Below are 55,097 nucleotides of genomic sequence, written 5' to 3' on the forward strand. Positions count from 1 at the left end.
CGTGTCGGGCGTGCAGTTTCGCCGGGCCACGCTCAAACTGGAGGTCGAGCCGCAAATCATGCCGGACGGCCGGGTCGTGCTGGACCTCGACGTCGCCAAGGACAGCGTCGGCGAGCAGACCGACGCCGGACCCGCGATCAACACCAAACACGTGCAAACGCGCGTCGAAGTCGAGGATGGTGGTACGGTGTCGATCGGCGGAATTTACGCGTCCGATGACCGGGACGATGTGACCAGAGTGCCTGTCCTGGGCAAAATACCAATTTTGGGCGCGCTTTTTCGCAATCGGGCGCATCGCGACCAGCGTAGCGAACTGGCGGTATTCATCACGCCAAGCGTGGTTCCGATAAATTAGGGGCGGGCCGCCGCCGCTCGCCAGCGGCGGCGCGTAGGCTCGACAAGGCAGCCGCTTTGCCAGTAAGCTGCGGCACGAACCATACCGGATTAGCCAGAGGACACAGTTGCAAGCGCGGGACGCACACGCCAATGTATTTTTTGTAGGTCTCATGGGGGCAGGGAAAACCACCGTGGGCCGGGCCATTGCGCGCCGTCTCGATCGCCCGTTCTTCGATTCCGACCATGAAATCGAGGCGCGCACGGGTGCGCGCATCCCCGTGATCTTCGAGATGGAAGGCGAAGCGGGCTTCCGCGAGCGCGAGGCGAGCGTGATTTCCGAGCTCACCGGGCGCGACAATATCGTGCTGGCGACGGGCGGCGGCGCGGTGCTGCGGCCGGAAAACCGTGCGGCGCTCCAGAACAACGGCGTAGTGATCTATCTGCGGGCCAATCCTCACGACCTGTGGCTGCGCACGCGGCGCGACAAGAACCGCCCCCTTTTGCAGACCGAAGATCCCAAAGCGCGCCTCGAAGCGCTCTACGAAGTACGTGATCCGCTCTACCGCGAGTGCGCGCATTTCGTGATTGAAACCGGCCGGCCGTCGGTCAACGGACTCGTCAACATGGTTCTGATGCAGCTCGAGATGGCCGGCGTCGCCAAACATCCTGCGTCATAATGGACCGTATGATCACCGTCAACGTCGAACTGGGCGAGCGCGCCTACCCCATCCATATCGGTGCCGATCTGATCGGCCAGACCGCGCTGTTCGCGCCGCATATCGCCGGCAGCTCGGTCACCATCGTCACGAACACCACGGTCGACCCGCTCTACGGCGACACGCTGCGCGCTGCGCTCGCGCCGCTCGGCAAACAGGTGTCGACGGTGGTCTTGCCGGACGGCGAGGCGCACAAGAACCTCGGCACCCTGAACCTGATCTTCGACGCGCTGCTCGGCTCGCGCGCCGATCGCAAGACCACGCTGATTGCTCTGGGCGGCGGCGTGATCGGCGATATGACGGGTTTTGCCGCGGCCTGCTATATGCGCGGCGTGCCGTTTATTCAGGTGCCGACTACGTTGCTGTCGCAGGTCGATTCGTCGGTGGGCGGCAAGACCGGCATCAATCACCCGCTCGGCAAGAACATGATCGGCGCGTTCTACCAGCCGCAGGCGGTGATCGCCGACATCGGCGCGCTGCGCACGCTGCCCGCGCGTGAGCTGGCGGCTGGCGTCGCCGAAGTGATCAAGACCGGCGCGATCGCCGACGCTGATTTCTTCGACTGGATCGAAGCCAACATCGAGGCGTTGAATCGCTGCGAGCCCGAGGCGTTGACCGAGGCCGTCAAGCGTTCGTGCGAGATCAAGGCGTCGGTGGTGGCCAAGGACGAGCGCGAAGGCGGACTGCGCGCGATTCTCAACTTCGGCCACACCTTCGGCCACGCGATCGAGGCCGGCCTCGGCTACGGCGAGTGGCTGCACGGCGAGGCCGTCGGCTGCGGGATGGCGATGGCGGCGGATCTGTCCGTGCGCATGGGCTATCTCGACGACACCGCGCGCCGGCGCCTCGTCGACCTGATCGTTGCCGCGCACTTGCCAACCAAAGCGCCTGCGCTCGGCGAAAAGCGCTATGTCGAACTGATGCAGGTCGACAAGAAGGCGCAAGCCGGCGCGATCAAATTCATTCTGCTGAAGCGTTTCGGTGAGACGCTGATCACCCAGGCGCCCGATGCCGAGGTGCACGCCACGCTGGCCGCCGCTGTCTAGACACGACGAGGCAATACCCAGCCACGCATCACGCACCCACGTCACGAGGCGCCGCCCATGTTTCGGAGAACCCGGTGACTGACAGGCGCAGCGACGATGTACAGCATGACCCGGCGGCAGGCGTGGCGGCGATCGCCGTGCCCACACGGGAGGCACTCGAAGCGCATCTCGCGCCGTATGCGGCGCATTCCGCGCAATCGCGCGGACGCCGTTATCCCGAAGCCGCGCCGAGCGCGCGCACCGAGTTTCAGCGCGACCGCGACCGCATCGTCCACTCGACGGCATTTCGCCGGCTCGAATACAAGACTCAGGTGTTCGTGAATCACGAGGGCGACCTGTTTCGCACACGCCTTACGCACAGCCTGGAGGTCGCGCAGATCGCGCGTTCTGTGGCGCGCAATCTGCGCGTCAACGAAGACCTCGTCGAAGCCATTTCGCTTGCTCACGATCTCGGCCATACGCCGTTCGGCCATGCCGGCCAGGACGCGTTGAACGAATGTATGCGCGAGCACGGCGGCTTCGAGCACAACCTGCAAAGCCTCGCGGTGGTCGACGATCTGGAGGAGCACTACGGCGCGTTCAACGGCCTGAACCTGTGCTTCGAAACGCGCGAGGGCATCCTCAAACACTGCTCGCGGGACAACGCGCGGCGGCTCGGTGCGTTGGGCGAGCGTTTTCTCGAAGGACGCCAGCCATCCATCGAAGCACAGATCGCGAATGTCGCGGACGAGATCGCGTACAACAATCACGACGTCGACGACGGTCTGCGCTCAGGCCTCCTCACGGTCGAGCAGCTTGCCGAAATCGAGTTGTGGCAGACGCATTTCGAGGCGTCGCGTCGCGATTTTCCGCAGATCGAAGGGCGCAGGCTGATCCATGAGACGGTGCGGCGAATCATCAACACGCTGGTCGTGGATCTGATCGATACGACTCGGGAGAACATCGCCCGGCATGCGCCGGCCTCGCTCGAAGCCGTGCGCGCTGCGCCCGCGCTCGTCGCTCACAGTGACGCGATTGCCGCTCAGGCTGCGGCGCTCAAGCGCTTCCTGTTCAAGAACCTGTATCGTCACTACCGCGTGATGCGCATGGCCAACAAGGCGCGCCGCGTGGTGATCGGCCTGTTCGACGCGTTCACGGAAGACCCGCGGCTATTGCCGCCGGACTATCAATCGACGGACGTGACGCAGCAGCCGCGACTGATTGCACACTACATCGCGGGCATGACGGATCGCTATGCGGTGAAAGAGTATCAACGGCTGTTCGTGATCGACGACAACTAGAGCACAGCGTGCCAATGCTCGTCGGCTCCCGCTTGGGGCGCCGACGCATGCGCACCCTCAGAATCGCGAACTGATCGCCGTCAGTCAAAGCCGCCGGAATCATGGCGGCTCGACCCTTCACTCAGCGTAGCCAACGAGTGCAACTCGGGCGCGCACGGAAGTGCACCTTCGGCGCACCTCAGCGCAACCGCGACGCGAACAAGGCGCCGGCGATCAGCGCCACCCCGCCGACGATCGCGATCGTCTGCCACGGATTCTCATGCACGTAATCGTCCGCGTCGGACATCGCGACTTCGGCGCGTTCACGCACGACTTCGCGGGTGTCGTTCAGGCGGGCGCGCGCGGCGTCCAGCTGTTTGCGCAGCTTGCCGCGCAATGCCACCGCGTCCGCCTGGGTGCCGTCCGCCAGTGTGGATTCGAGTTCGGTCAACAGCGTGCGCAGCTCGCCTGCGATGTCTTCGGCCGCATGGCGGCTATGGCGGGCGATGCGCCGCGCGCGGCGGCTCGTGCTGGTCCAGGATTCGCCGAGGGCGTCTCTCGTATTCGGAAGGGCTGTCATGGTCGCTCCGTCGATGAGGGTGAAAAAAGTTCACGCGTTGTCACCGCGACGCGCTAGCGCGTCACGACGCGGAAACACCGTGAGAACGCAACTTCGGTGCCAAACCCGGTAAAGCCCTCGGGGCGTGGCGCGGGTGAAGAATCCTTCGCAGATATTGCACGAGCCGAGCCGATTCCGGGTCAAATTTACAAATGCTCACGCATGCGTGCCGCACCACGTTTGCCGTACCGCAGATCAACCCTTGCTGCGAGCGCAAATAGAAACGCCGTCATCGGATGGATGACGGCGTTGTCCAACCCACGAAAATTCGACTAACCTAGCTCTACGCCCCCAATTTCTCCAAGCGTTAGAAACGGTAACCAATGTTGACGTAAGTAACGATCGGGTTCAGCTTGATCTTGGTCTGCGACTGCACGTTCAGCGTGCCCACCGGCGTGTTCGCGGCGGTGTTCAGCTTGGCCGTGGTGCTGAGCGGCAGGTACGAGATCGAGACGCCCGCGAACCAGTGCTGGTTGAACGCGTAGGTGAAACCGGCATTAAACACCGGCTCCCACGAACTATCCGTGGTGACGCTGGTCGGACCATGCAGAACGTTGGCTTCGAATGCGCTGTTGGTGATCTTTTCGTCCGTGAACCAGATGCGGCTCACGCCGATGCCGAGATACGGACGGAACGCAGCGGTCGGAGCGTTGAAGTAGTACTTGAACAGCAGAGTCGGGCTCCATTGTTTCGCCTGCCCCAGCTTGCCGAATTGTTCGAAGCTGCCCGTGCCGTTCAGATCGAAAGAGGGCGGGTAGCCCATGACCAGTTCGGTGGCGATGTGGTCGGTGATGAAGTAACCCGCGGTGATGCCGAAGGTGTCGGCTGAACTGAGTGATGCCCCAGTGTTCGGTTCTGTGATGTTGGTCGGGCTGCCGCCAATGCTTGTCACGCTCAACGGGTCGCTGCTCGATTGAGGCGCAAGATGGAACCAGCCCGTCGTGACGTAAAAACTGCCGGCCGATTGTGCGTGCGCTGCCGTTGTCATGCAGACTAGCGCCGCCATCCCCGTTACGGCCTGTTTTAATTTCATATGTGCTCCTCCAAAAAAGGCCCGCTCATTATGACGAGAACGTTTGAAACAAACCATACGCGGCAGTTAGAGCTTTCTCCCTAAGCGCCGCACGGTTTCTGGCTCAGCCGCGCCGCGCCGAACCTTGAGCGCATGCGGTTCTTCGGACCTTCGGGTATGTACCAACGCGACTATTGGATACTCCAGCATGGCACGGCTTGCACGTCTTTATGTTCCTGACCAGCCGCAGCACGTCATCCTTCGCGGGCTCGATCAGCAGCCCGCATTCGTCGACGACCAGGACTACGAGCTTTTCATCGACTGCCTGAAAGCGGCTTCTCGCGACCATCATCTTTCGATCCACGCGTACGCATTGATGCCGGGCGCCGTGCAGCTGCTCGTCACGCCGACGGAAGAGTCGAGCTTGCCCAAGGCGATGCAGGCGGTGGGTCGTCGCTATGTCGCGCATTTCAATCGACGCTACGCGCGCCGTGGCACGCTGTGGGAAGGTCGCTATCGGGCCACCGTGATCGAAGGCGAGCGTTACTTCCTGCTGGCAAGCCGTGTCGTCGAGATGTGTCCGGTGCGCGCGCAACTGGTCAACGCGCCGGAGGACTATCGCTGGTCGAGCTACCGTCACCACATCGGCCTTACGCTCGACAGCCTGATCACCGACCATCCGTTGTACTGGTCTCTGGGCAACACGCCGTTCGAGCGTCAGCGCGCGTACCGCGAATTGTGCGAGCAGCCGCTCGACGAACGCGAAGCCAGCCAGCTGCAGCAGGCCACGCTGAAAGGCTGGGTGCTGGGCAGCGATACCTACCGGGAATGGGCGGCGCGGGCCGCAAACCGGCGCGTCTCACCGCTGCCGCGCGGGCGGCCGCGCAAGGTCCGCGAAACGCCGCACACGCAATAAAGCGTTTCGCGTCAAAGGTCTACAGAGAAACGGCATCGCGCATGCCGTTTTTCTTTTGCGCTATTTTGATGTGGCACCAATAAAAAATGCGTGCGATGCACCAATCTGATAATCGGGGTTCGATCAACACGTTTTATTTGCTATTCCATTGATTCGTCGCGTATATTCCGAATTCCGGCGCTTTTTGATACGCGTAGCATCCAGCGTAACGAGCGCCGTCGTGGTTGCGATGCCAACTGCGGCAATAGAAAAATGGTTTTAACGGCCTGTCCGGCCCCTCACAGACGGTGTCCCCATGAACGACCACCTGCAACCGACTCACCCGGTTCCCGCCGCGCAAGGTCTGTACGACCCGCAAAACGAGCACGACGCCTGTGGCGTCGGCTTCGTCGCTCACATCAAGGGCCACAAGAGCCACGAGATCATCGAGCAAGGCCTGAAGATTCTCGAGAACCTCGATCACCGGGGCGCCGTCGGCGCCGATCCGCTGATGGGCGACGGCGCGGGCATCCTGATCCAGGTTCCGGACGGTTTCTATCGCGAGGAAATGGCCAAACAAGGCGTGACGCTGCCGCCGTACGGCGAGTACGGCGTCGGCATGGTGTTCCTGCCGAAGGAACACGCATCGCGCCTCGCGTGCGAACAGGAGCTCGAGCGTACGGTGAAGGCCGAGGGCCAGGTCGTGCTGGGCTGGCGCGACGTGCCGGTCGACCACACCATGCCGATTTCGCCCACCGTGAAGGCGAGCGAGCCGCTGATCCGCCAGATCTTCATCGGCCGCGGCAAGGACATCATCGTGACCGACGCGCTCGAGCGGAAGCTGTACGTGATCCGCAAGACCGCGAGCCACCGCATCCAGGCGCTCAAGCTCAAGCACGGCAAGGAATACTTCGTCCCGTCGATGTCGGCGCGCACGGTCGTCTACAAGGGACTGCTGCTGGCCGGTCAGGTCGGCGTGTACTACCGCGACCTGCAAGACGAGCGTACGGTCTCGGCGCTGGCGCTGGTGCACCAACGCTTCTCGACCAACACGTTCCCGGCGTGGGAGCTGGCTCACCCGTACCGCATGATCGCCCACAACGGCGAAATCAACACGGTGAAGGGCAACGTCAACTGGCTGAACGCCCGTACCGGCGCAATCGCGTCGCACGTGCTCGGCGACGACCTGCCGAAGCTGTGGCCGCTGATCTATCCGGGCCAATCGGACACCGCCTCGTTCGACAACTGTCTCGAACTGCTGGTGATGGCCGGCTACCCGCTCGTCCACGCGATGATGATGATGATCCCGGAAGCCTGGGAACAGCACACGCTGATGGACGACAACCGCCGCGCGTTCTACGAATATCACGCCGCGATGATGGAGCCGTGGGACGGCCCCGCCGCAATCGCCTTCACCGACGGCCGTCAGATCGGCGCGACGCTCGACCGTAACGGCCTGCGTCCGGCGCGCTACATCGTCACGGATGACGATCTCGTCATCATGGCGTCGGAAGCGGGCACGCTGCCGATCCCCGAGTCGAAGATCGTCAAGAAGTGGCGTCTGCAGCCGGGCAAGATGTTCCTGATCGACATGGAGCACGGTCGCATCATCGACGACAAGGAACTGAAGGACAACCTCGCGAACGCCAAGCCGTACAAGAGCTGGATCGACGCGGTCCGGATCAAGCTCGACGAAATCGAGGCGAAGGCCGAAGACGTCGCGACGGAACGCCGCGAAGCCGCTGCTTTGCTGGATCGTCAGCAGGCGTTCGGCTACACGCAGGAAGACCTCAAGTTCCTGATGGCGCCGATGGCGCAAGCCGGTGAAGAGGCGGTCGGCTCGATGGGCAACGACTCGCCGCTCGCGGTCATGTCCAACAAGAACAAGACGCTGTATCACTACTTCAAGCAGCTGTTCGCGCAAGTCACGAACCCGCCGATCGACCCCATCCGTGAAAACATGGTGATGTCGCTGGTGTCGTTCGTCGGTCCGAAGCCGAACCTGCTGGACACGAACAACATCAACCCACCGATGCGCCTCGAAGTGTCGCAGCCCGTGCTCGACTTCAAGGACATCGCGAAGATTCGCGCGATCGATCAGTACACGGGCGGCAAATTCAGCTCGTACGAACTGAACATCTGCTATCCGGTGGCATGGGGCAAGGAAGGCATCGAGGCGCGTCTCGCGTCGCTGTGCGCGGAAGCCGTCGATGCGGTCAAGTCCGGCTACAACATGCTGATCGTGTCGGACCGCAAGACCGACCGCGACAACGTCCCCATTCCGGCACTGCTGGCCACCGCCGCGATCCACACCCACCTCGTGCAGCAAGGTCTGCGCACGAGCACGGGTCTCGTCGTCGAAACCGGTTCGGCGCGTGAGACGCACCACTTCGCGCTGCTCGCGGGCTACGGCGCGGAAGCCGTGCACCCGTACCTTGCGATGGAAACGCTCGGCCAGCTCGCCAGCGGGCTGAAGGGCGACCTGTCGGCGGAGAAGGCGGTCTACAACTTCACCAAGGCAGTCGGCAAGGGCCTGATGAAGGTCATGTCGAAGATGGGCATTTCGACCTACATGTCCTACACCGGCGCGCAGATTTTCGAAGCGGTCGGTCTCGCTGAAGACCTCGTGCAGAAGTACTTCAAGGGCACGTCGTCGAAGGTGGGCGGTATCGGCCTGTTCGACGTCGCGGAAGAAGCGATCCGTTTGCACCGCGACGCGTTCGGCGACAACCCGATCCTCGCGAACATGCTCGACGCGGGCGGCGAGTACGCGTACCGGGTGCGCGGCGAAGAACACATGTGGACGCCGGATGCGATCGCCAAGCTGCAGCACTCGGCACGCAGCAACTCGTACCAGACGTACAAGGAATACGCGCATCTGATCAACGATCAGACCAAGCGCCACATGACGTTCCGGGGTCTGTTCGAATTCAAGTTCGATCCTACCAAGGCGATCCCACTCGACGAAGTCGAGTCGGCGAAGGAGATCGTCAAGCGTTTCGCCACCGGCGCGATGTCGATGGGCTCGATCAGCACCGAAGCGCACGCCACGCTGGCGGTTGCGATGAACCGCATCGGCGGCAAGTCGAACACCGGCGAAGGCGGCGAGGACGCGAACCGTTACCGCAACGAGCTGCGCGGCATTCCGATCAAGAACGGCGACACGATGAAGTCCGTGATCGGCGACGAAGTGATTGTCGACATTCCGTTGAAGGAAGGCGATTCGCTGCGCTCGCGCATCAAGCAGGTTGCGTCGGGCCGTTTCGGCGTGACGGCGGAGTACCTCGCGTCGGCCGATCAAATCCAGATCAAGATGGCGCAGGGCGCGAAGCCGGGCGAAGGCGGTCAGCTGCCGGGGCACAAGGTGTCGGACTACATCGGCAAGCTGCGTTACTCGGTGCCGGGCGTCGGCCTGATTTCGCCGCCGCCGCACCACGACATCTACTCGATCGAAGATCTGGCGCAACTGATTCACGACCTGAAGAACGCCAACACGGCGGCCAGCGTGTCGGTGAAGCTGGTGTCGGAATCGGGCGTCGGCACGGTTGCCGCGGGCGTCGCCAAAGCGAAGGCCGATCACGTCGTGATCGCCGGCCATGATGGCGGCACGGGTGCATCGCCGCTGTCGTCGGTGAAGCATGCCGGCACGCCGTGGGAGCTGGGTCTCGCCGAAACGCAGCAAACTCTGGTGCTGAACCAGTTGCGCGGTCGTATCCGCGTGCAGGCCGACGGTCAGATGAAGACCGGCCGCGACGTCGTGATCGGCGCGCTGCTCGGCGCAGACGAGTTCGGCTTCGCGACGGCGCCGCTCGTCGTCGAAGGCTGCATCATGATGCGCAAGTGCCACCTGAACACCTGCCCGGTCGGCGTCGCGACGCAAGATCCGGTGCTGCGTGCGAAGTTCCAGGGTCAGCCGGAACACGTCGTGAACTTCTTCTTCTTCGTTGCGGAAGAAGCGCGCGAGATCATGGCGCAACTGGGCATCCGCAAGTTCGACGACCTGATCGGCCGTGCCGAACTGCTCGACACGAAGAAAGGCATCGAGCACTGGAAGGCGAAGGGTCTCGACTTCTCGCGCGTGTTCTATCAGCCGCAAGTGCCGGCCGAAGTGGCGCGCAAGCACGTCGACGTGCAGGACCACGGTCTGGACAAGGCACTCGACCACACGCTGATCGAAAAAGCGAAGGCGGCGATCGAGAAGGGCGAGCACGTCTCGTTCATCCAGCCGGTGCGCAACGTGAACCGTACGGTCGGCGCGATGCTGTCCGGCACGATCGCGAAGAAGTACGGCCACGACGGTCTCGCCGACGACACGGTGCATATCCAGTTGAAGGGCACCGCAGGTCAGAGCTTCGGCGCGTTCCTCGCTAAGGGCGTCACGCTGGATCTGGTCGGCGACGGCAACGACTACGTAGGCAAGGGCCTGTCGGGCGGCCGCATCATCATCCGTCCGACCAACGATTTCCGCGGCAAGTCGGAAGAGAACATCATCTGCGGCAACACGGTGATGTACGGCGCGATCGAAGGTGAAGCCTTCTTCCGCGGCGTGGCGGGGGAGCGTTTCTGCGTGCGTAACTCGGGCGCGACGGCGGTCGTCGAAGGCACGGGCGACCACGGTTGCGAATACATGACGGGCGGCACGGTCGTCGTGCTCGGCGAAACGGGCCGTAACTTCGCAGCCGGCATGTCGGGCGGCGTCGCGTATGTGTTCGATCCGGACAGCACGTTCGCGAGCAAGTGCAACAAGTCGATGGTCACGCTCGATCCGGTCTTGCAACAGGCCGAACAGGAACGCACCGTCGACAAGGGCCTGTGGCACGCCGAGACGACCGACGAGGCACTGCTGAAGGGGCTCATCGAGCGTCACTTCCAGTTCACCGGTTCGCCGCGTGCGAAAGCGCTGCTCGAAAACTGGGACGCATCGCGCCGTCAATTCGTGAAGGTGTTCCCGACCGAATACAAGCGCGCGCTGAGCGAGCTGGCAGCGAAGAAGGCGAACAAGGAAGTACTCGCCGCCTGATTCGCTTCGCTGCCCGTCAGCAGGACGTCACCATTAGCCGTACCCGCCGCCGCTCGGCAATCCGACGCGCGGCGGGTCCAGATCACCCCTAGATACAGATAGAGAAGAGAACCACATGGGCAAGGCAACCGGTTTTCTCGAGTTCGAACGCCGCCACGAGGCGTACGAAGCTCCGCTCACGCGTGTGAAGCACTACAAGGAATTCGTCGCAGCTCTCAGCGACGACGAAGCGAAGATTCAAGGCGCACGTTGCATGGACTGCGGCATTCCGTTTTGCAACAACGGCTGCCCGGTGAACAACATCATCCCGGACTTCAACGACCTGGTGTTCCATCAGGACTGGAAGAACGCGATCGAAGTGCTGCACTCCACGAACAACTTCCCTGAGTTCACGGGCCGCATCTGTCCGGCACCGTGCGAAGCGGCGTGTACGCTCGGCATCAACGACGACCCGGTCGGCATCAAGTCGATCGAGCACGCGATCATCGACAAAGCCTGGGCCGAAGGCTGGGTGGCGCCGCAGCCGCCGAAGCACAAGACCGGCAAGAAGGTCGCGGTGGTCGGCTCTGGCCCCGCGGGTCTCGCTGTCGCGCAGCAACTCGCGCGCGCGGGGCACGATGTCACCGTGTTCGAGAAGAACGACCGCATCGGTGGTTTGCTGCGTTATGGGATTCCCGACTTCAAGCTGGAGAAGTGGCTGATCGATCGCCGCATGCGCCAGATGGAAGCCGAAGGCGTGACGTTCCGCGCCAACGTGTTCGTCGGTAAGGCGGATTCGCTGCCGGCCTACATCGGCAGCACGGCAAAGGAAACCATCACGCCGGCCGAGCTGAAAGAACAGTTCGACGCGGTCGTGGTCGCCGGTGGTTCGGAAACGCCGCGCGATCTGCCAGTGCCGGGGCGCGAACTCGAAGGCGTCCACTATGCGATGGACTTCCTGCCGCAGCAGAACAAGGTCAATGCCGGCGACAAGGTCGCGAACCAGTTGCTCGCGAAGGGCAAGCACGTGGTCGTGATCGGCGGCGGCGATACGGGTTCAGACTGCGTGGGCACGTCGAATCGTCACGGCGCGAAGAGCGTCACGCAATTCGAGTTGCTGCCGCAACCGCCGGAAGAAGAGAACAAGCCGCTCGTGTGGCCGTACTGGCCGATCAAGCTGCGCACGTCGTCGTCGCATGACGAAGGCTGCGAGCGCGATTGGGCGGTTGCGACCAAGCGCCTCGAAGGCAAGAACGGCAAGGTCGAGAAGCTGATCGCCGCGCGCGTCGAATGGAAGGACGGCAAGATGCAGGAAGTGCCGAACTCGGAATTCGAAATGAAGGCCGATCTGGTGCTGCTCGCGATGGGCTTCACGCAACCGGTATCGCCGGTGCTCGAGGCGTTCGGCGTCGACAAGGATGCGCGCGGCAACGTGCGCGCGTCGACCGAAGGCGACAAGGCGTATTACACGTCGGTGGACAAGGTGTTCACCGCGGGCGATATGCGTCGCGGCCAGTCGCTGGTGGTGTGGGCGATCCGCGAAGGCCGTCAGTGCGCGCGTTCGGTCGATGCGTTCCTGATGGGACATTCGGAACTGCCGCGCTAAAACGTCTTCGGCCGGTTTCCGTTGTGGTCCGCGCTTGGGATTGCGTGACACGGAAACCGGCCACTGCTTGCAGGAAGAGGTGGAGACGACAATGTGCCGAACAACGGCACACAAACGGTACATCAAAGCGGTGAAAAACAAAGCCGGGCCGCCTGAGAGGGCGGACCCGGCTTCTTGGTGTCTGGTGGTTCGCGGGCCTGGCGCGAATGCGCCGTTACTTCCGATACCGCACCAACGTCAGCCCATCGAGATCGATCTCCGGTTTGCGCTGCGCGATCAGATCCGCGACCACGCGTCCCGAGCCCATCGACATCGCCCAGCCGGTCGAACCGTGCCCGAGGTTCAGCCACAGATTGTCCACGCCGGATGGGCCGAGCAGCGGCGCGCCATCGGGCGTCATCGGCCGGCGGCCGACCCAGAAATGCGCGGACGTGGGATTGGCCGCGTGCGGGAACCAGTCGGCGAGTACTTTCATCAACGTCTGCAGCGCCTGTTCGCGCAGGGTGGATTGGCCATTGCCCAGCTCCGCCGTCCCCGCCACGCGCAAGTTATTGCCGAAGCGTGTGATTGCCGTTTTCAACGACTCGTCCATCAACGCGGCGCGGGGGGCCTTTTCTTCGTCGGTGATAGGCAGCGTCGCCGAATACCCTTTCACGGGATACAGCGGCACTTTCACGCCGAGCGGTGCGAGCAGCGCCGCGCTATCGACGCCCAACGCCACCACTACCGCGTCGGCCTGCCATGCTTCGCTACCGCGTTCACTGTCGACACGCACGCCGCGCACCGCTGCGCCTTGCACATCGAGCGACGTCACACGCGTGTCGAAGCGAAAGCGCACGCCGCTGCGCTCGCAGATCGCGCGCAGCTCGCGGGTGAAGCGCGCGCAGTCGCCGGCTTCGTCGTCGGGTAGATAGAGACCGGCGAGCGGCGTCTGACGGGCCCAGCGCAATCCCGGTTCGATCTCCACACATTGCGCCGCGTTGATTTCCCGATGCGCAATGCCCGCGTCGCGCAGCACCGCGAGCGCCGGTTGAGCGAGTTCGAGGTCGTACTCGCTGCGAAACAGTTGCAGATAACCCTGGCTGCGACCGTAATCGAACGGATGGCGGCCGCGAAACTCGTGCAGACAATCGCGGCTGTAGTAGGCGATGCGCTGCATCCGCTGTTTGTTGACGCGAAAGCGTTCGAGGTCGCATTCGCGCAGCCAGCGCGCGATCCAGCGCCATTGCGCGGGATTGAACGTCGGCCGGAAGATCAACGGCGAGGTTGGCTTGAACAGGTATTTGAGGATTTTGCCCGGCATGCCCGGCGCGGCCCACGGCGTCACGTAGCCCGGAGCGATTACGCCGGCGTTGCCAAAACTGGTGGACAGCGCGACGTCGGGTTCGCGCTCGATCACCGTGACGTCGCAGCCTTGCTGGCACAGGTAAAAAGCGCTGGCGACGCCGATGACGCCGCCGCCGAGAACAATCGTTTTCATGTGTGTGTACTGCAAATTCAGGCGAATGCCGGCGATTTCAGATGGCCGCGCGTGCCGAGCCGAGCACCTTGCCCTTGGTTTCCGGCAGGCACAGCGCGGCGACGATCACGAGCAGATAGCCCGAACCGGCCACGATACCCATCGCCTTCACGAGCGTCATGGTTTGCGACAGTGTACCGACCAGAATCGGGAAGAACGAGCCGAGCCCGCGTCCCAGGTTGTAGCAGAAGCCCTGGCCCGAGCCGCGTATCTCGTTCGGATAGAGCTCCGACAGATACGCACCGACGCCCGCGAAGATGCCTTGCACGACGATCCCGAGCGGGAAGCCGAGTGCGAGCATCATGACGTCGGTGATCGGCAGCATCGTATAGACCATGCCGAGCACGAACGAGCCGATGGCGAACAGCACGAACGACGCGCGCCGGCCGATCCTGTCGCACAGAATCGCGCCGACGATATAGCCGGTGAACGAGCCGACGATCAGCACGATCAGATAGCCGCTGGTGTTGAACACCGACAGGTGGCGCACGGTCTTCAGATAGGTCGGCAGCCACGTGGTGATCGCGTAATAGCCACCGAGCATGCCGGTGCACAATGCGCTGCCGAGCAGTGTGGTCTTCACGTGAGCGGCCGAGAAAATCTGCATGAAGTGCGAGGTGTCGAAGCCGCTTTCGCGCGCGCGGCGCGTCTCGAGATAGATCTCGGGATCGCTCACATTGCGGCGGATGTAGATGATCCACGCCGCGGGCAGCAGGCCGATCCAGAAGCACGCGCGCCATGCGTACTGTTCCGGCAGCAGCGCGAAGGCTGCCCAATAGACGATCGCCGCCGCGGCCCAGCCGAACGACCAGCTGCTTTGCACGGTGCCGACCGCCTTCGCGCGATGCTGCGGCGAGCGGATGGTTTCGGCCATCATGATCGTCACGACCGACCACTCACCGCCGAAGCCGATGCCTTGCAGCGTGCGGGTCGTGAGCAGTTGCCAGAACGAGTTCGTGAAGCCCGACAGGAAGGTGAACACCGCGAAGGTGGCGATGGTCCACTGCAACACGCGGATCCGGCCGTAGCGATCGGCGAGAATGCCGGCGAGCCAGCCGCCGATGGCCGACGAGATCAGCGAGCTGGTGGCGATCATGCCGGCTTCGCTTTTGCTCATGCCCCAGGTCGCGATCAGCGTCGGAATGAGGAACGAGTAGATCATGAAGTCGAAGGCATCGACCGCATAGCCGCCGAAGCCGGCGTAAAGCGTGCGGCGCTCGCGCGTGGTCAGCTCGGTGAACCATTGGAGAGAAGGCATGTTTTGTTGTGGTCTCCAGGTCTTTCTGCCGGCGGGGGCTTGATAGTAGGGTGGTTGTATTCTACGGGGATGCGGCGTCCTGCGGCCAGTTGTGGTCAAAAATGGCAGCAGCGGTAATCGCTGATAAGCGCCGATAACCGGCGATAAGAGACGCAAGCAGGTAGAAACGAGTCCGGAAACATGCCGCGCGCCTTCGGCTGGCCGATCGAGCCGCCGCCAGTGGACAAACGCACATCTCGCCTTGCCTTACGAACTACTACTGTGTAACGCAAAAGATATTGACCACCGTTAAACTTCGCTCGCAGCCTCGATGCTGCGCATTACTCCCTCACGCCCGCGCCAGCCACGCCCAATGTCCGCAACCGCGAAATCCTGCTCGCCATCCCACCGCTCAGCGAGTTCGATCGTGAGGGACGGCCATTGCACGCACGGTGCAGTCTCCATGTCGCGCAGGGGCTTCCTCAAGGGCTCCGCGAACGTGGTGCTCGCCTCCGGTCTGGGCGGCGCGTTGCTGTCGGCGTGCGGCGGTGGCGACCTCGACACCGAACTGCCCGAGACCCCGCGTCTTGCGTCGGCCAGCAACTTTCGCGATCTGGCGGGCTTGGGCGCCGGCTACACGACCGTCGATGGCAAACGGATGCGCCGTGGCGCGTTCTATCGCGCGAATGTGCTGACGCTGAGCAGCGCCGATGAAACCGCGATCGACAAACTCGGCATCGCGTCGGTCTACGATCTGCGCACGCCTGGCGAAATCGCGCGGCAAGACGACGTGCTGCCGGGCGGCGCGACGCCGCAAACGCTCAACGTGCTCGGCAGCAGCGACTTCGTCGTGCCTGTGATGGATACGGCGGCGGCCGCCACCGCGTTCATGGAAGCGCAAGCGCGCGGCTATGTGACCGGCGCCGCGCAGCGAGCTGCGTACGGCACGCTCCTGACTCGTCTTGCCGACGGCGCCGGCGCGCAACTGTTTCATTCCAATGCGGGTAAGGATCGCGCCGGCTGGGTCGCGGCGCTGTTGCTCGGCATCGCCAACGTGCCGCTCGACGTCATCATGCAGGACTATCTGCTCAGCAACACCTACCTGGCGGCGTCGCTCGACGAGCAGACCGAGACGTTGCGCGCGCAGGACGGCGAGGCCGCCGTCGCGATCCAGATGCCTTTGCTGGAAGTTCAGGAGAGTTATCTGCAAGCCGGTTTCGATCAGGTGCAGATGAGCTACGGCACGATGGCGAACTATCTGACGCGCGGCCTCGGCATGTCGCAAACGACGATCGATACGTTGCGCGCCCGGCTCGTGAGCTAAGGCGCGTCAAAGACTCGCGCAAAAACCGTAGACGAAAAAAAGTCCGCCCCGCGCAACCGGGCGGACAGAGAAGGGCGGCATTGAGGTTGCCGTCGCCGACTATAAAGCCGCGGTCGTTGCGAGGATCCATCCAGTAAGGACGCGTAAGCGGCCACGTTCGCCGTGCCGCTTCGCCCGGTGTCATGCGATCGGCGCGCCTATCGGCAATTCGATCCGCACTTCCAGTCCGCCTTGCACGTGATTGCGCACATGACAACGCCCGCCGCGATCGTGCGCGAGTCGCGCGACGATCGCGAGGCCGAGTCCGCAATGGCCTTCGCCGCCACGCGCGGCATCGAGCCGGACGAACGGCTTCATCGCCGCGGCGATGCGCTCGTCGGGAATGCCGGGACCATGGTCGCGCACGCTGATCGTCCAATGCCGGTCGTCGCGCGTGGTGGTGATCTCCACCGGCGGCGTGCCGTGTTCGAGCGCATTGTCGACGAGGTTCGTCACGAGCCGGTCGAGCAGCGTGCGCGGCAGCGTGAAGGATGGGCCCGCGCGCAGATCGAGCGCGAAAAGCGGTGCTTCCGTGTTGTCGCCGGAAGTATCGCCGGACGAGAACTGCTCCCGTAAGAATTCTTCGACTTCGACCGGCGGCCCCGCGTCGGCGGATTGGCCGGCGAATTCGAGAAACTGCTGGACGATGTTGGTCAGCGAGTCGACATCGCGAATCAGACCGGCGCGTTCGTTCTCCGCCACCAGCACGCTTGCGCGCAACTTGAGCCGCGTGAGCGGCGCTTTCAGATCGTGTGCGACGCCGGCCAGCATCACCGCCTGATCGTCGCCGGCTTCATTCAGGCGCCGCATCATGTCGTTGAACGAACCGATCAGATCGCGCAACTCGCGCGGGCCCTGCACGGTCACCGGTTCAGGCCGCCCGCCCGAGCCGAACGCGCGCGCGGCGGTGGCGACGCGCGACAGCGGCCGCTGCATCTGCCAGACCGCGAACAGCGAGAGAATCAGCGCGGCGAGTAGCATCGATGCGCCTTCGACGACAAAACGCGGGCGCGGCGGTACGTCGACCGGCACGACCACCCAGTTCGACTTGCCGGGGAACAACACCCAGAGTTGCGGCGGATGCAGATCGTCGACGGCGATCTGCGTGCCGGGCGGCAGGTTCTCCCGCAGATGCCGGCTCAGTTCGACCAGCGGATGAGCCGTGGGCTTGCGCAGATGCACGCTCGCCGGCATGTTCCAGGTGGGGACCAGATGCACGCGCAAGGCCGGCGCAAGCGCCGTGCCTTTCATCGGCTCGCCGTTGATGGCTTGCAGCACCAGCAGAATGCCGCGGGCGAAGCCGTCGATTTCGTGGCGCGGCGGCTGCATCACCACCAGCACGAACCAGCCGGCCTGAATCGCGAACAACACCGCCGCAGACAGCAACGCCATTCTGCCGAACAGCGTGTTCAGCGGATTTTTCATGCGCTTGGAGCGGCCTCGTCGGCGAAGGGGGAGGCGTTGGCGTCGGGCACGAAGACGTAGCCCTTGCCGCGCACCGTCTGCACGTAGCAGGGGTTGGACGGATCGTCCTCGATCACACGGCGCAGGCGCCAGATCGGCACGTCGAGACTACGGTCGCGGAACGCGAGATTGTCGCGATGCACGAGGTCGTGAATCAGCACGCGCGACAACACCTTGTACGGATTGTTGACGAAGATCTTCAGGAGCGCGAACTCACTGTCGCGCAACGGCAGCTTCGAATCCTCGCGCGACAGCGAACGGGTGGCGAAGTCGAGTTCGAACGGGCCGAAGCGATAGCGCTTGCGGGCTTCCGGCGCGCTGGTGGTGCTCGGCCCGCGACGGCGCAGCACGGTCTGGATGCGCGCGAGCAATTCGCGCGGATCGAACGGCTTGGTCAGGTAGTCGTCCGCGCCGAGCGAGAGCCCGACGATGCGGTCGGCCACCGTGCCGCGCGCGGTCACGAAGATCACCGGGATGTCGTCACCGGCGGCGCGCAGCGCGGTGAGCGCGCGCAGGCCGTCGGTGTTCGGCATCATGATGTCGAGCACGACGACCGATGGCCGTTCACGTTCGAGCCGGCGCTGGAGATGGGTGCCGTCGTGCAGCACGGACGCGTCGAAGCCGTTCGATTGCAGAAACTTGCATAGCAGATCGCGTACGACCGGATCGTCGTCGACGATAAGGACCTGTGGATTCATGGCGAAATTCTAGACTGGCCGCGCGCAACGCGCGATCGACTGTTTTCTTACCAATGCTTACGATGCGCCGCGCGGTCCGGGACGACTCGCGTGTCACGCCCGCCGCTCAAGGCTCACAGCATATTTCAGCGCGGCTGGAGCGGGGCACTCGCGCGCGCACGCCGTGCCACATCGGCGCGTCCCGCCGATCAAAAATGGCCGCGCGATCGTAACCGCTGCAAGCATTGGAACCGATGGCAACGGCTCGCAACGGCTCGGAACGGCTCGTAAGAACCGCCGGAAAGCGCGCTTTGCTTCGTGCATCGCCGATGCGGGTGCGGCGCGATGATTCGCCGTGCAGTACGTTGCGCCGCATGCCGCAGACAGCCTTGATGGGTTGGACCACGGCCGGTGGCGTGAAATCGAAACCCGGTGCCACGCGAGGCTCATCATGACCATTCACAGCAACCTTAGTTCGACTCAACTTCCTTCGCTCACGTCCACGACCGCGAGGGACAAACCCGCGAGCGCCAGCCAACCGGCCGCGAGTGCGCAGCCGCAGGAGAGCGCCACCCGCGCGCAGCCGTCGCCGCCGACCGGGCTCGTCGGACACAACGTCAATACGACTGCCTGATCTCCAGAGGCCTGTGTGTCGACTCCGAGAATTTTTGACCGCCTCGTCCGTGCCGCCGCATGGTTGACACTCGGCGCGGCGCTGCTGCCGCTTGGCGGCTGTGCCGTCGCCGCGCTGCCGTGCCGGCTGACTTCGGCCACGCTGAAGATCATCCCGGTCGTCGGCCATGCCGCCGCCACGCCGTTCGATATGTGCTCCTCCGCAATCGACTGAACCATGACACTCACACGGATTGTTTGCGCGCTGGCGCTATTGGGCGGCATCGTTTCGTCGGCCGTTGGTGCACAGCCCGCCGCGCGTGAAGCGAAGGCGGTGGGCGCCGCGTCGAACAACGGGTCCGCCGACGCGTCCGTCAACACCCCGTTCAACGCGCGCCGGCGCTCGCAGGACGCGCCGTTCGCTTTTCGCGGCGTGGCGCTCGGCATCACGCTCGACGAATTCCGCGCGGGTTCGACCGTGCGGGCGACGCCAATCGGCAGCGTGCCCGTCTGCGAGACCGACGTGCAGGCGGGCACGCTCGGCATGCGGCTGAAATCGCGCGAAAGCCTGATGGTCGCGTGCCGTTGGGCGCATCGCGTGGATGATCGCTGGGCGATGTCGCAAGCGGTGGTTGACGGCGCGCCGGCGCTCGAGCACGTGCTGCGCTTCGCGCGGACCGACGCGCAGAGCCCGCTGCGTTTGTACGAGATTTCGTTCGTGATCGACGAGTTGACCGCCGAGGACTTGCGCGACGCGCTCGAGGATCGCTACGGCCCGCCGCGTCTCGCGACGCAGAACGTGGCGGCGTCGGGTGCGATGCCGACGTACGTGTGGGAAAACGCGGCGAGTTCGATCACGTTGTGCTTTTTGCCGGGCAGCCGCAACGGCACGCTCACTTATCTGCTGAAGGGTTCGGATGCGTGGGTGAAGTCGGTCGTGCGGCAGTGGCAGGCGAGCGGCGCGGAGGCGGGTTGATGAAACGCTCTGATCGTCGATGCGAGGGCGGCGGCGGTGCGGTGACGTCGGTCGAACCCGTTGCGAACCCGCCCCATCCGGCCGATCCCCTTCAGGGAGCATGCATGATCGCGCTACGTCTCACGCTCACGCTAGGCACGGCGGTTTGTCTCGCCGCTTGCGCGGGCCATCAGCAGAACTCGATCGTCGAGACGCCGATGGCGCCGCCGCTCGCTTCGGCGCCGCTGAACGTCAACACGCAAGGCGCGATCTATCAGGCGGGCACACCACTGCTGCTTTACGAAACGCCGCGCGCCCAACATATCGGCGATGTGCTGACGATCCGTCTCGCGGAATCGTATAGCGGCAACAACAGTTCGACCGCGGCGGCGAGCCGCGCGAGCAGCATCACCGCCGACGCCGCCGATCACTCGAGCAACGCCGCGGCGCGCCTCGCGAGGCTGTTCAACATCGGCTCGGCGAGCACCGACTACAAAGGGCAGGGCAGCCTCACCGACGTCAGCGGCATGACCGGCACCCTTGCCGTCACCGTGATCGGCACGATGTCGACCGGCAACCTCGTGGTGTCGGGCGAGAAGGTGATCGCGATGAGCGGCAACCGCGACCGGTTGCGGCTGTCGGGCATCGTCAATCCGAAGGATATCGAAGCGGGCAATTACGTCGCATCGAGCAAGGTCGCCAATGCGCGCATCGAGCAGGCGGGCGTGGGCATGGTGTCCGACGCCACCACGCTGGGCTGGCTGCAGAGAATGTTCCTGAGCGTGCTGACTTTCTGACGCCTGGACACGTGGCGTTGCTGCGCGCAGTGCGGCTCGCCTGCCGGGCCGCGTCAGGCGAGCGCAGCGCTTCGTTCCGCCGCGCCGATCTCACCGTCCGGCACGAACACATAGCCGCGTCCCCACACGGTTTGCACATAGCGCGGCTCGGACGGGTCCACCTCGATCAGCCGGCGCAAACGCCAGATCGACACGTCCAGACTGCGGTTGCGATGCGCCTCGCTATTGCCGTGCAACTTCTCCAGCAATTGCGAGCGTGTGAGCACGGTCATCGCGTGGGTGACGAACACCTTGAGCATCGCGAATTCGCTCGAACGCAGCGTGATGCGCTCGCCGTCGCGGCGTAGTTCGCGCGCCGGGAAATTCACTTCGAAACGCCCGAAATGATAGGGCGCGCGCTGCTCCGGCGCACTCGGCGCAATCGAGCCGCGCCGGCGCAGCACCGTGCGAATGCGCGCGACGAGTTCGCTCGGCTCGAACGGCTTGCCGAGATAGTCGTCGGCGCCGAGTTCGAGGCCGATCACACGGTCGATCGTATCGGCGCGCGCGGTCAGCAGGATCACGGGGATATCGTCACCGGCGACGCGCAACGCGCGCAGCGCGCTGATGCCGTCGAGCTCCGGCATCATGATGTCGAGCACGATCAGCGCGGGACGCTCGTCCTGCAATTTGCGCTGCAGCGCCATGCCGTGTTCGAGCGTGGCGACCTTGAAGCCGCGCCCCTGCAAATATTCGCTGACGAGCTCACGTACGACGGGGTCGTCGTCGACGACAAGAATGGTTTGGTTCATTCAGGGCATCTTAGTGATGCGCGCGCGCGGAGCAAAGCGCGCGATGCTTTCGAATCCTTTCTCGCGTAAGACAAAGCAAGCAGCCGGCGCTCAGTTCGCCTGCGACGTTTGAATGGTCTGCGGCGGCGAGTGCGAGAAGTCGGTCTGATCGACCACCATCCGGTCGATCAGGCCGCTGAGCTTGGTCGATGCGGAGGAGAAGCGGTCGGTGTTGAGGCCGCCGGTTTGATAACGCGCCGTGACGAGGATGCGGCCGTTCTGGATCAGCGTCAGATCGATGATCGACAGATACTGGATCGATTCGTCGCTGAACGAGCGGCGGCCATAGTCGATCGCGGCGTTGTAGACGAGCCGCGCCTCACAGCCCGCGGGCGAGGTGCCCGGATTGTAGACGTCCGAACGAATGCCGCGCCGGTCGAGCGCGAGTTGCAGCGCCGGCACGAAATCGCCGACCGACACCGTCTGGTTCACTTCGATGCAGACGTGATGCAGGTCGGCCGGCCTGCCGTTGACGAAGGTCGGCGACGAGTAGTTCGCCGCGATCGCGTAGCCCGCCTGAATCACCGAGCCGGTGGCGTCGGCCGCCTGGATCAGCGTCCATGCGCAGCCGTTCAGCCCGAACGCGAGCGCAGCGGCGACGGCCAGCCACGTGCACGGCCGCCGCAGCCGGACCCACGCGGCCCGTGAGGGTCGCGTGAAGCGGGTGTCGACGCGCATGCTCGGCGTGAGGGTCATGAGAGCGGGTGCGAGGTGGCGATGAGGAACGCGGCTGATCGCGGCGGTTCGCAACGGAGAACGGCGCGTGCGCGCACGCTCAGCGCGTGACGCGCAGGCGCAATTCGTTTTGCCCTTGCACGCTTGCCGTGACGCTGACGCGCCGCTCGGCCGTGGTGACGATGAAATGCTGGCGCGTCGGCGTGTTGACGTCGTGCACGACGTTCGAGAAGCAAGCCGCGATGTCGGCGCCCAATTCTTCGAGCGGATCGTTGATCACGCCGTCGGCTTCCCAGTGCGCGCGCCAATGGCAGTCGTATGTGTGCGCGTTGGCGCGGCAGTCGTCGGCGGTCGATACGCCCGGCAGTTGCGCGGCGGGCTGGCTGCGCAGTTGCTTGAAATCGTCGGCGTCGACGATGTGTTTGAGCACGGGGCAAACGTCCGCGGGCTCGTTCGGTTGAGTGGCTTGCGCTGCGTGCGCGGTGCTCGCGACCAGCAACGCTGCGCCGAGAGCGAGCGCGAGGCGCTGGGTCAAAGGATGGGAGCGGCGATCGAATGACATGGGCAAAGAGTCCGGTAACAGTGAATGACGTTGGGGCGAGGACGGGATCGGCCCGCATCACTATCGTCGCTGCCGGGAGGCATTTTCAAAGCGCGGAACAGCTTGCCCGCTTCGCAAATGCTTTCGATCTCTTCTCGCGTGTTTCCGGATGTTGCCAGGTGTTGCGTTGCGGCGAAGGGAAGGTGTGACGTGCTGGCGCGTGTGGCGGGGTTGTTCCCGTTGCGCAGTGCGTTGCTGCGATTGCCGCTCAGCCGAGCGTAAGACCGCCATCGATATGAATCACCTGCCCGGTGATATGACGCGCTTCGTCGGAGAGCAGGAACGCGATCAGCGCGGCGACATCCGCAGGCTCGGCGACGTGGCCGAGCGGCGTTGCTTCGGCGGCGCGCGTCCACGCCGACGCATTCTCGGCGCTCGGACCACGATCTTTGCGGGTGTAGCCGGGTGCCACGCAGTTGACGGTCACGCCATGCGGCGCCAGTTCCGCGGCGGCGGTTTTGGCCAGCGATTCGAGCGCGGCTTTCGCCGCCGCCGTCGCGGCAAACGGCGCGTCTGCGCGATAGCGGTGCGCAACGAACGAACTCAGCGCGATCACGCGACCGCGCTTCGACGTTTCCAATGCAGGGGTTGCGCGTTTGACGAGCGCCGCGAACGCGGCCGGCATCGCAGCGAAGGCGGCGTTGAACGTGTCGGGGTCGAGCGCGTTGAGGGTCTGGCGCTGCGCGTGCCCCGCGTTGGCGACCAGTTGATCGAGTGCGCCAAAGTGTGCCAGCGTCTGGTGAACCACGTGTTCCGCGGCGCCGCGTTCGGCGAGGTCGCCGAACACCGTCGCGCAGCGTGCGCCGCTTGCGCGGCACTCGGCGGCGAGCTCGGCAAGACGCTGGCGGGCGGCGTCGTCGGCGCCACGGGCGTGCAGCATGAGTGCGGAGTGCGGCGCGGCGATGCGCCGGGCGAGCGCCGCGCCGATGCCGGAGCCCGCACCGGTGATCAGCACGACACGTTCATCAGGGCGGGCTGCGCTCACGTCGCGGATATCGCTCACGATGCTCAGGCCGCGACCGCTTCGCCCGCACGTTCGACGTCGAGCGTCTCGTCGTGGAACGCAGCTAGCGATTCGCGATGCGCAACGCTGACGATCGCTGCCTTCGGCAGGCGCTCCGTGAACAGGCGATACAGACGCGCTTCGTTTTCCGCGTCGAGCGCGCTGGTGGCTTCATCGAGGAACAGATAGTCGGGCTTGTGCAGCAGCACGCGTGCGGCTGCGAGGCGCTGCTGTTCTCCCGGCGACAGGATGCGGGTCCAGTGCCCGGACTCCTGCAGGCGGTCGGCGTACTCCGACAGATGGCAGGTGACGAGCGCTTCGCGGCATTCGTCGTCGGTGTAGGCGGTGGCCGAGGACGGGTAGGCGAGCGCCGCTTTCAGCGTGCCGATCGGCATGTAGCTGACCTGCGGGATGAACATCATGCGCGCGGTGACCGGCGCGTCGATCGAGCCGTCGCCGAACGGCCACAGGCCGGCGAGCGCGCGCATCAGCGTGCTCTTGCCCGCGCCGGACGGACCGCGCACCAGCCAGCGCGAACCCGGTTGAATCGCGATATCGCGGATGCGCGACAGCGGGTTGCCGTTCGGCAGCGCGAGCTTGAGGCCGTCGGTGGAAAGCTGATCGGCATCGACGAAATGCAGCTTGATGCCGCCATGCTCGGTGGCCGGCGAGACCGACTCCTTCAGACGCGGCGCGTGAACGACACGGCGGAATTCGCGCAACCGGTTCACGGTGGCGCGCCACTCGACGAGGCTCGCGTAACTGTTGATGAACCACGAGAACGAATCGCTGACGGTGCCGAATGCGCTCGAAATCTGCATCAGCACACCGAAGGTGAAGGCGCCCGCGAAATAGCGCGGCGCGGCGACCACCAGCGGAAAGATGATCGCGATCTGGCCATAGAAGCTCAGCACGAAGGTGAGCCGCTTGGTGTACTTCATCACCTGCCACCAGTTGTCGCGGATGCGGCCGAACAGCGAGTGCGCGTTCGACTTCTCGGTGTCCATGCCGTTGTAGAACGCAATCTGTTCGGCGTTCTCGCGCAGCCGGATCAGGCCGAAACGGAAATCCGCCTCGACTTTCTGCGCCTGGTAGTTGATCGACACAAGCGGATGGCCGACCTTCTGGATGATCAGCGAGCCGACCACCGCATACAGCGCCGCGGCCCACACCATGTAGCCGGGGATCTGCAACGGCATGCCGCCGAGCGAGATGGTCAGCGCACCGGCCAGCGACCACAAGATCGTGATAAACGACACGAGCGTGACGACCGTGGACAGCAGATCGAGCGTGAGCGAGAGCGTGGTGGTGGCGAACGACTGCAGATCGTCGCTGATCCGTTGGTCGGGGTTGTCGGCGAGCCGGTCGCGTTCGATCCGGTAGAAGGCGCTGTCGTGCAGCCACTCGTTCAGATAGCGCGTGGTCAGCCACTGGCGCCAGCGGAAGCCGAGCATCTGACGCAAATATCGCCCGTACACCGCGAGGATGATGAAGCCGAACGCGAGTCCCGAGAACACCATCAGCAGGTGCGGGAAATCGTGCACGTTCTTGCTTTGCAGCGCGTTGTAGAAGTCGGCGCTCCAGCGGTTCAGCCGCACGTTGATCCACACGACGAGCAGGTTCATCACGATGATCGCAATGAGCAAGCCCCACGCCGTCTTGCGTTCTTCGGAAACCCAGTAGGGTTTGATCAGGCTCCAGGCGGAGACTTTTTCGTCGGGCGGTAGCGCGGGGCTGGCGGAAATATTGGGTGTCATGAGCGTCCTGATGAAGTGCAGGCCCGAAGTGCTGATCCGAAGCGCCGACCCGACTCCGGCCGGCCCATGTCGGGCTATTGCGCCGCGAAGCGGCCCGATGTCGGGCCGCTCTGCGACGGCGGTGCGTATCTGCCCGGGCGTCGTGTTTCGGCGAACGCGCGTCCGGGCGAGCGCCCGATTCTGGCGTGAGGCCCTTAAGCGAAAATTAATTTTCGCTTAAGGGCTTCGCCCCGCCGGCGTCCGTCGCGCATGCGGCGAAGCGCGCTTGCGGCATCCGGTCCCGGCATTGTGCCAGAGCCCCGGCTCCGCCCACATCGCCGCAACGAAACAAGGTGCCGGATCAGACCCCTGCCGCCGCGCGAGCCGCAGGTTTGCGGGCGCCGCGCCTTTTATGGTCTAATGACCTGCGACGAAACAGGGGTGCTTCGCCCACAGGCGGCTTGATTTTCAGGCTGCGGCGGCGAGGCTGAGAGAGACCCTTTGCACCCGATCCGGGTAATACCGGCGCGGGAAGTTTCCGGAAGCAGCCAGTCTTCCATTCCCCGCCGGACGGCGTCCGTACCTCGGTACGCGCGTATTGTCCGGCCGGCTTCACCCGCCGGTTTCGTCCTGGGTACGTGCGTTTTTTTGCCGTACGGAAAGGACTCGATGACCGCCAATTCTTCAGATATGTGTTTTGCTCTTCGCTACGTCGCCGTCGGTGCGTCGTGCTTCAGCCTTGCTTGCCGCCGTAGACCAAAGCACACGCGGGAGTCCGCGCGATGAACCGGTCCGCCCAACCTGATTTCGCCGTTCTCGGCGGCGGTCTTTGCGGCCGGTTGGTCGCATGGCGTCTGGCGGGCCAAGGACATCGCGTGGCGCTGTATGAGCGCGGCGACGCCGCCGGCTCGCAGGCCGCCGCGTGGGTCGCCGCGGCGATGCTGGCACCGCTCGCCGAAGCCGCCAGCGCCGAGCTGCTCATCACGCGCCTTGGCGCGAGTTCGCTCGATACCTGGCCGCAGGTGCTGGCCGAATTGCCCGAGCCGGTATTCTTCCAACGCAATGGCACGCTGGTCGTCTGGCATCATGCCGACCGCACCGAAGCACCGCTATTCGAACGCCGGGTGCGCTCGAACGCGCCGGCGGACCTGCTCGACGGCGGTTTCGTGACGCTGACGGGCGCGCAGGTCGGCGCGGCCGAGCCCGCGCTGGCGGGCCGCTTCAATCAGGGCTGGCTGCTGCCGCGTGAAGGCCAGCTGGACAATCGCCAGGTGCTGGCCGCGTTGGCCGCGGGCCTTGCCGAGCGCGGCGTCGAAACCCACTGGAACACGCCCGTCGACGAGCAGTCGCTGCCGCCCGCGCGCATCACGATCGACTGCCGGGGCCTCGGCGCGAAGCCCGTGCTGCCCACGCTGCGGGGCATTCGCGGCGAAGTCGCGCGGGTGCATGCGCCCGGTATCAACCTGACACGCCCGGTGCGGCTGCTGCATCCGCGCTATCCGCTCTATATCGCGCCGAAGCAGAACGACCTGTACGTGATCGGCGCCACCGAAGTCGAGGGCGAGGACATGTCGCCGGTCAGCGTGCGCTCGGCGCTCGAACTGCTGAGCGCGGCGTTTTCGGTGCATCCGGGCTTCGGCGAGGCGCGCATCCTCGAACTGAATTCGCAATGCCGCCCGACTTTGCCGGACCACCGTCCGGCGCTCCTGTGGGACGGCGCGCGGACGTTGCGCGTGAACGGGCTGTACCGGCACGGCTACATGATCGTGCCGGAGGTCGCCGACGAAGCCGTGCGCTTCGCGTCGGCGCTGCTTGACGGCCGTATCGGCGATGCCGACGCGTTCGCCGAGTGGCGCCGCGACGCCCGCTGGAGCGAGCTTTTCCAACAGGACCGCGCGCGGGAGCCGGCATGAGCGGTGCGCTCCCATGCCGCTCGCCCGCCGCTTTTGCCATCGATTGAACCGTATTCGAACACCATGGACATTCATATCAATCAGAAGCCGTTGTCGCTGCCCGACGGTGCGACCGTCGCCGATGCGCTCGCCGCGTACGGCGCGCGCCCGCCGTTCGCGGTCGCGCTGAACGGCGATTTCGTCGCGCGCACGCAGCATGCGGCGCGCGCGCTGCAGCCGGGCGACCGGCTCGACATCGTGCAACCCGTGGCCGGCGGCTAAGCGTTGCCCCGCCGCCCGCCACGCTTGCCGGAGACCCGATGATGCAAATGACTTCCCCCCAAACGGCCGACGCGCTTACGCTGTACGGCCAAACCTTCGCGAGCCGCGTGCTGCTTGGCACCTCGCGCTATCCGTCGCTGCAGTCGCTGTCCGATTCGATCGACGCGGCGCGCCCCGGCATGGTGACCGTCGCGCTGCGCCGGCAGATGAACGAAGGCGGCGCCGAAGCCGGCTTCTTCGATCTGCTCAAGCGCCACGGCGTGCCGCTGCTGCCGAACACGGCCGGCTGCCTGACGGTCGGCGAGGCGGTGACCACTGCCCACATGGCGCGCGAAATCTTCGAAACGGACTGGATCAAGCTCGAACTGATCGGCGACGACTACACGTTGCAGCCCGACCCGGTCGGCCTGATCGAAGCGGCCGCGCAACTGATCAAGGACGGCTTCAAGGTGCTGCCGTATTGCACCGAAGACCTCGTGATCGGCCGCCGCTTGCTCGACGCCGGTTGTGAAGCGCTGATGCCGTGGGGCGCGCCGATCGGCACCGGCAAGGGCGTGATCAATCCTTACGGGCTGCGGGTGCTGCGCGAGCGGCTGCCGGACGTGCCGCTGATCGTTGACGCCGGGCTCGGCGTGCCATCGCATGCGGCGCAGGTGATGGAGTGGGGCTTCGACGGCGTGCTGCTGAATACCGCGGTGTCGCAGGCGACGCACCCCGACGCGATGGCGCGCGCGTTCGCGCTGGGCGTCGAAGCGGGCCGCCAGGCTTTTCTGGCGGGGCCGATGGCCGAGCGCGAAAGCGCGCACGCGAGCACGCCGGTGGTCGGCATGCCGTTCTGGCACCAAGACGGGAGCGCCGCATGACGCAAACACTGGCCTTGAAGAATCGCGACCTGTTCTGGCCGCCCGCCGACGAACTCACCGAAGCCACCGAGCGCATCCGCGCGCGCTTGGGCGACTGGCCGCCGACACATGCGCCGTGGCGCATCTGCCTGACCGCGCCGGACGAGCCCAATGGCGGCGACCTGATCGTGATCGCCGACGCCCAGCAGCACGGCGAGCAGATGGCGCGCTGGCTGGTGCAGGGCGCCGGTGTGATCGAAGCGGCGCAGGACAAGGCCACGCTGCATCTGGGCGGGGAGAAGTACCGCCTCGAAGGCCATCTGGCGGATGACTGGATTGCCGCGCTGGCCGCGTTCCTCGACTGCGGCTTCGACCCGCACGATGCGCTGGTGCTGGCGCTCGCGTGGCGCGACGGCGACGAAACCCGCGCCGACGACGCCTTTCCGTCCGACCTCGCCCGTTTCCCGCGCCTTGCCGGTTTGCCGACCGCGCCCGCGCAAGTGTTCGCACGATGCCCGGACCGGCTCGGCCTGTACCCGGTGCTGCCGAGCGCCGAATGGGTCGAGCGGGTGGTTGGCTTCGGCGTGAAGACGGTGCAGTTGCGCCGCAAATCGGCCGAACCCGCCGACGAACTGAAGCGCGAAATCGCCCGCTGCGTGGCTGCCGGACGCGCGCAGGACGCCCAGGTGTTCATCAACGACCACTGGCAGGCCGCGCTCGAAGCAGGCGCGTATGGCGTCCACCTCGGTCAGGAAGACGTGCATACCGCCGACCTGTCCGCATTGGCCGCCGCCGGCATCCGGCTGGGTCTGTCGACGCATGGTTTCTACGAGATTCTGAAAGCGCTGCATTTTCGGCCGAGCTACATTGCGTTGGGCGCCGTGTTTCCGACCACGACCAAAGTCATGCCGACCGCGCCGCAGGGTCTCAAGCGCCTCGCACGCTACGTGCGTCTGCTGGACGGCGTCGTGCCGCTGGTGGCGATCGGCGGCATCGACTTGCAGGTGCTGCCTGACGTGCTGGCGACGGGTGTCGGCTGTGCGGCGGTGGTGCGCGCGGTCACGGAAGCTGCCGATCCGGCTGCCGCCGTTTTTGCGCTGCAGCAAGCGTTTACGCAATAATCGTCAGGCTTATTTAAGAGACAGGGCACCCTCACGGCAGCTTTTGCATGATGGCCCTATAATTCGGCCTTCCGTGTAAAAGGACTGTCAGTTTCGTGTCTTCCTCCCTCGAGACCCTACTCGAGCTGCGCGACGTCGACTTCGGTTACGGCGACCGGCTCGTCTTGTCGAACCTGAATCTGCGCTTCAAACGCGGGCAGGTCGTCGCGGTCATGGGCGGCTCGGGTTGCGGCAAGACCACCGTGCTGCGTCTGATCGGCGGTCTGGTACGCGCGCAGCGCGGCCAGATCCTTCTCCACGGCCAGGACGTCGGCCAGCAGACGCGCGACGGCCTTTACGCGCTGCGCCGCAAAATGGGCATGCTGTTCCAGTTCGGCGCGCTGTTTACCGACATGTCGGTGTTCGAAAACGTGGCCTTCGCGCTGCGCGAGCACACCGATCTCCCTGAAGAATTGCTGCGCGACCTCGTGCTGATGAAGCTCAACGCGGTCGGCTTGCGTGGCGCGCGCGACCTGATGCCGTCGGAGGTTTCCGGTGGTATGGCACGGCGCGTGGCGCTCGCGCGCGCCATCGCGCTCGACCCCGAGCTGATGATGTACGACGAGCCCTTCGCCGGTCTCGATCCGATCTCGCTCGGCATTACCGCGAATCTGATCCGCGCGCTGAATCAGGCGCTGGGCGCCACCTCGATCCTGGTCACGCACGATGTGCCTGAATCGTTCGCGATCGCGGATTACGTCTACTTTCTCGCCAACGGCGGTGTTCACGCCGAAGGCACACCGGCCGAGCTGCGCGCGTCGGCCGATCCGACCGTGCGGCAGTTCATCGACGGTGCGCCGGACGGCCCGTTCAAATTCCACTATCCGAGCAAGGCGTCGCTGGCGGCGGACTTCGGCATCGGCGGAGGCCAGTCATGATCAGTGCGATCAGTGCGATCAGTGCGATCGGTCGCTCGGTGATCGGCGGGCTCGGCACGGCCGGCTACGCCACGCGTTTTTTCTTCCGGCTGCTGCTCGAATTTTTCCCGTTGCTGCGCCGTCCGCGCCTTGTCACGAAGCAGATCCACTTCGTGGGTAATTATTCGCTGGTGATCATCGCCGTGTCGGGGCTGTTCGTCGGCTTCGTGCTTGGGTTGCAGGGCTATTACACGCTCAATCGCTACGGCTCCGAGCAGGCGTTGGGCCTGCTGGTCGCGCTGTCGCTCGTGCGCGAACTGGGACCGGTGGTCACCGCGCTGCTGTTTGCCGGCCGCGCCGGCACGTCGCTCACGGCCGAGATCGGCCTGATGAAGGCCGGCGAGCAACTCACCGCGATGGAAATGATGGCGGTCGACCCCGTCAAGGTCGTAGTCGCGCCGCGCCTGTGGGCCGGGATTGTCTCGATGCCGATCCTCGCCGCGATTTTCAGCGCGGTCGGCGTGTTGGGCGGTTATGTGGTGGGCGTGCTGCTGATCGGCGTCGACGCGGGCGCGTTCTGGTCGCAGATGCAAGGTGGCGTGGACGTCTGGCGAGATGTCGGCGCCGGGGTCGTCAAGAGCGTGGTGTTCGGCCTCGCGGTGACCTTTGTCGCGCTGTTTCAAGGCTACGAAGCCAAGCCGACGCCCGAAGGCGTGTCACGCGCGACCACTAAAACGGTCGTGTATGCGTCGCTGGCGGTGCTCGGACTCGATTTTCTGCTGACCGCACTGATGTTCAGCTAAGACTGCGCGGCACGTTGGCCGCCAGCGGCGTGTCTCTCGGCGGCGCGCGCGGCGGGCAGCATCGGCGGCGTGGCGGATTCACTTTGGGATGACGATGAAAAAGACTGCTCTCGACTTCTGGGTCGGCCTGTTTGTAGTGTTGGGTTTCGTGGCGCTGCTGTTTCTCGCGCTGAAGGCCGGCAACATGAGTTCGTTGTCTTTCCAGGCAACCTACCCGGTCAAGCTCAAGTTCGACAATATCGGCGGGCTGAAGGCGCGCGCGCCCGTGAAAAGCGCGGGCGTGACGGTGGGCCGGGTCGCGTCGATCGGCTTCGACAGCAATGCGTATCAGGCGCTCGTCGTGATCGATCTCGACAAGCAGTATCAGTTTCCGAAAGACACCTCCGCGAAGATCCTGACGTCGGGTCTGCTCGGCGAACAGTACATCGGACTCGAACCCGGCGGTGACACCGAAATGCTCAAGGCCGGCGACACGATTTCGATGACGCAATCGGCGATCGTGCTGGAAAACCTGATCGGCCAGTTCCTATATAGCAAGGCCGCGGATTCGGGGGCGTCGAAGCCCGCGACGACCGCGCCGGCGGCGGCAGCGCCGGGCTCGCCTGCCGCCGGCGCGGCCGGTCAATAAGGAGAACAAGAATGCAGACCACACGCATCGGAGGCGCGCGCGCCTTCCAGTTGGGCACGATCGTGGTGGCGGCCGCGGTGCTGGCCGGCTGCGCCACGGTGGAAACACCCACCAAGGGCGATCCGTTCGAAGGCCTGAACCGCACTATCTTCACCGTCAACGACAAGATCGACCAGTACGCATTGAAGCCGGTCGCCAAAGGCTACGTGTGGGCGACCCCGCAGCCTGTGCGCGACAGCGTGACGAACTTCTTCTCGAACATCGGCGACGTCTACATCGCGGCGAACAACCTGCTGCAGTTGAAGATCACCGACGGCGTGCAGGACATCATGCGGATCGTGATCAACACGGTCTTCGGTGTCGGCGGCCTGTTCGACGTGGCGACGCTCGCCAAGCTGCCCAAGCACGAGAATGACCTCGGTCTGACGCTTGGCCACTACGGCGTGCCGCCGGGGCCGTACCTGGTGCTGCCGCTGTTCGGCCCGAGCACGGTGCGCGACGCGGTCGGCTCGGTCGGCAATTACTATGTGAACCCGCTGAGCTACATCGATCCGCCGGGTCTGAGCTGGGCGCTGTACGGCCTGAACATCGTCAACGTGCGCGCGAATCTGCTGGGTGCGAGCGACGTGCTGGAAGGCGCCGCGCTCGACAAATACTCGTTCGTGCGTAACGCGTATCTGCAACGCCGCCAGTATCTGCTGTCGGACGGCCGCCGGCGCACGCAGGCGCTGCCGAATTACGACGACGAAGCGCCGCTGCCGAAGTACGACGAGGACGTCGAGGGCGCGGCAGGCGCGGCCGGGGCGCCTGCCGGTGCGGTCACCGGAACGGCGGGCACGCAGGGTGCTGCGGCGAAGGCTGCGCCGGCATCCGGCCCTGCCGTCGCGACGCCCCCGCAAGCTGCGCCGGGAGCCGCGTCGGGCGCGTCGGAGACCCCTCCGCTCGACCTGAACGGCGGTCCGGAAACGACGCAAATCCCAGCAGGCCAACTGGTTCCGCCGACGCGTTTTAATTTTCCGTCATTCAAATTGCGCTGAACGTGCGGCGGTAACAGATCGATACGACTCTCGCAGTTTGCGCATGGATTGCCGTCGAACTTGCGTGCTAAGGTCGGCTCAAACGCTTGCACTACTTTTTAAGGCTAGGCTCGATATGAAAAAACTTTTCCTGATTCCGTTGTTCGCTGCGTTATTTTCCTTCGTTAGTGTCGGGGCATCGGCGCAAACGGTGGATACGAATTCTCCGGACGCCTTGATCAAGACCGTCACCCAGCAGGTGATCGACGCGGTGCGCGCCGACAAGTCCATCCAGCAGGGCGACATTTCGCGCATCACCCGTCTCGTCAACGAAAAGATCCTGCCGTACACGGATTTCCGCCGCACCACGCAACTGGCGATGGGCCGTAACTGGCGCACGGCCTCGCCCGAGCAGCAGAACCAGGTGGTCGAGCAATTCAAGATGCTGCTGATCCGCACGTACTCGGGCGCGCTCGCGCAAGTGCGCGACCAGCAGATCCAGTACAAGCCGTTCCGCATGAATCCGGACGACACCGACACGGTGGTGCGCTCGGTGGTGATGAACAACGGCTCGCCGATCGAACTCGACTACCGTCTGTACAAGACGCCGCAAGGCTGGCGTGTGTATGACATCAATGTGCTCGGCGCATGGCTGATCCAGGCGTATCAGCAGCAGTTCAATGAGCAGATCCAGCAGAAGGGCGTCGACGGGCTGATCCAGTTCCTCACGCAGCGCAATCAGCAACTCGCCGCGGGCAAGCAGTCGTGAGCGAAGTGCTGAGCACCGTCGCGAACCGCTTCGAGAGCGGTGCAACGTTGACCCACCAGAGCGCGAAGGCGGCGCTCTCGGCGGGTTTGCAACGCATCTCGGCCGGCGCAACCGGCGTGGATTGCACGCCGCTCGCGCAGTTCGATTCATCCGCACTGGCCGTGTTTCTCGCGTGGCAGCGTGCCGCCCAAGCACGCGGCGTCAAGTTCGAGATCGTCAATCTGCCGGCTGGTCTCGCCAGTCTCGCGCAGGCCTACGGCGTCGATACGCTGGTGTGTCGACCAGAGTTAGCGCTTTAGCGCTTACTCTGGTCCCACGCAACGCGAGTCGACTAGAGTTAGCGCTTTAGCGCTTACTCCGGTCCTACGCGACGCGAGTCGACCGGGTTAGCGATTTCGCGCTTACTCCGGTCCTACGCGACGCGGGTCCCGGGGCTTCCCGCTTTGGCGCCTACGCCGCTGCCCCTACCATCGCCGCATTGACGCTCCCTCCGCGTCACTCCCAATCCTTCCGGTCGAGTCGGGCCTGCTGATTTTTGCCCTATAATCAAACGTTTTTTGGTGCACGTCACCGGCCCCAATTCCGTTTCTCCCAGCATTTTGTTGACCCTGCTCCGGGCTGCCTCAGGGCTCCCACGGGGTTCATTTAGGCGCTGCGATCCACGCGGCCCACCGTCATGTCAGCCATAGAAATTCGTAACGTCAAGAAGCGCTACAAGGACTTGCAGGCGCTCAAGGGCGTCAGCCTCACAGTCGAAGAAGGCGAGTTCTTCGGACTGCTCGGTCCGAACGGCGCGGGCAAGACCACGCTCATCAGCATCCTCGCTGGCCTCGCCCGCGCCGATGAAGGCAGTATCGCGGTGCGTGGCCACGACGTCGTGACCGACTTTCGCAACGCGCGCCGCGCGCTCGGCGTGGTGCCGCAGGAGCTCGTGTTCGATCCGTTTTTCACCGTCCGCGAGACCTTGCGCATCCAGTCCGGCTACTACGGCCTGCGCAACAACGACGCGTGGATCGACGAGATCATGGCTAATCTCGACCTCACCGATAAAGCCGACGCCAACATGCGTGCGCTGTCGGGCGGCATGAAGCGTCGCGTGCTGGTCGCGCAGGCGCTGGTGCACCGCCCGCCGGTGATCGTCCTCGACGAACCGACCGCGGGCGTCGACGTCGAGCTGCGTCAAACGCTGTGGAAATTCATCTCGCGCCTGAACCGCGAAGGCCACACCATCGTGCTGACCACGCACTATCTCGAAGAAGCCGAGTCGCTGTGCCACCGCATCGCGATGTTGCGGCGTGGCGAAGTGGTCGCGCTGGAGCGCACCAGCACACTGTTGCAGCGCTTTGCCGGCATGCAGCTGTTCGTGCGTTTCGCGCAGGGCGTACTGCCTGCCGAGCTGCGTCCGCTCGAAGCGGAAAGCGGCGCGGGCAACGGCAATGGCCGCCAGCATCTGCTGCGCCTCACGAGCTACGACGATGTCGAGCGGATTCTCGCGCAGTGCCGCGCAGCGGGCTGTACATTTGAAGAAATCGAGGTCCGCAAGGCCGACCTCGAAGATGTGTTCGTTCAGGTGATGAACGGTCCGGAAGTGATCGAGGGGCTTGCATGAGCGGCTACAGTGGATTCAGTACGCTGTTTTACAAGGAGTTGCTGCGGTTCTGGAAGGTGGCGTTCCAGACCGTGCTCGCACCGGTCATCACCGCGCTGCTCTATCTGACCATCTTCGGCCACGCATTGCGCGACCACGTGCAGGTTTATCCGGGCGTCGAATACACGAGCTTCCTGATTCCGGGTCTCGTGATGATGAGCGTGTTGCAGAACGCGTTCGCGAACAGTTCGTCGTCGCTGATTCAGTCGAAGATTACCGGCAACCTGGTGTTCGTGCTGCTGCCGCCGCTGTCGCACTACGAGATGTTCGCCGCCTATGTGCTCGCGGCAGTGGCGCGCGGGCTCGCGGTTGGCTTCGGCGTGTTCATCGTGACGATCTGGTTCGTGCCGGTCAGCTTCATCGCGCCGCTCTACATCATTCTGTTCGCGATTTTCGGCGCGGCGATTCTCGGCACGCTCGGTCTGATCGCTGGTATCTGGGCGGAGAAGTTCGATCAGCTCGCCGCATTCCAGAATTTTCTGATCATGCCGCTCACGTTCCTCTCGGGCGTGTTCTACTCGACGCATACGCTGCCGCCGGGCTGGCGCGAAGTGTCGCGTCTCAATCCTTTTTTCTACATGATCGACGGCTTTCGCTACGGTTTCTTCGGGATGTCGGATATCAATCCGCTCGTGAGCCTTGCGATCGTCGCCGGTTTCTTCGTGGTGCTGGCCGTGGTGGCGATGCGCATGCTCGCTGCCGGCTACAAACTGCGCCACTGATCAGGAGCTTCTCTCATGTTGCCGACTCCCGAACAGGTCAAGCAATACATTGCGGCTGGGCTCGCTTGCCAGCATCTCGAAGTCGAAGGTGACGGCCAGCACTTCTTCGCGACCATTGTGTCGGCGAGCTTCGAAGGCAAGCGTCCGATCCAGCGTCATCAACTGGTGTATGCGGCGCTCGGCGACCGCATGCGCGAAGAAATCCACGCGCTCAGCATGAAGACGCTGACGCCCGCCGAATGGCAGAACGCGTAATCTGGAAATTTAGTGCGAATTACTCAAGAAGGACGCGACGCCGGTAGCGGCGCGTCGAACACGGTCAATGCAGCCCCGGCCGAAGTCCGGGTCAATCAGGAACTGACAGGCATGGATAAACTCGTCATTGAAGGTGGCTACCCGCTGTCGGGTGAAGTCGTCGTCTCGGGTGCGAAGAACGCGGCGTTGCCGATCCTGTGCGCGGGTTTGCTGAGCGCGGAGCCGGTGCATCTGGACAACGTGCCCGACCTGCAGGACGTGCGCACGATGCTCAAGCTGCTCGGCCAGATGGGCGTGCGTATCGAGAGCGGCGAAGGCCGTGTGACACTGGACGCGTCGAAGGTCGACAACGTCGTCGCGCCGTACGAGATGGTGAAGACCATGCGTGCGTCGATCCTCGTGCTCGGCCCGCTGGTCGCGCGCTTCGGCCACGCGCGGGTGTCGCTGCCGGGCGGCTGCGCAATCGGCGCACGTCCGGTCGATCAGCACATCAAGGGCTTGCAGGCGATGGGCGCCGACATCACGATCGAGCACGGCTTCATCGAAGCCCGCGCGAAGCGTCTGAAGGGCGCGCGCATCGTCACCGACATGATCACCGTGACCGGCACCGAAAACCTGCTGATGGCGGCGGTGCTGGCCGAAGGCGAAACGGTCATCGAGAACGCGGCGCGTGAGCCGGAAGTCGGCGACCTCGCGCATCTGCTGGTGTCGATGGGCGCGCAGATCGAAGGCATCGGCACGGATCGCCTCGTGATCCAGGGCGTCGACAAGCTGCATGGCGCGAAGCACACGGTCATTCCGGATCGCATCGAAGCCGGCACGTTCCTGTGCGCGGTGGCGGCAGCCGGCGGCGACGTCACGCTGCGTAAAGTACGTCCGCTGATTCTCGAAGCCGTGACCGAAAAGCTGCGCGAAGCGGGCGTCACGATCGAAGAAGGCGACGACTGGATGCGCGTGCGCATGGATAAGCGTCCAAGCGCCGTCACGTTCCGCACCTCCGAATACCCCGCGTTCCCGACCGACATGCAGGCGCAGTTCATGGCGCTGAACACGATCGCGGACGGCACCTCGCAGGTCGTCGAAACGATCTTCGAGAACCGCTTTATGCACGTGCAGGAATTGAACCGCCTTGGCGCGAGCATCACGATCGACGGCAACACCGCGCTCGTGAACGGCGTCGACAAGCTGTCCGGCGCGATGGTGATGGCTACCGACCTGCGCGCGTCCGCGAGTCTTGTGATCGCCGCGTTGCGTGCCGAAGGCGAGACGCTGATCGACCGTATCTATCACCTGGATCGCGGCTACGACCGGATGGAGACCAAGCTCAACGCGATCGGCGCGAAGGTGCGCCGCGTGTCCGGGAGCCAGGCATGAGTTCGATGCCGCAAACGTCGTCGTCGCCGGCGGTGAGCGCACCGCTCACGCTGGCGCTGTCGAAAGGGCGTATCTTCGAAGAAACGCTGCCGTTGCTCGCGGCGGCCGGCATCGAAGTGGCCGAGGATCCGGAAACCTCGCGCAAGCTGATTCTGCCGACCACCGACGCGAACCTGCGCGTGATCATCGTGCGTGCCACCGACGTGCCGACCTATGTCGAATACGGCGCGGCCGACTTCGGCGTGGCGGGCAAGGACGTGCTGCTGGAGCATGGCGGCAGCGGCCTGTATCAGCCGGTCGACCTGGATATCGCGCGCTGCCGGATGTCGGTCGCGGTCGCAGCGGGTTTCGATTATGCGAAGGCTGTGCGCCAAGGCGCGCGCCTGCGGGTGGCGACCAAGTACGTTGAGACCGCACGTGAGCATTTTGCCGCCAAGGGTGTACACGTCGATCTGATCAAGCTGTACGGTTCGATGGAACTGGCGCCGCTCGTCGGCCTCGCCGATGCGATCGTCGACCTGGTGAGTTCGGGCAATACCTTGCGCGCCAACAATCTTGTCGAGGTGGAGGAGATCATGGAGATCTCGTCGCGCCTCGTCGTGAACCAGGCCGCGCTGAAACTGAAGCGCGCCGCGCTGCGGCCGATTCTCGACGCGTTCGAACGTGCGTCAAAAGCCGGCTGAACGGCGGTCCGATAATGTTGTGACCCCGCTGTTAAGCGCGCCTTACCGAAAACGGATACCCGTATGTCTATCAAGATTCGCAAACTCGATTCCACCGCTCGCGACTTCCACAAGTCGCTGCATGCGGTGCTCGCGTTCGAGGCGAGCGAAGACGAAGCAATCGAGCGCTCGGTCGCGCAGATTCTGAACGATGTGAAGGCGCGCGGCGACGCGGCGGTGCTCGAGTACACGAACCGCTTCGACCGGCTCGACGCGAAGAGCGTCGCCGCGCTGGAGCTGCCGATGGCCGAGCTGGAAGCGGCGCTCGAAGGCCTGGAGCCGAGGCGCCGTGCGTCGCTCGAAGCGGCGGCGGCGCGCGTGCGCGGCTACCACGAGAAGCAGAAGATCGAGTGCGGCAGCCATAGCTGGCAGTACACCGAGGCCGACGGCACGGTGCTCGGCCAGAAGGTCACGCCGCTCGATCGCGCGGGCATCTACGTGCCGGGTGGCAAGGCTGCGTATCCGTCGTCGGTGCTGATGAACGCGATTCCGGCGCGTGTGGCCGGCGTGCGCGAAATCGTCATGGTCGTGCCCACGCCGGACGGCGTGAAGAATCCGCTGGTGCTGGCGGCCGCGCTGCTGGGCGGCGTGGATCGCGTGTTCACGATCGGCGGCGCACAGGCGGTGGCCGCGTTGGCGTATGGCACGCAAACCGTGCCGGCGGTCGACAAGATCTGCGGCCCCGGCAACGCGTACGTCGCATCGGCCAAGCGCCGCGTGTTCGGCACGGTCGGTATCGACATGATCGCCGGGCCGTCGGAAATTCTCGTGCTGTGCGACGGTACCACCGACCCGCGCTGGGTCGCGATGGACCTGTTCTCACAGGCCGAGCACGACGAACTCGCGCAATCCATCCTGCTATGCCCGGACGACACGTTCATCGCCCGCGTGCATGACGCGATCAACGAATTGCTGCCGAGCATGCCGCGCCAGGACGTGATCCGCGCGTCGCTCGAAGGGCGCGGCGCGCTGATCAAGGTGCGCGACATGGCCGAAGCCTGCGCGATCGCCAACGACATCGCCCCGGAACACCTCGAAATCTCCGCGCTGGAGCCGCATCAGTGGGGCCAACTGATTCGCCATGCGGGCGCGATCTTCCTCGGCCGCTACACCAGCGAGAGCCTCGGCGACTACTGCGCGGGGCCGAATCACGTGCTGCCGACGTCGCGTACCGCACGGTTCTCGTCGCCGCTGGGCGTCTACGATTTCTTCAAGCGCTCGAGCGTGATCGAAGTCAGCGCGGAAGGCGCGCAGACACTAGGCGAGATCGCCGCTGAACTCGCGTATGGGGAAGGCCTGCAGGCGCATGCCCGCAGCGCCGAGTACCGGATGCGGCAAAACAGCAACGATCGCGGCTAGGAGCGGCGGGGGCGCGGCGACTCTGACACGGAAGATAAGCGGGCAGCCAGCGAGCGAGTGCCCGCACACTTCAGCGACGGACTGCGCGCGCTCGTTGCTCCTCCCGTTCATTACGACAGTAGAGCCCAACCAGGGCGGCCCGTGCGCCGCCGATGCCCGGCCGGCATCTTCCTTCGCGGCCGGTTCCACACAGCTATGACGACACCACAAGACATCATCCGCCGCGACGTGCTCGCGATGACGAGCTATCCGGTTCCGGACGCCACGGGCTTCATCAAGCTCGACGCGATGGAAAACCCGTTTCCCCTGCCGCCGGTGCTGGCCGCGCATCTGGGCGAGCATCTCGCCGGCATCGCACTGAACCGCTACCCGGCGCCGCGCCCGGACGCGCTAATCGAAAAGATCAAGCGCGTGATGGGCGTGCCGGCCGGCTGCGACGTGCTGCTCGGCAACGGTTCGGATGAAATCATCAGCATGGTGTCGGTCGCGTGCGCGAAGCCGGGTGCGAAGGTGCTCGCGCCGGTGCCGGGTTTCGTGATGTACCAGATGTCGGCGAAGCTGGCGAATCTCGAATTCGTGGGCGTGCCGTTGAACGCGGACTTCACGCTCGACACCGAAGCGATGCTCGCCGCGATCGCTGAGCACGAACCCGCGATCGTCTATCTCGCGTATCCGAACAACCCCACCGGCACGCTCTTCGACGACGCCGACATGGAACGCATCGTCGCCGCGGCGAGCAAGAGCCTCGTGGTGATCGACGAGGCGTATCAACCGTTCGCCCAGCAAAGCTGGCTACCGCGCGCCGACGCGTTCGACAACGTCGTCGTGATGCGCACGGTGTCCAAGCTCGGCCTCGCCGGCATCCGTCTCGGCTACCTGGTCGGCAAGCCCGCGTGGCTGACCGAGTTCGACAAAGTGCGGCCGCCCTACAACACCAATGTGTTGACGCAGGCTGCCGCCGATTTTCTGCTCGACCACATCGACGTGCTCGATGCGCAAGCCGCGCAATTGCGCGAAGAACGCACGAAACTCGCGCAGGCGGTGGCCGCGTTGCCGGGCGCGCAAGTGTTCCCGAGCGCCGGCAACTTCCTGCTGGTGCGCGTGCCCGATGCGTCCGTTATGTTCGAAACCCTGCTCACCGCGCGGGTTCTGATCAAAAACGTGAGTAAAATGCATCCATTGCTGGCCAATTGCGTGCGTTTGACCGTCGGGTCGCCGCAGGAGAATGCGCAATTGCTGGCCGGCCTGAAACTCGTGCTGCACTGAACGAACGGCGCTGCCGTTTTCCCACCCCACACTACTATCGCTTTCTAGCTAGATTCGAGGAATTACCATGCGCCTTGCGGAAGTCGTTCGCAACACCAGCGAAACGCAGATCCGTGTGAAGATCAATCTGGACGGCACCGGTCAGCAGAAGCTGGCCACCGGTGTGCCGTTTCTGGACCACATGCTCGACCAGATCGCACGGCATGGTCTGTTCGACCTCGAGATCGAAGCGCATGGCGACTTGCATATCGATGACCATCACACGGTCGAAGACACCGGCATCACGCTCGGCCAGGCTGTCGCGAAGGCGATCGGGGACCGCAAGGGCATCCGCCGTTACGGTCATTCGTACGTGCCGCTCGACGAAGCGCTGTCGCGCGTCGTGATCGACTTTTCCGGCCGTCCGGGCCTCGAATTCCACGTACCGTTCACGCGCGCGCGCATCGGCACGTTCGACGTCGATCTGTCGATCGAGTTTTTCCGCGGCTTCGTGAATCACGCGGGCGTCACGCTGCATATCGACAACCTGCGCGGCCTGAACGCTCACCATCAGATGGAAACGGTGTTCAAGGCATTCGGCCGGGCGTTGCGTATGGCCACGGAAATGGACGAACGCGCGGCGGGCCAGATTCCGTCGACCAAGGGCAGCCTTTAAGCCTAACCAAGCCGCATTCAGCCGCTCAACTTCAGACGACTCTTTGACCAGCACCGCGCGTCGGCCGACCGTCGTTCGGCGCTGGACCTCACCGTCGATCGATTGACGGCGTTGCCGCCAAATTTGAAATGAAAACTTCGATAGCGATTGTGGATTACGGAATGGGCAACCTGCGTTCGGTTGCCCAGGCATTGCGCAAGGCTGCGCCGGAAGCGGAGGTGGCGATCGTCGACCGGCCGGAGGCGATCCGCGCGGCCGACCGCGTGGTGCTGCCCGGCCAGGGCGCGATGCCCGATTGCATGCGCAGTCTCGGCGAGTCCGGTTTGCAGGAAGCCGTGATCGAGGCGTCGCGCAGCAAGCCGTTGATGGGCGTGTGCGTCGGCGAGCAGATGCTGTTCGACTGGAGCGCGGAAGGCGACACGCCGGGCCTGGGCCTGTTGCCGGGCAAGGTACTGCGCTTCGACCTTGAAGGCCAGGTGCAGGACGACGGCTCGCGCTTCAAGGTCCCGCAAATGGGCTGGAACCGGGTGCGCCAGGCGCAGCCGCATCCGCTGTGGGACGGCGTCGCGGACAACGCGTTCTTCTATTTCGTGCACAGCTATTACGTGCAGCCGGACAACGCGGCTCATACGGCGGGCGAAACAGTGTACGGCGTGCCCTTTACCTCGGCGGTGGCGCGCGATAACATCTTCGCCACCCAATTTCACCCGGAAAAGAGCGCCGACGCGGGGCTGCGCGTGTATCGCAACTTCGTGCACTGGAACCCGTGAGCGCCTTTTTTCACCCGGTTGCCACGCGCCATTGCGCCGCAAATGCGGCGGTTGCCGCGCGCCGTAACCGCCGCACTGCGATTTCGCTTGCAAAGGACGCTCAGCAAGGGCGTCGAAAGACTTGTACTAAACTAGCGAAACGGCGTTTTGACGGACTGGCTCATCAGCCGCTACCGCCGACCTTCAACCCCTTCCCAGACAACACCCGATTGCTATGCTGCTGATTCCCGCCATCGACCTGAAAGACGGTCAGTGTGTACGCCTCAAACAAGGCGATATGGACCAGGCGACGATATTTTCCGAGGAACCGGCGGCGATGGCCCGACATTGGGTCGAGCGTGGCGCCCGCCGTTTGCACCTCGTCGACCTGAATGGCGCGTTCGCCGGCAAGCCGAAGAATGAAGAGGCGATCCGGGCGATCATCGAGGAAGTGGGCGGCGAGATTCCCGTGCAACTGGGCGGCGGTATCCGTGACCTGAACACGATCGAGCGCTATCTCGACGATGGTCTGTCGTATGTGATCATCGGCACCGCGGCGGTGAAGAATCCCGGCTTCCTGCAGGATGCGTGCACGGCGTTCGGTGGCCACATCATCGTCGGGCTGGATGCGAAAGACGGCAAAGTCGCGACCGACGGCTGGAGCAAGCTGACCGGCCACGAAGTTGCCGATCTGGCGCGCAAGTTCGAGGACTACGGCTGCGAATCGATCATCTACACCGACATCGGCCGCGACGGCATGCTGCAAGGCATCAACATCGAAGCGACGGTGCGCCTCGCGCGCGCGGTGAAGATTCCGGTGATCGCGAGCGGCGGTCTGTCGAACCTCTCCGATATCGAATCGCTGTGCGAAGTCGAAGACGAAGGCATTGAAGGCGTGATTTGCGGCCGTGCGATCTACTCGGGCGATCTCGACTTCGCGGCGGCGCAGACGCTCGCGGACCGGCTGCGCGAATCGGACGACGCGTAACCCCGCTTCGGGCTCGCGGCGGAGCCCCGAGCCCGGGCCGTCGCGGTGGCCCGATCGCGCTTCGTCTGCAGCGGACGCGGTGCTTCGTCCGCGGAAAAACGCGTCGCGCGTCGTAGCCGCGCTTTACTCGCGGCGTGATCCAGCCTCGGCAGCCTCGCGGCTGGTCGCGCCGGCATAGCGCCGCAAGCCCCCGGGTGAGCGGCCTCATCAGCGGTATTGGCAGAATTGCAAGATCATGGCTCTAGCTAAACGCATCATCCCCTGTCTCGACGTCACGGCCGGACGCGTGGTCAAGGGCGTCAACTTCGTCGAACTGCGCGATGCCGGCGACCCCGTCGAAATCGCCCGCCGTTACGACGATCAGGGCGCCGACGAACTCACCTTCCTCGACATCACCGCCACCTCCGATCAGCGCGATCTGATCCTGCCGATCATCGAAGCGGTCGCCTCGCAGGTGTTCATTCCGCTGACGGTCGGCGGTGGCGTGCGTGCCGTCGAAGACGTGCGGCGCCTCCTGAACGCGGGCGCGGACAAGATCAGCATGAACTCGTCGGCGGTCGCGAATCCGCAACTCGTCAAAGACGCGACCGACAAATACGGCTCGCAGTGCATCGTCGTCGCGATTGATGCGAAACGCGTGTCCGCGGACGGCGAGCCGCCGCGCTGGGAAGTCTTCACGCATGGCGGGCGCAAGGCCACCGGCCTCGAAGCGGTCGAATGGGCGCGCAAGATGGCCGAACTCGGTGCCGGCGAAATCCTGCTGACCAGCATGGACCGCGACGGCACCAAGAGCGGCTTTGACCTCGCGCTCACGCGCGCGGTGTCGGACGCGGTGCCGGTTCCGGTGATCGCGTCGGGCGGCGTGGGCAACCTGCAGCATCTGGCCGACGGCATCAGGAACGGTCACGCGGACGCGGTGCTGGCCGCGAGCATCTTCCACTACGGCCAGCATACCGTGGGCGAGGCCAAGCGTTTCATGGCCGATCAAGGCATTTCGGTGAGGTTGTGACGTGGTGAATCCTTCGGCGGTGAATTGGCTCGACAAGGTGAAGTGGGACGCGAACGGCCTCGTGCCGGTGATCGCGCAGGAAGCGTCGACCAACGACGTGCTGATGTTCGCGTGGATGAACCGCGAAGCGCTGGCGAAGACCATCGAATTGGGCCGTGCGGTGTACTTCTCGCGCTCCCGCCAGCGCCTGTGGTTCAAGGGCGAGGAGTCCGGCCACGTGCAGCATGTGCACGAAGTGCGGCTCGATTGCGACGAAGACGTCGTGCTGCTGAAGGTGGAGCAGGTCTCTGGCATCGCGTGCCACACCGGCCGACACTCGTGCTTTTTCCAGAAATTCGAAGGCTCGGTGGATGATGGCGACTGGCTCGCCGTCGATCCCGTGCTGAAAGACCCCGAACACATCTACAAATGACGCAATCCACCCAAACCACGTCGTCTACCTCCGATACCTTGCTGCGCCTCGCGGCGATCATCGACAGCCGTAAGGGCGGCGACCCGGACGTTTCCTACGTCTCGCGCCTGTTCCATAAGGGCGATGACGCGGTGCTCAAGAAGATCGGCGAAGAGGCCACCGAAGTCGTGCTGGCCGCCAAGGACGCGCGCCATGGCGGTGCGCTGAAGGCGCTCGTTGGCGAGGTCGCGGACCTGTGGTTCCATTGCCTCGTGATGCTGTCGCACTTCGATCTGAGTCCGGCGGACGTCCTCGCCGAACTCGAGCGCCGCGAAGGCCTGTCGGGCATCGAGGAAAAGGCGCTGCGCAAGAGCCGCGAACGCGAACAGAACGGCGATTGATCGGCCGGCCCGGCTTGAAGCCGCGCGCACCGGCGCCCATATTGCACTGAACGCATCTGAGCGCATCATCGGGAGGACGCAAGCATGGAACAGCCGAACCAGAGCTACCCGCCGCCGGCTTATCGCCACGCGATGGAGCCGGAACGCGAACGCAGTCTACGCACGCTCACCCATGTGCTGTATGCGCTATACGCGGTTCACTGGCTGACAGGCGGTCTGACGATCCTGATCGCAATCATCATCAACTACGTGAAGCGGCCCGACGTGGCGGGCACGCCGTACGAAGCCCACTTCGAATGGCAGATCCGCTCCTTCTGGCTGTGTCTGCTCGGTTACGCGATCGGCGCCATGCTGCTGCTCGTGGTGATAGGCATTCCGGTCCTGTGGGCCGTCAGCATCTGGATGTTGTACCGTATTATCAAGGGCTGGCTGTATCTGTACGATAACAAGCCGCTTGCGAATCCGCGTGCCTGGGTCTGAGTGTAGTGCGCCCGTTTATCGGGCTTTGCTCGAATTCTGCTGCGTCGCTTCGCGCTCCAGTCATACCGCGTCAGGAATACGATGAGTCACGATCCGAACTGCCTTTTCTGCAAGATCGCCGCTGGCGAGATTCCGTCGACCAAAGTCCACGAAGACGAAGAGTTCGTTGCCTTCCGCGACATCCGTCCGGCCGCCGAGACGCATGTGCTGGTGATCCCGCGCAAGCACATCGCCACGCTGTCGAATTGCACCGAAAGCGATGCGACTCTCCTTGGTAGAATGATTGTCTTGGTGGCGCGTCTGGCCGACCAGCTCGGGGTTGCCTACACCGGCGGCGAAACGGGTTTTCGCACGGTAATCAACACCGGTCCCGGCGGCGGACAGGAGGTATATCACCTGCATGCGCACATTCTCGCGGGACCGCGCCCCTGGCAACGGATGGGCTGACGCAAAAGCGGGGTCACACGCGTCGCTGCGAGTTTTGGTCGTGGACAATAGCGCGGCTGTCGTTTTTAAGCACTGTAATAACGACGACGCGACGGTTCGGCCACAATGACGTTCGTCCTGTCGCCGGTTGAATCGGAACAGTCCGCGGTCACGTAAAGAGGAAGCGCAAGCGACAGAGCAAGCGCAGGCGCTTCGGTCACGCCGCAAGGCGCAGGAATTTTGCCGCATCGCGGTGCGGTGTCGGGGTTAAGGAGAGTAGTCATGGGTTCGTTGAGCATTTGGCATTGGCTGATCGTGTTGTTGATCGTGGCACTCGTGTTCGGCACGAAGAAGCTGCGCAACATCGGCGCCGACTTGGGCGGCGCGGTGAAGGGCTTCAAGGAAGGCGTGAAGGAAGCCGAAACGCCGGCAGGTGACGCGCAGCAGCGCGAATTGCCGCGCAACGGCGCGGTGGATGTGGATGCGAAGGAAAAAGCGCCGCGTTCCGGCGATTACCGCTAAGCCGCGGCTCACCCGCGTTACTGACGGACATTCCACTTCATGCTGGACCTCGGTCTAACCAAGATGGCGCTGATCGGCGTCGTCGCGCTGGTCGTACTCGGACCGGAGCGCCTGCCACGCGTCGCCCGCACGGCTGGCGCGCTGTTCGGCCGCGCGCAGCGGTATATCAACGACGTGAAGTCCGAAGTCACGCGCGAAATCGAGCTCGACGAATTGCGGCGCATGAAGACCGAGTTCGAAACGGCCGCGAGCAATGTCGAAACCTCCGTTCAGGACAATCTGCGCAAGCACGAGAGCGAACTGAACGACGCGTGGAACAGCGGCACGTCGGTGTCGCCGAGCATTGCCGGCGGCGCGCTCGAAGACGCCGGCAATTCGTCCTGGCAGAGCAGCACGCCGGCCACGGCGCCCCGGCGCAAGAACTGGCGCGTCAAGCGGACCGCCATGCCCACCTGGTACAAACGCGCCACCACGCGTCGCACGCGCGTGCAATCGGGGGCGGCGCGTGTCGCGCGGCATACGCCCGCCACGCTGCGTCGTCCGACGCGGTTCTTCTGATGATCAGAACGACAATCTCTAACCGAGGGCCGGTGTGAGCGACCCCCAGCATACCCAGAACGAAGGCACTGAAGAGACCTTCATTTCACACCTCGTCGAATTGCGCGACCGCATCATCCGCGCGGGGCTTGCCGTCATCGTGGTGTTCATCGGACTCGTCTATTGGGCGCCGGACATTTTCCGGCTGCTCGCACGTCCGCTGATGCAGAACCTGCCGAAGGACGGCAAGATGATCGTCACCGACGTCACCGGCTCGTTTTTCGTGCCGATGAAGGTGACGATGCTGGTCGCACTCGTGATCGCGCTGCCCATCGTGCTGTACCAGATCTGGGCGTTCGTCGCGCCGGGGCTTTATCAGCACGAGAAGAAGCTGGTGGTGCCGCTCGTCGCCAGCAGTTACACGCTGTTCCTGTGCGGGATGGCGTTCGCGTACTTCGTGGTGTTCCCGACCATCTTTCGCGTGATGGCGCACTACAACGCGCCGCTCGGCGCGGAAATGACCACCGACATCGACAACTACCTGAGCTTCGTACTGACGATGTTCATCGCGTTCGGCGTGACATTCGAAGTGCCGATCGTCGTCGTGCTGCTGGTTCGCATGAACGTGGTCACGTTGAAGAAGCTCAAGGAGATCCGGCCGTATGTGATCGTCGGCGCGTTCGTGATCTCGGCCGTAGTGACGCCGCCGGACGTGTTCTCGCAACTGATCCTGGCGATTCCGCTGATCGTGCTGTACGAAGCGGGGATCATTGCTGCGCGCCTGATTGTCCGCAAGCAGCCGATCGTGGTCGAAGACGCGAGTTCTCCGCCGGGTTGAACTGCCACCCGCCGGGGCTTGCAGTAAGCAGGACCCGCGCAAAGCAAAAAGGGCAGCCCCTCGCGGACTGCCCTTTTTGCTTCCGGGGTCGGCTGGGCGCTCGCTATGCCCTGCGCGACCCGCTGCGTACTTTCCCTCTGCCTTAGCCTGCGTCGTCGTCCTGGTCGCCGCCGCCGTTATCTTCGACCGGCTGCTTCGGCGGGGGCGGGCGCTTGCCGATCGTCACGTCCACATCGATCTCGCGGCCCTTGCGCACCAGATGCACCTTCGCGGCCGTGCCCGGCTTGATCTGCGCGATGACGTTCAGCAAGCGCGTGGTGTCGGTGATTTCCTGGCCGTTCACGCTCATCAGGATGTCGCCCGGCTTGACGCCCGCGCGGTCCGCAGGGCCGCCCTTCAGCACGCCGGCAACGATCGCGCCCGACTTCTGATCGAGCCCAAACGACTCCGCGATCTCCGGCGTCACGTCCTGCGGCTCGACGCCGATCCAGCCGCGCGTGACCGTACCTGTGGTGATGATGCTCTCCAGCACACTGCGCGCGGTCGACACGGGGATCGCAAAGCCGATCCCGAGCGAGCCGCCCGAGCGCGAATAGATCGCCGTGTTGATGCCCAGCAGATTGCCGTTCTCGTCGACGAGAGCGCCGCCCGAGTTGCCCGGGTTGATCGCCGCGTCGGTCTGAATGAAGTTTTCGAACGTGTTGATGCCGAGGTGATTGCGCCCGAGTGCGCTGACGATGCCCATCGTCACCGTCTGGCCGACGCCGAACGGATTGCCGATCGCGAGCACCACGTCGCCGACGCGCGTCTGGTCCATGCGGCCCAGCGTGATGGTAGGCAGGTTGGTCATGTTGACCTTGAGCACGGCCAGATCCGTTTCAGGATCGATGCCGATCACCTTGGCGTTGGTGGTGCGGCCGTCGGCCAGCGCGATTTCGATCTGATCGGCGCCGTCCACGACGTGCTGGTTCGTTAGAATGTAACCTTCCGAACTCACTATCACTCCGGAGCCGAGGTTGGATGCCGGTTGCTCCTGCTGATTGCGTTTGTTCTTGTCGCCGAAGAAATAACGGAACAGCGGATCTTTGGCACGCGGATCGGGCGGCAGTGAGCCATCCTTGCTGGAGAACACATTGACGACCGCGGGCATGGCCTTTTGCGCGGCATCCGCGTATGACGCCTGGGCGGGGCCGCTGCCGATGCCTGGCGCCACTTCCCGCAGGGCGACGATCGGTTCGGCGAGTTGCTTGCCGAATTGCCCTTGACGCTGGAGCCACTGCGGTTTGAGGGTCGCAATGATGAACATCAGCGCCAACAGCACAGTCACCGCTTGGGCAAAGAACAGCCAAAAGCGTCTAAGCATCTGAAGACTAGAGGTTTATATGGATCGGATCGAACTTGAATTGTACTTGAACAATCTTCTTGAAACCGCGCGCTTCAAGGACTATTGCCCCAATGGATTGCAGGTCGAAGGGCGGCGCCGGATCAATAAACTCGCGACCGGCGTGACCGCGTCGGTGGCCTTCCTGGAGGCCGCGCTCGACTGGGGCGCGGACGCCGTGCTGGTCCACCACGGCTACTTCTGGCGCAACGAAGAGCCGCAGATCACCGGGCGCAAACATGCGCGCCTGAAACTGCTGATCGGCAATGACCTGAACCTGTTCGCCTATCACCTGCCGCTCGACGACCACCCCGAGTTCGGCAACAACGCGCAGATCGGCGCGAAGATGGGCTGGATCAGCGACGCGCGCTTCGGCGAGAACGGTCTCGGCTGGCTCGCCACTTTTCCGATGCCGATCACGCTCGCGCACTTCACTGCGGAAATCGAGCAGACACTCGGCCGCACGCCGCTCGTGTTCGGCGATCCGGACCGCGAACTGCGGCGCGTGGGCTGGTGCACGGGCGCCGCGCAAGGCATGTTCGACGCGGCGATCAACGCGGGCGCCGACGTCTACCTGACCGGCGAAGTCTCGGAGTCAATAATGCATACGTCGGCGGAGAGCGGCGTCGCCTTTCTCGCGGCCGGACATCATGCAACCGAGCGCTTCGGCGTGCAGGCGGTGGGCAAGCACCTGTCCGAGCAGTTCGATATGGAACACCTCTTTATCGATATCCCTAATCCAGTTTGAATTGCGATTTGCATTAAAGAAGAAAAAGGCGCGAATAACGCAGAGGGTGCTTAAAAGGAGGTACAAAAAAGTTTGCGATCCGTACGGAGAAACCCTGAGTTATCAAGGGCTTCGCACGGTTTTTGGCAATCGGCCCTTGTAAATGGCGACTCCATTCGCGCAAACTAGCGGCGGTAGAAGCGACGTGAAGGAAAAATCCAACTCAGAAGTGGGGCCTGTGATGCGAGACAAGGAAGATGAACGCGTCGTCGACGGCAGCCGCCGTAACTGGCTGGTAGCGACGACCGTAGCAGGTGGCATCGGAGGTGTTGCCATTGTCGTACCCTTTGTTAGTTCGTTTGCACCATCTGAAAAGGCCAAGGCAGCAGGCGCCCCGGTCGAAGTCGATATCAGCAATCTCAAGCCCGGCGACATGATGACCGTCGCCTGGCGTGGCAAGCCGGTGTGGATCATCAACCGCACGGACCAGATGCTCGCCGATGTCCAGAAAGCCGATAACCAGGTAGCGGATCCTCTCAGCAAGAATCCCTTTTCGATGCCGTTACCGGAGTACTGCAACAACGAATTCCGTTCACGCGCCGAGAACAAGCATCTTCTAGTCGCCGTCGCCGTGTGCACCCATCTGGGCTGTACGCCGACGCCGCGCTTCCAGCCGGGCGCGCAGCCCAATCTTCCGGACGACTGGCCAGGCGGCTTCCTGTGCCCGTGCCACGGCTCGACCTACGACATGGCCGGCCGCGTCTTCAAGAACAAACCCGCGCCGCAAAACCTCGATATCCCGCGCTTCATGTTCACGTCGGCCACCGGCCTCGTGATCGGGAAGGACGAGAAAGGAGAAGCGTAATGGCGAGCGACCACGAAGTAGAGACGACCGGGCTGGCCGGCTGGATCGACCGGCGCTTCCCGATGACTTCCACCTGGAAGAAGCACGTTTCCGAGTACTACGCGCCGAAGAACTTCAACTTCTGGTACTTCTTCGGTTCACTCGCACTGCTGGTGCTGGTCAACCAGATCGTCACCGGCATCTTCCTCACGATGAACTACAAACCCGACGCGACGCTCGCGTTCTCGTCGGTCGAGTACATCATGCGCGAGGTGCCGTGGGGCTGGCTGATCCGCTATATGCACTCCACCGGCGCGTCGATGTTTTTTGTCGTGGTGTATCTGCACATGTTCCGCGGGCTGATGTACGGCTCGTACCGCAAGCCGCGCGAACTGGTGTGGATCTTCGGCTGCCTGATCTTCCTGAGCCTGATGGCCGAGGCGTTCTTCGGCTATCTGCTGCCATGGGGGCAGATGTCGTTCTGGGGCGCGCAGGTGATCGTCAACCTGTTCTCAGCGATCCCGTTCATCGGCCCGGATCTGTCGCTGTGGATTCGCGGCGACTACGTGGTCTCGGACGTCACGCTGAACCGCTTCTTCGCGTTTCATGTGATCGCGATTCCGCTGGTGCTGGTGGGCCTCGTGATCGCCCACCTGGTCGCGCTGCATGAAGTGGGGTCGAACAACCCGGACGGCATCGAGATCAAGGCGAAGAAAGGCCCGGACGGCGTGCCGCTCGACGGCATTCCGTTCCACCCGTTCTACTCGGTGCACGACTTCATGGGCGTGACGGTGTTCCTGCTGATCTTCGCGGCGATCATCTTCTTCGCGCCGGAGATGGGCGGCTACTTCCTCGAAGCCAACAACTTCGTGCCGGCCAATCCGCTGCAAACGCCGCCGGAAATCGCGCCGGTGTGGTACTTCACAGCCTTCTACGCGATGCTGCGCGCCACCACCGATCCGTTCAAGATCGTGCTGATGATCGTGATCGCGCTGCTCGGCCTGCTCGCGCTGGTGCGCGCGCGCGGCAAGTGGAAGCTCGGCTTGCCCGCGCTCGCGGTGCTGGTGATACTGGCGATGGCCTTCACCGAGTCGAAGTTCTGGGGCGTGGTGGTGATGGGCAGCGCGGTGATCTCGCTGTTCTTCCTGCCGTGGCTCGATCACTCGCCGGTGAAATCGATCCGCTACCGGCCCTTTTTTCACAAGGTGTTCTACGGGATCTTCGTGCTTGCTTTCCTGACGTTGGGCTTCCTCGGCACCAGGCCGCCGTCGCCTGCCTCGACGTTGATTGCTCAGGTGTGCGCGCTGATCTATTTCGCGTTTTTCCTCGGCATGCCGTTCTGGACTCGGCTTGGCAAGTTCAAGCAGCCGCCCGAACGGGTGCGGTTCAAGCCTCACTAATCGCGAGCCAGGAGAACACGAAATGAAGAAACTGCTTTCGACGTGCGCGCTGATCGGCGCGACACTGCTCGCGGTGCTGGCCGCTCCGGCTTACGCGGACGAGAATTTCCATCTCGACCGCGCGCCGGATAACGCGGAGAATTTCGCTTCTTTGCAGCACGGCGCGCAATTGTTTGTAAACTACTGCCTGAATTGCCACAGTGCGAGTTTGATGCGCTACAACCGCCTGACCGATATCGGCATAACGCCGAGCGAAATTCAGACGAACCTGCTCTTCACCACCGACAAGGTCGGCAACACGATGACCGTGGCGATGCGCCCGGACGACGCGAAAGCGTGGTTCGGGGCGGCGCCGCCGGATCTGTCGGTGGAAGCGCGGGCGCGGGGCAAGGACTGGCTCTACACGTATTTGCGCAGTTTTTATCGCGACAATACGCGGCCCACCGGCTGGAACAATATGGTGTATGAGAACGTGAGCATGCCTCACGTACTGTGGCAGCTCCAGGGGCAACGTGCAGCGAAGTTCGGTGACGAAACGGACGAAAAAACTGGCGAGACGGTACACAAATTTGTCGGCTTCCAGCAGCTCACTCCGGGGACGATGTCGCCGGTAGATTATGATTCTGCTGTGGCCGACCTCGTGTCGTACCTGTCATGGATGTCCGAACCGACGCAGAAAACCCGCAAACAGCTTGGCGTGTGGGTGCTGCTGTTCCTCGGTATCCTGAGCTTTTTCGCCTGGCGACTGAACGCCGCGTACTGGAAACATATCAAATAATCACGCCGTCACCCGGCGTGGGGCCGGCGCCAGGAGAAACCTGCTGAACGGTTTTTCCGTGCGCTGGCCCTTCAGCTTTTTGAGGAAACGTAAACATGATGGTTCTGTATTCCGGCACAACTTGCCCGTTCTCCCAGCGTTGCCGGCTGGTGTTGTTCGAAAAGGGCATGGACTTCGAAATCCGCGACGTCGACCTGTTTAACAAGCCGGAAGACATCGCCGTGATGAATCCGTATGGTCAAGTGCCGATTCTCGTCGAACGGGACCTGATTCTGTACGAATCGAACATCATCAACGAGTACATCGACGAGCGCTTCCCGCATCCGCAACTGATGCCGGCCGATCCGGTGCAGCGCGCCCGCGCCCGTCTGTTCCTGCTGAACTTCGAAAAGGAACTGTTCGTGCACGTCGGCACGCTCGAAAACGAGAAGGGCAAGGCCGCCGAGAAAAATCACGAGAAGGCCCGTCTCGCGATCCGCGATCGCCTGACGCAGCTCGCGCCGATCTTCCTGAAGAACAAGTACATGCTCGGCGAAGAGTTCTCGATGCTCGACGTCGCGATCGCACCGCTCCTGTGGCGTCTGGATCACTACGGCATCGAGCTGTCGAAGAACGCCGCACCGCTGATGAAGTACGCCGAGCGCATTTTCAGCCGCCCGGCTTATATCGAAGCGCTGACGCCTTCGGAAAAGGTGATGCGTCGTTGAGTTTGGCTTTGGGGTGAGGGCACCGCGCAGCTCGTTGCGCGGGCCCGAGCCCGGTAAGAGGACTGTTGATGCAAGAGATTTCCACGAAGCCTTACCTGCTGCGCGCGCTCTACGAATGGTGCACGGACAACGGCTATACGCCGCACATCGCGGTCCGGGTCGACAATCAGACGCGCGTGCCGCGTCAGTTCGTGCGCGACAACGAGATCGTGTTGAACATCAGCTTCGAGGCGACCAGCCAGTTGCAGATGGGCAACGAGTGGATCGAGTTCAGCGCGCGTTTCTCCGGCAAGTCGCACAAGATCGAGGTGCCGGTCGCGAATATTCTCGCGATCTATGCGCGCGAAAACGGGCAGGGTATGGCGTTTCCGGTCGAGTCGGCGGGCGGCGAAGCGCAGGATTCCGGCGCCGATGCGGTCCCGGCGGACGAGGCCGCAGCGCCGGCTGCACCCGCAGCGCCGCGCGCGGTCGAGACGTCGCCAGCGAGTGACACAACTGCGGCGAAGGCGGATAGCGCGACGAACGTCCCCCAGCCGGACGATGATGGTTCGAAAGGTGGCGGAAGGGCTCGCCTCAAGATCGTAAAATGAAGTAGAATCACGGCCTCACGCCGGCTTAGCTCATCAGGTAGAGCGCTTGACTTGTAATCATGAGGTGGCGGGTTCGAGTCCTGCAGCCGGCACCAGTAGTACGAAACGGGGTTTCTGTTCGA

At 64.0% G+C, this 55,097-nt stretch carries 59 protein-coding genes, 1 tRNA gene and 1 riboswitch (1 of these 61 only partly in view); of the genes, 47 read left to right on the top strand and 13 right to left on the bottom strand.

What is annotated here, in order from left to right; translation table 11 throughout:
- The 4 genes from HV770_RS27305 to HV770_RS27320 all read left to right on the top strand — a co-directional run.
- Positions 1-355 carry the 3' end of a type IV pilus secretin PilQ gene (locus HV770_RS27305; protein ID WP_175164686.1) on the top strand. The gene continues 1,382 nt to the left of window position 1, outside the view, so the window shows 355 of its 1,737 coding nt (coding positions 1,383-1,737); the start codon falls outside the window, past its left edge; its stop codon occupies positions 353-355.
- 106 nt (positions 356-461) lie between these two features.
- The gene (locus HV770_RS27310; protein ID WP_121315876.1) at positions 462-1,013 is read left to right on the top strand and encodes a shikimate kinase; all 552 of its coding nucleotides are present in this window, start codon (positions 462-464) and stop codon (positions 1,011-1,013) included.
- Positions 1,013-2,098: a 3-dehydroquinate synthase gene (aroB, locus tag HV770_RS27315; protein ID WP_175164687.1), complete on the top strand. Its 1,086-nt coding sequence runs from the start codon at positions 1,013-1,015 to the stop codon at positions 2,096-2,098. The genes HV770_RS27310 and aroB overlap by 1 nt, the downstream gene beginning before the upstream one ends.
- Positions 2,099-2,172: 74 nt before the next feature.
- Positions 2,173-3,378, top strand: a complete 1,206-nt coding sequence (locus HV770_RS27320; protein WP_175164688.1) for a deoxyguanosinetriphosphate triphosphohydrolase — start codon at positions 2,173-2,175, stop codon at positions 3,376-3,378.
- Positions 3,379-3,556: 178 nt separating this feature from the next.
- Here HV770_RS27320 and HV770_RS27325 read toward each other — a convergent pair whose 3' ends face one another.
- Together HV770_RS27325 and HV770_RS27330 are read right to left on the bottom strand one after the other, a co-directional pair.
- Positions 3,557-3,937, bottom strand: coding sequence for an ElaB/YgaM/YqjD family protein (locus HV770_RS27325; protein WP_175164689.1), 381 nt, complete (start codon positions 3,935-3,937; stop codon positions 3,557-3,559).
- Between the two features lie 346 nt (positions 3,938-4,283).
- Positions 4,284-5,009 (bottom strand): OmpW/AlkL family protein, encoded by a 726-nt coding sequence (locus tag HV770_RS27330; protein WP_175164690.1) that lies wholly within the window; start codon positions 5,007-5,009, stop codon positions 4,284-4,286.
- Positions 5,010-5,196: 187 nt separating this feature from the next.
- Between HV770_RS27330 and HV770_RS27335 the strand changes: the two genes are divergently transcribed.
- From HV770_RS27335 to HV770_RS27345, 3 genes are all read left to right on the top strand, one after another.
- Complete coding sequence (locus HV770_RS27335) at positions 5,197-5,904, top strand: transposase (protein ID WP_168663499.1); 708 nt, start codon at positions 5,197-5,199, stop codon at positions 5,902-5,904.
- 295 nt (positions 5,905-6,199) lie between these two features.
- Positions 6,200-10,903 carry a glutamate synthase-related protein gene (locus HV770_RS27340; RefSeq protein WP_175164691.1) on the top strand — a complete coding sequence of 1,568 codons (4,704 nt, stop codon included), beginning with the start codon at positions 6,200-6,202 and terminating at the stop codon, positions 10,901-10,903.
- Between the two features lie 115 nt (positions 10,904-11,018).
- Positions 11,019-12,488: a glutamate synthase subunit beta gene (locus HV770_RS27345; RefSeq protein ID WP_175164692.1), complete on the top strand. Its 1,470-nt coding sequence runs from the start codon at positions 11,019-11,021 to the stop codon at positions 12,486-12,488.
- Between the two features lie 214 nt (positions 12,489-12,702).
- Here HV770_RS27345 and HV770_RS27350 read toward each other — a convergent pair whose 3' ends face one another.
- Both HV770_RS27350 and HV770_RS27355 read right to left on the bottom strand, forming a co-directional pair.
- Positions 12,703-13,968 carry a D-amino acid dehydrogenase gene (locus HV770_RS27350; RefSeq protein WP_175164693.1) on the bottom strand — a complete coding sequence of 422 codons (1,266 nt, stop codon included), beginning with the start codon at positions 13,966-13,968 and terminating at the stop codon, positions 12,703-12,705.
- A gap of 37 nt (positions 13,969-14,005) precedes the next feature.
- Positions 14,006-15,265, bottom strand: coding sequence for an MFS transporter (locus HV770_RS27355; RefSeq protein ID WP_175164694.1), 1,260 nt, complete (start codon positions 15,263-15,265; stop codon positions 14,006-14,008).
- Between the two features lie 352 nt (positions 15,266-15,617).
- On the opposite strand from HV770_RS27355, the gene HV770_RS27360 reads away from it, so the two are divergent.
- The gene (locus tag HV770_RS27360) at positions 15,618-16,568 is read left to right on the top strand and encodes a tyrosine-protein phosphatase (RefSeq protein WP_175164695.1); all 951 of its coding nucleotides are present in this window, start codon (positions 15,618-15,620) and stop codon (positions 16,566-16,568) included.
- A 180-nt stretch (positions 16,569-16,748) separates the two neighbouring features.
- On the opposite strand, the gene HV770_RS27365 is transcribed toward HV770_RS27360, so the two are convergent.
- A complete protein-coding gene (locus HV770_RS27365; protein ID WP_175164696.1) occupies positions 16,749-18,032 on the bottom strand; it encodes an ATP-binding protein in 1,284 nt (427 codons plus the stop codon).
- Entirely contained in the window at positions 18,029-18,769 is a 741-nt protein-coding gene (locus tag HV770_RS27370; protein ID WP_168663506.1) for a response regulator, read from the bottom strand. The genes HV770_RS27365 and HV770_RS27370 overlap by 4 nt, the downstream gene beginning before the upstream one ends.
- A 430-nt stretch (positions 18,770-19,199) precedes the next feature.
- Between HV770_RS27370 and HV770_RS27375 the strand changes: the two genes are divergently transcribed.
- The 4 genes from HV770_RS27375 (at position 19,200) to HV770_RS27390 (ending at position 21,112) form a co-directional block, all read left to right on the top strand.
- Positions 19,200-19,382 (top strand): hypothetical protein, encoded by a 183-nt coding sequence (locus HV770_RS27375; protein WP_175164697.1) that lies wholly within the window; start codon positions 19,200-19,202, stop codon positions 19,380-19,382.
- A gap of 15 nt (positions 19,383-19,397) precedes the next feature.
- Complete coding sequence (locus HV770_RS27380; RefSeq protein WP_121315864.1) at positions 19,398-19,595, top strand: DUF6726 family protein; 198 nt, start codon at positions 19,398-19,400, stop codon at positions 19,593-19,595.
- 3 nt (positions 19,596-19,598) lie between these two features.
- Positions 19,599-20,336 carry a hypothetical protein gene (locus HV770_RS27385; protein WP_175164698.1) on the top strand — a complete coding sequence of 246 codons (738 nt, stop codon included), beginning with the start codon at positions 19,599-19,601 and terminating at the stop codon, positions 20,334-20,336.
- Positions 20,337-20,440: 104 nt separating this feature from the next.
- Positions 20,441-21,112: a flagellar basal body L-ring protein FlgH gene (locus HV770_RS27390; RefSeq protein ID WP_175164775.1), complete on the top strand. Its 672-nt coding sequence runs from the start codon at positions 20,441-20,443 to the stop codon at positions 21,110-21,112.
- Between the two features lie 53 nt (positions 21,113-21,165).
- Here HV770_RS27390 and HV770_RS27395 read toward each other — a convergent pair whose 3' ends face one another.
- The 5 genes from HV770_RS27395 to HV770_RS27415 form a co-directional block, all read right to left on the bottom strand.
- Positions 21,166-21,903, bottom strand: coding sequence for a response regulator (locus HV770_RS27395; RefSeq protein WP_121315861.1), 738 nt, complete (start codon positions 21,901-21,903; stop codon positions 21,166-21,168).
- Between the two features lie 90 nt (positions 21,904-21,993).
- The gene (locus HV770_RS27400; protein ID WP_175164699.1) at positions 21,994-22,638 is read right to left on the bottom strand and encodes a hypothetical protein; all 645 of its coding nucleotides are present in this window, start codon (positions 22,636-22,638) and stop codon (positions 21,994-21,996) included.
- A gap of 79 nt (positions 22,639-22,717) precedes the next feature.
- A complete protein-coding gene (locus HV770_RS27405; RefSeq protein ID WP_175164700.1) occupies positions 22,718-23,179 on the bottom strand; it encodes a hypothetical protein in 462 nt (153 codons plus the stop codon).
- A gap of 247 nt (positions 23,180-23,426) precedes the next feature.
- Positions 23,427-24,221: an SDR family NAD(P)-dependent oxidoreductase gene (locus tag HV770_RS27410; RefSeq protein WP_425497485.1), complete on the bottom strand. Its 795-nt coding sequence runs from the start codon at positions 24,219-24,221 to the stop codon at positions 23,427-23,429.
- Between the two features lie 5 nt (positions 24,222-24,226).
- Positions 24,227-25,978, bottom strand: a complete 1,752-nt coding sequence (locus HV770_RS27415; protein ID WP_175164701.1) for an ABC transporter ATP-binding protein/permease — start codon at positions 25,976-25,978, stop codon at positions 24,227-24,229.
- A 406-nt stretch (positions 25,979-26,384) separates the two neighbouring features.
- Positions 26,385-26,508, top strand: a riboswitch (TPP riboswitch).
- Positions 26,509-26,739: 231 nt separating this feature from the next.
- Between HV770_RS27415 and HV770_RS27420 the strand changes: the two genes are divergently transcribed.
- The 28 genes from HV770_RS27420 (at position 26,740) to tatC (ending at position 48,548) form a co-directional block, all read left to right on the top strand.
- The gene (locus tag HV770_RS27420) at positions 26,740-27,870 is read left to right on the top strand and encodes an FAD-dependent oxidoreductase (RefSeq protein ID WP_175164702.1); all 1,131 of its coding nucleotides are present in this window, start codon (positions 26,740-26,742) and stop codon (positions 27,868-27,870) included.
- A gap of 63 nt (positions 27,871-27,933) precedes the next feature.
- The gene (gene thiS, locus HV770_RS27425; RefSeq protein ID WP_175164703.1) at positions 27,934-28,131 is read left to right on the top strand and encodes a sulfur carrier protein ThiS; all 198 of its coding nucleotides are present in this window, start codon (positions 27,934-27,936) and stop codon (positions 28,129-28,131) included.
- 47 nt (positions 28,132-28,178) lie between these two features.
- Positions 28,179-28,994, top strand: coding sequence for a thiazole synthase (locus tag HV770_RS27430; protein ID WP_175164704.1), 816 nt, complete (start codon positions 28,179-28,181; stop codon positions 28,992-28,994).
- Positions 28,991-30,094 (top strand): thiamine phosphate synthase, encoded by a 1,104-nt coding sequence (gene thiE, locus HV770_RS27435; protein WP_175164705.1) that lies wholly within the window; start codon positions 28,991-28,993, stop codon positions 30,092-30,094. Before HV770_RS27430 ends, thiE begins: the two co-directional genes overlap by 4 nt.
- Positions 30,095-30,189: 95 nt before the next feature.
- Positions 30,190-31,011, top strand: coding sequence for an ABC transporter ATP-binding protein (locus HV770_RS27440; RefSeq protein WP_175164706.1), 822 nt, complete (start codon positions 30,190-30,192; stop codon positions 31,009-31,011).
- The gene (mlaE, locus tag HV770_RS27445) at positions 31,008-31,793 is read left to right on the top strand and encodes a lipid asymmetry maintenance ABC transporter permease subunit MlaE (RefSeq protein ID WP_175164707.1); all 786 of its coding nucleotides are present in this window, start codon (positions 31,008-31,010) and stop codon (positions 31,791-31,793) included. Before HV770_RS27440 ends, mlaE begins: the two co-directional genes overlap by 4 nt.
- A 94-nt stretch (positions 31,794-31,887) precedes the next feature.
- Complete coding sequence (mlaD, locus tag HV770_RS27450) at positions 31,888-32,421, top strand: outer membrane lipid asymmetry maintenance protein MlaD (RefSeq protein WP_175164708.1); 534 nt, start codon at positions 31,888-31,890, stop codon at positions 32,419-32,421.
- A gap of 11 nt (positions 32,422-32,432) precedes the next feature.
- Positions 32,433-33,458: an MlaA family lipoprotein gene (locus HV770_RS27455; RefSeq protein WP_175164709.1), complete on the top strand. Its 1,026-nt coding sequence runs from the start codon at positions 32,433-32,435 to the stop codon at positions 33,456-33,458.
- Positions 33,459-33,573: 115 nt separating this feature from the next.
- Positions 33,574-34,206: an MlaC/ttg2D family ABC transporter substrate-binding protein gene (locus HV770_RS27460; RefSeq protein WP_175164710.1), complete on the top strand. Its 633-nt coding sequence runs from the start codon at positions 33,574-33,576 to the stop codon at positions 34,204-34,206.
- Positions 34,203-34,505: an STAS domain-containing protein gene (locus HV770_RS27465; RefSeq protein ID WP_175164711.1), complete on the top strand. Its 303-nt coding sequence runs from the start codon at positions 34,203-34,205 to the stop codon at positions 34,503-34,505. The genes HV770_RS27460 and HV770_RS27465 overlap by 4 nt, the downstream gene beginning before the upstream one ends.
- Before the next feature lie 377 nt (positions 34,506-34,882).
- Positions 34,883-35,815, top strand: a complete 933-nt coding sequence (locus HV770_RS27470) for an ABC transporter ATP-binding protein (protein WP_175164712.1) — start codon at positions 34,883-34,885, stop codon at positions 35,813-35,815.
- The gene (locus HV770_RS27475) at positions 35,812-36,576 is read left to right on the top strand and encodes an ABC transporter permease (protein ID WP_175164713.1); all 765 of its coding nucleotides are present in this window, start codon (positions 35,812-35,814) and stop codon (positions 36,574-36,576) included. The genes HV770_RS27470 and HV770_RS27475 overlap by 4 nt, the downstream gene beginning before the upstream one ends.
- 15 nt (positions 36,577-36,591) lie before the next feature.
- The gene (locus HV770_RS27480; RefSeq protein WP_175164714.1) at positions 36,592-36,831 is read left to right on the top strand and encodes a BolA family protein; all 240 of its coding nucleotides are present in this window, start codon (positions 36,592-36,594) and stop codon (positions 36,829-36,831) included.
- 111 nt (positions 36,832-36,942) lie between these two features.
- On the top strand, positions 36,943-38,205 hold the full coding sequence (murA, locus tag HV770_RS27485) for a UDP-N-acetylglucosamine 1-carboxyvinyltransferase (RefSeq protein ID WP_175164776.1): 1,263 nt from the start codon (positions 36,943-36,945) through the stop codon (positions 38,203-38,205).
- A complete protein-coding gene (hisG, locus tag HV770_RS27490) occupies positions 38,202-38,888 on the top strand; it encodes an ATP phosphoribosyltransferase (protein ID WP_042329176.1) in 687 nt (228 codons plus the stop codon). Before murA ends, hisG begins: the two co-directional genes overlap by 4 nt.
- Before the next feature lie 63 nt (positions 38,889-38,951).
- On the top strand, positions 38,952-40,286 hold the full coding sequence (gene hisD, locus HV770_RS27495) for a histidinol dehydrogenase (RefSeq protein ID WP_175164715.1): 1,335 nt from the start codon (positions 38,952-38,954) through the stop codon (positions 40,284-40,286).
- A gap of 195 nt (positions 40,287-40,481) precedes the next feature.
- A complete protein-coding gene (gene hisC, locus HV770_RS27500) occupies positions 40,482-41,552 on the top strand; it encodes a histidinol-phosphate transaminase (RefSeq protein WP_175164716.1) in 1,071 nt (356 codons plus the stop codon).
- A gap of 67 nt (positions 41,553-41,619) precedes the next feature.
- Complete coding sequence (hisB, locus tag HV770_RS27505) at positions 41,620-42,207, top strand: imidazoleglycerol-phosphate dehydratase HisB (RefSeq protein WP_042329170.1); 588 nt, start codon at positions 41,620-41,622, stop codon at positions 42,205-42,207.
- Positions 42,208-42,335: 128 nt separating this feature from the next.
- Entirely contained in the window at positions 42,336-42,977 is a 642-nt protein-coding gene (hisH, locus tag HV770_RS27510; protein ID WP_175164717.1) for an imidazole glycerol phosphate synthase subunit HisH, read from the top strand.
- A 214-nt stretch (positions 42,978-43,191) separates the two neighbouring features.
- Positions 43,192-43,944: a 1-(5-phosphoribosyl)-5-[(5-phosphoribosylamino)methylideneamino]imidazole-4-carboxamide isomerase gene (gene hisA, locus HV770_RS27515; RefSeq protein ID WP_175164718.1), complete on the top strand. Its 753-nt coding sequence runs from the start codon at positions 43,192-43,194 to the stop codon at positions 43,942-43,944.
- A gap of 235 nt (positions 43,945-44,179) precedes the next feature.
- Positions 44,180-44,953, top strand: a complete 774-nt coding sequence (gene hisF, locus HV770_RS27520; RefSeq protein ID WP_175164719.1) for an imidazole glycerol phosphate synthase subunit HisF — start codon at positions 44,180-44,182, stop codon at positions 44,951-44,953.
- A 1-nt stretch (position 44,954) separates the two neighbouring features.
- Positions 44,955-45,365: a phosphoribosyl-AMP cyclohydrolase gene (gene hisI, locus HV770_RS27525; RefSeq protein WP_175164720.1), complete on the top strand. Its 411-nt coding sequence runs from the start codon at positions 44,955-44,957 to the stop codon at positions 45,363-45,365.
- Positions 45,362-45,745: a phosphoribosyl-ATP diphosphatase gene (locus HV770_RS27530; protein ID WP_175164721.1), complete on the top strand. Its 384-nt coding sequence runs from the start codon at positions 45,362-45,364 to the stop codon at positions 45,743-45,745. Before hisI ends, HV770_RS27530 begins: the two co-directional genes overlap by 4 nt.
- Positions 45,746-45,829: 84 nt before the next feature.
- Complete coding sequence (locus HV770_RS27535; protein ID WP_175164722.1) at positions 45,830-46,225, top strand: DUF4870 family protein; 396 nt, start codon at positions 45,830-45,832, stop codon at positions 46,223-46,225.
- Between the two features lie 81 nt (positions 46,226-46,306).
- On the top strand, positions 46,307-46,672 hold the full coding sequence (locus tag HV770_RS27540; RefSeq protein WP_175164723.1) for a histidine triad nucleotide-binding protein: 366 nt from the start codon (positions 46,307-46,309) through the stop codon (positions 46,670-46,672).
- Positions 46,673-46,933: 261 nt separating this feature from the next.
- Positions 46,934-47,173, top strand: a complete 240-nt coding sequence (tatA, locus tag HV770_RS27545; protein WP_168663708.1) for a Sec-independent protein translocase subunit TatA — start codon at positions 46,934-46,936, stop codon at positions 47,171-47,173.
- 39 nt (positions 47,174-47,212) lie between these two features.
- The gene (tatB, locus tag HV770_RS27550; protein WP_175164724.1) at positions 47,213-47,731 is read left to right on the top strand and encodes a Sec-independent protein translocase protein TatB; all 519 of its coding nucleotides are present in this window, start codon (positions 47,213-47,215) and stop codon (positions 47,729-47,731) included.
- A 34-nt stretch (positions 47,732-47,765) separates the two neighbouring features.
- On the top strand, positions 47,766-48,548 hold the full coding sequence (gene tatC, locus HV770_RS27555) for a twin-arginine translocase subunit TatC (RefSeq protein ID WP_175164725.1): 783 nt from the start codon (positions 47,766-47,768) through the stop codon (positions 48,546-48,548).
- A 142-nt stretch (positions 48,549-48,690) separates the two neighbouring features.
- On the opposite strand, the gene HV770_RS27560 is transcribed toward tatC, so the two are convergent.
- The gene (locus HV770_RS27560; RefSeq protein WP_175164726.1) at positions 48,691-49,911 is read right to left on the bottom strand and encodes a Do family serine endopeptidase; all 1,221 of its coding nucleotides are present in this window, start codon (positions 49,909-49,911) and stop codon (positions 48,691-48,693) included.
- Positions 49,912-49,930: 19 nt separating this feature from the next.
- Here HV770_RS27560 and HV770_RS27565 point away from each other — a divergent pair, with 19 nt between their 5' ends.
- The 4 genes from HV770_RS27565 to HV770_RS27580 all read left to right on the top strand — a co-directional run bounded on the left by HV770_RS27565 (position 49,931) and on the right by HV770_RS27580 (position 53,678).
- Positions 49,931-50,677 (top strand): Nif3-like dinuclear metal center hexameric protein, encoded by a 747-nt coding sequence (locus HV770_RS27565; RefSeq protein WP_175164727.1) that lies wholly within the window; start codon positions 49,931-49,933, stop codon positions 50,675-50,677.
- A 220-nt stretch (positions 50,678-50,897) separates the two neighbouring features.
- On the top strand, positions 50,898-51,521 hold the full coding sequence (petA, locus tag HV770_RS27570; RefSeq protein WP_175164777.1) for a ubiquinol-cytochrome c reductase iron-sulfur subunit: 624 nt from the start codon (positions 50,898-50,900) through the stop codon (positions 51,519-51,521).
- Positions 51,521-52,900: a cytochrome b gene (locus tag HV770_RS27575; RefSeq protein WP_175164728.1), complete on the top strand. Its 1,380-nt coding sequence runs from the start codon at positions 51,521-51,523 to the stop codon at positions 52,898-52,900. The genes petA and HV770_RS27575 overlap by 1 nt, the downstream gene beginning before the upstream one ends.
- Positions 52,901-52,922: 22 nt before the next feature.
- Positions 52,923-53,678: a cytochrome c1 gene (locus HV770_RS27580; protein ID WP_175164729.1), complete on the top strand. Its 756-nt coding sequence runs from the start codon at positions 52,923-52,925 to the stop codon at positions 53,676-53,678.
- Here the strand turns inward: HV770_RS27580 and HV770_RS27585 are convergent.
- Positions 53,671-53,847: a hypothetical protein gene (locus HV770_RS27585; protein WP_175164665.1), complete on the bottom strand. Its 177-nt coding sequence runs from the start codon at positions 53,845-53,847 to the stop codon at positions 53,671-53,673. The two genes, HV770_RS27580 and HV770_RS27585, sit on opposite strands and share 8 nt — an antisense overlap.
- Here HV770_RS27585 and HV770_RS27590 point away from each other — a divergent pair.
- The 3 genes from HV770_RS27590 to HV770_RS27600 all read left to right on the top strand — a co-directional run bounded on the left by HV770_RS27590 (position 53,774) and on the right by HV770_RS27600 (position 55,070).
- The gene (locus tag HV770_RS27590; RefSeq protein WP_006052302.1) at positions 53,774-54,385 is read left to right on the top strand and encodes a glutathione S-transferase N-terminal domain-containing protein; all 612 of its coding nucleotides are present in this window, start codon (positions 53,774-53,776) and stop codon (positions 54,383-54,385) included. The genes HV770_RS27585 and HV770_RS27590 overlap by 74 nt on opposite strands.
- A 68-nt stretch (positions 54,386-54,453) precedes the next feature.
- Positions 54,454-54,975: a ClpXP protease specificity-enhancing factor gene (locus HV770_RS27595; protein WP_175164730.1), complete on the top strand. Its 522-nt coding sequence runs from the start codon at positions 54,454-54,456 to the stop codon at positions 54,973-54,975.
- Between the two features lie 19 nt (positions 54,976-54,994).
- Positions 54,995-55,070, top strand: a tRNA-Thr gene (locus HV770_RS27600).
- Positions 55,071-55,097: the final 27 nt, after the last annotated feature.

The organism is Paraburkholderia fynbosensis (assembly GCF_902859935.1).
Taxonomy (GTDB): Bacteria; Pseudomonadota; Gammaproteobacteria; order Burkholderiales; family Burkholderiaceae; genus Paraburkholderia; species Paraburkholderia fynbosensis.

What these genes read in the sequence shown, in the direction of transcription:
- HV770_RS27560 (WP_175164726.1), bottom strand. Translation starts at nt 49,911, where the DNA reads ATGCTTAGACGCTTTTGGCTGTTCTTTGCCCAAGCGGTGACTGTGCTG.
- HV770_RS27385 (WP_175164698.1), top strand. Translation starts at nt 19,599, where the DNA reads ATGACACTCACACGGATTGTTTGCGCGCTGGCGCTATTGGGCGGCATC.
- tatA (WP_168663708.1), top strand. Translation starts at nt 46,934, where the DNA reads ATGGGTTCGTTGAGCATTTGGCATTGGCTGATCGTGTTGTTGATCGTG.
- hisB (WP_042329170.1), top strand. Translation starts at nt 41,620, where the DNA reads ATGCGCCTTGCGGAAGTCGTTCGCAACACCAGCGAAACGCAGATCCGT.
- mlaE (WP_175164707.1), top strand. Translation starts at nt 31,008, where the DNA reads ATGATCAGTGCGATCAGTGCGATCAGTGCGATCGGTCGCTCGGTGATC.
- HV770_RS27360 (WP_175164695.1), top strand. Translation starts at nt 15,618, where the DNA reads ATGTCCGCAACCGCGAAATCCTGCTCGCCATCCCACCGCTCAGCGAGT.
- HV770_RS27430 (WP_175164704.1), top strand. Translation starts at nt 28,179, where the DNA reads ATGACTTCCCCCCAAACGGCCGACGCGCTTACGCTGTACGGCCAAACC.
- HV770_RS27565 (WP_175164727.1), top strand. Translation starts at nt 49,931, where the DNA reads ATGGATCGGATCGAACTTGAATTGTACTTGAACAATCTTCTTGAAACC.
- HV770_RS27540 (WP_175164723.1), top strand. Translation starts at nt 46,307, where the DNA reads ATGAGTCACGATCCGAACTGCCTTTTCTGCAAGATCGCCGCTGGCGAG.
- HV770_RS27455 (WP_175164709.1), top strand. Translation starts at nt 32,433, where the DNA reads ATGCAGACCACACGCATCGGAGGCGCGCGCGCCTTCCAGTTGGGCACG.
- thiS (WP_175164703.1), top strand. Translation starts at nt 27,934, where the DNA reads ATGGACATTCATATCAATCAGAAGCCGTTGTCGCTGCCCGACGGTGCG.
- hisC (WP_175164716.1), top strand. Translation starts at nt 40,482, where the DNA reads ATGACGACACCACAAGACATCATCCGCCGCGACGTGCTCGCGATGACG.
- HV770_RS27365 (WP_175164696.1), bottom strand. Translation starts at nt 18,032, where the DNA reads ATGAAAAATCCGCTGAACACGCTGTTCGGCAGAATGGCGTTGCTGTCT.
- HV770_RS27575 (WP_175164728.1), top strand. Translation starts at nt 51,521, where the DNA reads ATGGCGAGCGACCACGAAGTAGAGACGACCGGGCTGGCCGGCTGGATC.
- thiE (WP_175164705.1), top strand. Translation starts at nt 28,991, where the DNA reads ATGACGCAAACACTGGCCTTGAAGAATCGCGACCTGTTCTGGCCGCCC.
- HV770_RS27325 (WP_175164689.1), bottom strand. Translation starts at nt 3,937, where the DNA reads ATGACAGCCCTTCCGAATACGAGAGACGCCCTCGGCGAATCCTGGACC.
- HV770_RS27390 (WP_175164775.1), top strand. Translation starts at nt 20,441, where the DNA reads ATGATCGCGCTACGTCTCACGCTCACGCTAGGCACGGCGGTTTGTCTC.
- HV770_RS27420 (WP_175164702.1), top strand. Translation starts at nt 26,740, where the DNA reads ATGAACCGGTCCGCCCAACCTGATTTCGCCGTTCTCGGCGGCGGTCTT.
- HV770_RS27355 (WP_175164694.1), bottom strand. Translation starts at nt 15,265, where the DNA reads ATGCCTTCTCTCCAATGGTTCACCGAGCTGACCACGCGCGAGCGCCGC.
- HV770_RS27595 (WP_175164730.1), top strand. Translation starts at nt 54,454, where the DNA reads ATGCAAGAGATTTCCACGAAGCCTTACCTGCTGCGCGCGCTCTACGAA.
- HV770_RS27335 (WP_168663499.1), top strand. Translation starts at nt 5,197, where the DNA reads ATGGCACGGCTTGCACGTCTTTATGTTCCTGACCAGCCGCAGCACGTC.
- HV770_RS27375 (WP_175164697.1), top strand. Translation starts at nt 19,200, where the DNA reads ATGACCATTCACAGCAACCTTAGTTCGACTCAACTTCCTTCGCTCACG.
- aroB (WP_175164687.1), top strand. Translation starts at nt 1,013, where the DNA reads ATGGACCGTATGATCACCGTCAACGTCGAACTGGGCGAGCGCGCCTAC.
- HV770_RS27340 (WP_175164691.1), top strand. Translation starts at nt 6,200, where the DNA reads ATGAACGACCACCTGCAACCGACTCACCCGGTTCCCGCCGCGCAAGGT.
- HV770_RS27535 (WP_175164722.1), top strand. Translation starts at nt 45,830, where the DNA reads ATGGAACAGCCGAACCAGAGCTACCCGCCGCCGGCTTATCGCCACGCG.
- HV770_RS27470 (WP_175164712.1), top strand. Translation starts at nt 34,883, where the DNA reads ATGTCAGCCATAGAAATTCGTAACGTCAAGAAGCGCTACAAGGACTTG.
- hisA (WP_175164718.1), top strand. Translation starts at nt 43,192, where the DNA reads ATGCTGCTGATTCCCGCCATCGACCTGAAAGACGGTCAGTGTGTACGC.
- HV770_RS27345 (WP_175164692.1), top strand. Translation starts at nt 11,019, where the DNA reads ATGGGCAAGGCAACCGGTTTTCTCGAGTTCGAACGCCGCCACGAGGCG.
- tatB (WP_175164724.1), top strand. Translation starts at nt 47,213, where the DNA reads ATGCTGGACCTCGGTCTAACCAAGATGGCGCTGATCGGCGTCGTCGCG.
- HV770_RS27330 (WP_175164690.1), bottom strand. Translation starts at nt 5,009, where the DNA reads ATGAAATTAAAACAGGCCGTAACGGGGATGGCGGCGCTAGTCTGCATG.
- HV770_RS27530 (WP_175164721.1), top strand. Translation starts at nt 45,362, where the DNA reads ATGACGCAATCCACCCAAACCACGTCGTCTACCTCCGATACCTTGCTG.
- mlaD (WP_175164708.1), top strand. Translation starts at nt 31,888, where the DNA reads ATGAAAAAGACTGCTCTCGACTTCTGGGTCGGCCTGTTTGTAGTGTTG.
- HV770_RS27460 (WP_175164710.1), top strand. Translation starts at nt 33,574, where the DNA reads ATGAAAAAACTTTTCCTGATTCCGTTGTTCGCTGCGTTATTTTCCTTC.
- HV770_RS27350 (WP_175164693.1), bottom strand. Translation starts at nt 13,968, where the DNA reads ATGAAAACGATTGTTCTCGGCGGCGGCGTCATCGGCGTCGCCAGCGCT.
- murA (WP_175164776.1), top strand. Translation starts at nt 36,943, where the DNA reads ATGGATAAACTCGTCATTGAAGGTGGCTACCCGCTGTCGGGTGAAGTC.
- HV770_RS27395 (WP_121315861.1), bottom strand. Translation starts at nt 21,903, where the DNA reads ATGAACCAAACCATTCTTGTCGTCGACGACGACCCCGTCGTACGTGAG.
- hisG (WP_042329176.1), top strand. Translation starts at nt 38,202, where the DNA reads ATGAGTTCGATGCCGCAAACGTCGTCGTCGCCGGCGGTGAGCGCACCG.
- HV770_RS27585 (WP_175164665.1), bottom strand. Translation starts at nt 53,847, where the DNA reads ATGCCCTTTTCGAACAACACCAGCCGGCAACGCTGGGAGAACGGGCAA.
- hisD (WP_175164715.1), top strand. Translation starts at nt 38,952, where the DNA reads ATGTCTATCAAGATTCGCAAACTCGATTCCACCGCTCGCGACTTCCAC.
- HV770_RS27475 (WP_175164713.1), top strand. Translation starts at nt 35,812, where the DNA reads ATGAGCGGCTACAGTGGATTCAGTACGCTGTTTTACAAGGAGTTGCTG.
- HV770_RS27580 (WP_175164729.1), top strand. Translation starts at nt 52,923, where the DNA reads ATGAAGAAACTGCTTTCGACGTGCGCGCTGATCGGCGCGACACTGCTC.
- HV770_RS27370 (WP_168663506.1), bottom strand. Translation starts at nt 18,769, where the DNA reads ATGAATCCACAGGTCCTTATCGTCGACGACGATCCGGTCGTACGCGAT.
- HV770_RS27415 (WP_175164701.1), bottom strand. Translation starts at nt 25,978, where the DNA reads ATGACACCCAATATTTCCGCCAGCCCCGCGCTACCGCCCGACGAAAAA.
- HV770_RS27480 (WP_175164714.1), top strand. Translation starts at nt 36,592, where the DNA reads ATGTTGCCGACTCCCGAACAGGTCAAGCAATACATTGCGGCTGGGCTC.
- HV770_RS27405 (WP_175164700.1), bottom strand. Translation starts at nt 23,179, where the DNA reads ATGTCATTCGATCGCCGCTCCCATCCTTTGACCCAGCGCCTCGCGCTC.
- HV770_RS27590 (WP_006052302.1), top strand. Translation starts at nt 53,774, where the DNA reads ATGATGGTTCTGTATTCCGGCACAACTTGCCCGTTCTCCCAGCGTTGC.
- petA (WP_175164777.1), top strand. Translation starts at nt 50,898, where the DNA reads ATGCGAGACAAGGAAGATGAACGCGTCGTCGACGGCAGCCGCCGTAAC.
- hisF (WP_175164719.1), top strand. Translation starts at nt 44,180, where the DNA reads ATGGCTCTAGCTAAACGCATCATCCCCTGTCTCGACGTCACGGCCGGA.
- hisH (WP_175164717.1), top strand. Translation starts at nt 42,336, where the DNA reads ATGAAAACTTCGATAGCGATTGTGGATTACGGAATGGGCAACCTGCGT.
- HV770_RS27400 (WP_175164699.1), bottom strand. Translation starts at nt 22,638, where the DNA reads ATGACCCTCACGCCGAGCATGCGCGTCGACACCCGCTTCACGCGACCC.